Annotated in this window: 57 protein-coding genes (2 of these 57 running past the window's edge); 24 read left to right on the forward strand and 33 right to left on the reverse strand. The window is 73.8% G+C overall.

The window, feature by feature from the left end:
• A protein-coding gene (locus tag O2W53_RS12095; RefSeq protein ID WP_269163285.1) for a DivIVA domain-containing protein crosses the window boundary here: on the forward strand, window positions 1–634 show its 3' portion. 155 nt of this gene lie to the left of the window's left edge; the window shows 634 of its 789 coding nt (coding positions 156–789); the start codon falls outside the window, past its left edge; the stop codon is at window positions 632–634.
• A 60-nt stretch (window positions 635–694) separates the two neighbouring features.
• Here the strand turns inward: O2W53_RS12095 and gdhA are convergent, their stop codons facing one another.
• Both gdhA and O2W53_RS12105 read right to left on the reverse strand, forming a co-directional pair.
• Window positions 695–2,044, reverse strand: a complete 1,350-nt coding sequence (gene gdhA / locus O2W53_RS12100; RefSeq protein WP_269163286.1) for an NADP-specific glutamate dehydrogenase — start codon at window positions 2,042–2,044, stop codon at window positions 695–697.
• A gap of 101 nt (window positions 2,045–2,145) precedes the next feature.
• Window positions 2,146–2,877 (reverse strand): HpcH/HpaI aldolase family protein, encoded by a 732-nt coding sequence (locus O2W53_RS12105; protein ID WP_331253799.1) that lies wholly within the window; start codon window positions 2,875–2,877, stop codon window positions 2,146–2,148.
• 196 nt (window positions 2,878–3,073) lie between these two features.
• Here O2W53_RS12105 and O2W53_RS12110 point away from each other — a divergent pair, with 196 nt between their 5' ends.
• Entirely contained in the window at window positions 3,074–4,477 is a 1,404-nt protein-coding gene (locus O2W53_RS12110; protein ID WP_269163287.1) for a short-chain fatty acid transporter, read from the forward strand.
• Between the two features lie 24 nt (window positions 4,478–4,501).
• Here O2W53_RS12110 and O2W53_RS12115 read toward each other — a convergent pair whose 3' ends face one another.
• Window positions 4,502–4,726, reverse strand: coding sequence for a hypothetical protein (locus O2W53_RS12115; RefSeq protein WP_269163288.1), 225 nt, complete (start codon window positions 4,724–4,726; stop codon window positions 4,502–4,504).
• Between the two features lie 121 nt (window positions 4,727–4,847).
• Window positions 4,848–5,303 carry an Lrp/AsnC family transcriptional regulator gene (locus O2W53_RS12120; protein WP_269163289.1) on the reverse strand — a complete coding sequence of 152 codons (456 nt, stop codon included), beginning with the start codon at window positions 5,301–5,303 and terminating at the stop codon, window positions 4,848–4,850.
• A 131-nt stretch (window positions 5,304–5,434) separates the two neighbouring features.
• Between O2W53_RS12120 and pdhA the strand changes: the two genes are divergently transcribed.
• The 4 genes from pdhA (at window position 5,435) to O2W53_RS12140 (ending at window position 9,471) form a co-directional block, all read left to right on the forward strand.
• Window positions 5,435–6,526 (forward strand): pyruvate dehydrogenase (acetyl-transferring) E1 component subunit alpha, encoded by a 1,092-nt coding sequence (pdhA, locus tag O2W53_RS12125; protein ID WP_269163290.1) that lies wholly within the window; start codon window positions 5,435–5,437, stop codon window positions 6,524–6,526.
• Window positions 6,526–7,539, forward strand: a complete 1,014-nt coding sequence (locus tag O2W53_RS12130) for an alpha-ketoacid dehydrogenase subunit beta (RefSeq protein WP_052090947.1) — start codon at window positions 6,526–6,528, stop codon at window positions 7,537–7,539. The genes pdhA and O2W53_RS12130 overlap by 1 nt, the downstream gene beginning before the upstream one ends.
• Entirely contained in the window at window positions 7,536–8,954 is a 1,419-nt protein-coding gene (locus O2W53_RS12135) for a dihydrolipoamide acetyltransferase family protein (protein ID WP_269163291.1), read from the forward strand. Before O2W53_RS12130 ends, O2W53_RS12135 begins: the two co-directional genes overlap by 4 nt.
• Window positions 8,955–9,027: 73 nt before the next feature.
• Entirely contained in the window at window positions 9,028–9,471 is a 444-nt protein-coding gene (locus O2W53_RS12140; protein WP_269163292.1) for a thioesterase family protein, read from the forward strand.
• A 19-nt stretch (window positions 9,472–9,490) separates the two neighbouring features.
• Here O2W53_RS12140 and O2W53_RS12145 read toward each other — a convergent pair whose 3' ends face one another.
• The 5 genes from O2W53_RS12145 to O2W53_RS12165 all read right to left on the reverse strand — a co-directional run bounded on the left by O2W53_RS12145 (window position 9,491) and on the right by O2W53_RS12165 (window position 15,635).
• The gene (locus tag O2W53_RS12145) at window positions 9,491–10,690 is read right to left on the reverse strand and encodes an alpha-hydroxy acid oxidase (RefSeq protein ID WP_269163293.1); all 1,200 of its coding nucleotides are present in this window, start codon (window positions 10,688–10,690) and stop codon (window positions 9,491–9,493) included.
• The gene (locus O2W53_RS12150; RefSeq protein ID WP_269163294.1) at window positions 10,687–11,511 is read right to left on the reverse strand and encodes an ABC transporter ATP-binding protein; all 825 of its coding nucleotides are present in this window, start codon (window positions 11,509–11,511) and stop codon (window positions 10,687–10,689) included. The genes O2W53_RS12145 and O2W53_RS12150 overlap by 4 nt, the downstream gene beginning before the upstream one ends.
• Window positions 11,512–11,563: 52 nt before the next feature.
• Complete coding sequence (locus O2W53_RS12155) at window positions 11,564–13,474, reverse strand: branched-chain amino acid ABC transporter ATP-binding protein/permease (protein WP_269163295.1); 1,911 nt, start codon at window positions 13,472–13,474, stop codon at window positions 11,564–11,566.
• A gap of 3 nt (window positions 13,475–13,477) precedes the next feature.
• The gene (locus O2W53_RS12160; protein ID WP_269163296.1) at window positions 13,478–14,347 is read right to left on the reverse strand and encodes a branched-chain amino acid ABC transporter permease; all 870 of its coding nucleotides are present in this window, start codon (window positions 14,345–14,347) and stop codon (window positions 13,478–13,480) included.
• Window positions 14,348–14,429: 82 nt separating this feature from the next.
• Window positions 14,430–15,635: an ABC transporter substrate-binding protein gene (locus tag O2W53_RS12165; protein ID WP_269163297.1), complete on the reverse strand. Its 1,206-nt coding sequence runs from the start codon at window positions 15,633–15,635 to the stop codon at window positions 14,430–14,432.
• Window positions 15,636–15,911: 276 nt separating this feature from the next.
• On the opposite strand from O2W53_RS12165, the gene O2W53_RS12170 reads away from it, so the two are divergent.
• Together O2W53_RS12170 and O2W53_RS12175 are read left to right on the forward strand one after the other, a co-directional pair.
• A complete protein-coding gene (locus tag O2W53_RS12170; protein WP_269163298.1) occupies window positions 15,912–16,385 on the forward strand; it encodes a pyridoxamine 5'-phosphate oxidase family protein in 474 nt (157 codons plus the stop codon).
• 5 nt (window positions 16,386–16,390) lie between these two features.
• On the forward strand, window positions 16,391–18,139 hold the full coding sequence (locus O2W53_RS12175) for a sensor histidine kinase (protein WP_269163299.1): 1,749 nt from the start codon (window positions 16,391–16,393) through the stop codon (window positions 18,137–18,139).
• Window positions 18,140–18,151: 12 nt separating this feature from the next.
• Here the strand turns inward: O2W53_RS12175 and O2W53_RS12180 are convergent, their stop codons facing one another.
• Window positions 18,152–18,829, reverse strand: a complete 678-nt coding sequence (locus O2W53_RS12180) for a response regulator (RefSeq protein WP_269163300.1) — start codon at window positions 18,827–18,829, stop codon at window positions 18,152–18,154.
• A gap of 199 nt (window positions 18,830–19,028) precedes the next feature.
• On the opposite strand from O2W53_RS12180, the gene O2W53_RS12185 reads away from it, so the two are divergent.
• On the forward strand, window positions 19,029–19,436 hold the full coding sequence (locus O2W53_RS12185) for a four-helix bundle copper-binding protein (RefSeq protein WP_269163301.1): 408 nt from the start codon (window positions 19,029–19,031) through the stop codon (window positions 19,434–19,436).
• A 30-nt stretch (window positions 19,437–19,466) separates the two neighbouring features.
• Here O2W53_RS12185 and O2W53_RS12190 read toward each other — a convergent pair whose 3' ends face one another.
• The 3 genes from O2W53_RS12190 to O2W53_RS12200 all read right to left on the reverse strand — a co-directional run bounded on the left by O2W53_RS12190 (window position 19,467) and on the right by O2W53_RS12200 (window position 20,644).
• Window positions 19,467–19,679: a hypothetical protein gene (locus tag O2W53_RS12190; RefSeq protein WP_269163302.1), complete on the reverse strand. Its 213-nt coding sequence runs from the start codon at window positions 19,677–19,679 to the stop codon at window positions 19,467–19,469.
• Window positions 19,680–19,686: 7 nt separating this feature from the next.
• Entirely contained in the window at window positions 19,687–19,980 is a 294-nt protein-coding gene (locus O2W53_RS12195) for a hypothetical protein (RefSeq protein WP_269163303.1), read from the reverse strand.
• A 124-nt stretch (window positions 19,981–20,104) separates the two neighbouring features.
• The gene (locus O2W53_RS12200) at window positions 20,105–20,644 is read right to left on the reverse strand and encodes a DUF421 domain-containing protein (RefSeq protein WP_269163304.1); all 540 of its coding nucleotides are present in this window, start codon (window positions 20,642–20,644) and stop codon (window positions 20,105–20,107) included.
• A 339-nt stretch (window positions 20,645–20,983) separates the two neighbouring features.
• On the opposite strand from O2W53_RS12200, the gene O2W53_RS12205 reads away from it, so the two are divergent.
• Window positions 20,984–21,283, forward strand: coding sequence for an STAS domain-containing protein (locus O2W53_RS12205; RefSeq protein WP_269163306.1), 300 nt, complete (start codon window positions 20,984–20,986; stop codon window positions 21,281–21,283).
• A gap of 12 nt (window positions 21,284–21,295) precedes the next feature.
• Here the strand turns inward: O2W53_RS12205 and O2W53_RS12210 are convergent, their stop codons facing one another.
• Complete coding sequence (locus O2W53_RS12210) at window positions 21,296–22,654, reverse strand: DUF2254 domain-containing protein (RefSeq protein ID WP_269163307.1); 1,359 nt, start codon at window positions 22,652–22,654, stop codon at window positions 21,296–21,298.
• Window positions 22,655–22,703: 49 nt separating this feature from the next.
• On the reverse strand, window positions 22,704–23,072 hold the full coding sequence (locus O2W53_RS12215) for an STAS domain-containing protein (protein ID WP_269163308.1): 369 nt from the start codon (window positions 23,070–23,072) through the stop codon (window positions 22,704–22,706).
• Between the two features lie 142 nt (window positions 23,073–23,214).
• Here O2W53_RS12215 and O2W53_RS12220 point away from each other — a divergent pair, with 142 nt between their 5' ends.
• Genes O2W53_RS12220 through O2W53_RS12230 form a run of 3 tightly spaced genes read left to right on the forward strand, consistent with a single transcriptional unit; the run spans window position 23,215 to window position 25,930 of the window.
• Window positions 23,215–23,931, forward strand: coding sequence for a response regulator transcription factor (locus O2W53_RS12220; RefSeq protein ID WP_269163309.1), 717 nt, complete (start codon window positions 23,215–23,217; stop codon window positions 23,929–23,931).
• Complete coding sequence (locus tag O2W53_RS12225; protein WP_269163310.1) at window positions 23,928–25,301, forward strand: sensor histidine kinase; 1,374 nt, start codon at window positions 23,928–23,930, stop codon at window positions 25,299–25,301. The genes O2W53_RS12220 and O2W53_RS12225 overlap by 4 nt, the downstream gene beginning before the upstream one ends.
• Window positions 25,298–25,930 carry a GerMN domain-containing protein gene (locus O2W53_RS12230; protein WP_269163311.1) on the forward strand — a complete coding sequence of 211 codons (633 nt, stop codon included), beginning with the start codon at window positions 25,298–25,300 and terminating at the stop codon, window positions 25,928–25,930. Before O2W53_RS12225 ends, O2W53_RS12230 begins: the two co-directional genes overlap by 4 nt.
• A gap of 14 nt (window positions 25,931–25,944) precedes the next feature.
• Here O2W53_RS12230 and O2W53_RS12235 read toward each other — a convergent pair whose 3' ends face one another.
• The 3 genes from O2W53_RS12235 to O2W53_RS12245 are packed head-to-tail and all read right to left on the reverse strand — an operon-like array spanning window position 25,945 to window position 29,554.
• The gene (locus O2W53_RS12235; protein ID WP_269163312.1) at window positions 25,945–26,613 is read right to left on the reverse strand and encodes a GPR1/FUN34/YaaH family transporter; all 669 of its coding nucleotides are present in this window, start codon (window positions 26,611–26,613) and stop codon (window positions 25,945–25,947) included.
• A complete protein-coding gene (locus O2W53_RS12240; RefSeq protein WP_269163313.1) occupies window positions 26,613–27,095 on the reverse strand; it encodes a hypothetical protein in 483 nt (160 codons plus the stop codon). The genes O2W53_RS12235 and O2W53_RS12240 overlap by 1 nt, the downstream gene beginning before the upstream one ends.
• The gene (locus tag O2W53_RS12245) at window positions 27,092–29,554 is read right to left on the reverse strand and encodes a molybdopterin oxidoreductase family protein (RefSeq protein WP_269163314.1); all 2,463 of its coding nucleotides are present in this window, start codon (window positions 29,552–29,554) and stop codon (window positions 27,092–27,094) included. The genes O2W53_RS12240 and O2W53_RS12245 overlap by 4 nt, the downstream gene beginning before the upstream one ends.
• A 322-nt stretch (window positions 29,555–29,876) precedes the next feature.
• On the opposite strand from O2W53_RS12245, the gene O2W53_RS12250 reads away from it, so the two are divergent.
• Window positions 29,877–31,217, forward strand: coding sequence for a DUF2254 domain-containing protein (locus O2W53_RS12250; RefSeq protein WP_269163315.1), 1,341 nt, complete (start codon window positions 29,877–29,879; stop codon window positions 31,215–31,217).
• A 52-nt stretch (window positions 31,218–31,269) separates the two neighbouring features.
• On the opposite strand, the gene O2W53_RS12255 is transcribed toward O2W53_RS12250, so the two are convergent.
• Window positions 31,270–31,851, reverse strand: a complete 582-nt coding sequence (locus tag O2W53_RS12255) for a hypothetical protein (protein WP_269163316.1) — start codon at window positions 31,849–31,851, stop codon at window positions 31,270–31,272.
• Between the two features lie 13 nt (window positions 31,852–31,864).
• A complete protein-coding gene (locus tag O2W53_RS12260; protein ID WP_269163317.1) occupies window positions 31,865–33,004 on the reverse strand; it encodes a zinc-dependent alcohol dehydrogenase in 1,140 nt (379 codons plus the stop codon).
• Between the two features lie 93 nt (window positions 33,005–33,097).
• On the opposite strand from O2W53_RS12260, the gene O2W53_RS12265 reads away from it, so the two are divergent.
• Window positions 33,098–33,367: a YciI-like protein gene (locus O2W53_RS12265; protein WP_269163318.1), complete on the forward strand. Its 270-nt coding sequence runs from the start codon at window positions 33,098–33,100 to the stop codon at window positions 33,365–33,367.
• Here the strand turns inward: O2W53_RS12265 and O2W53_RS12270 are convergent.
• The 10 genes from O2W53_RS12270 to O2W53_RS12315 all read right to left on the reverse strand — a co-directional run bounded on the left by O2W53_RS12270 (window position 33,357) and on the right by O2W53_RS12315 (window position 44,840).
• Window positions 33,357–33,977 (reverse strand): hypothetical protein, encoded by a 621-nt coding sequence (locus O2W53_RS12270; RefSeq protein ID WP_269163319.1) that lies wholly within the window; start codon window positions 33,975–33,977, stop codon window positions 33,357–33,359. The two genes, O2W53_RS12265 and O2W53_RS12270, sit on opposite strands and share 11 nt — an antisense overlap.
• Window positions 33,978–34,006: 29 nt before the next feature.
• Window positions 34,007–35,440 (reverse strand): FAD-binding oxidoreductase, encoded by a 1,434-nt coding sequence (locus O2W53_RS12275; RefSeq protein ID WP_269163320.1) that lies wholly within the window; start codon window positions 35,438–35,440, stop codon window positions 34,007–34,009.
• Window positions 35,437–36,942: a malate dehydrogenase (quinone) gene (gene mqo / locus O2W53_RS12280; RefSeq protein WP_269163321.1), complete on the reverse strand. Its 1,506-nt coding sequence runs from the start codon at window positions 36,940–36,942 to the stop codon at window positions 35,437–35,439. Before mqo ends, O2W53_RS12275 begins: the two co-directional genes overlap by 4 nt.
• Before the next feature lie 11 nt (window positions 36,943–36,953).
• A complete protein-coding gene (locus tag O2W53_RS12285; RefSeq protein WP_269163322.1) occupies window positions 36,954–37,883 on the reverse strand; it encodes an AEC family transporter in 930 nt (309 codons plus the stop codon).
• 25 nt (window positions 37,884–37,908) lie between these two features.
• On the reverse strand, window positions 37,909–38,772 hold the full coding sequence (locus tag O2W53_RS12290) for an ATP-grasp domain-containing protein (RefSeq protein WP_269163323.1): 864 nt from the start codon (window positions 38,770–38,772) through the stop codon (window positions 37,909–37,911).
• Complete coding sequence (locus tag O2W53_RS12295) at window positions 38,769–40,283, reverse strand: aldehyde dehydrogenase (NADP(+)) (protein ID WP_269163324.1); 1,515 nt, start codon at window positions 40,281–40,283, stop codon at window positions 38,769–38,771. The genes O2W53_RS12290 and O2W53_RS12295 overlap by 4 nt, the downstream gene beginning before the upstream one ends.
• 41 nt (window positions 40,284–40,324) lie before the next feature.
• Window positions 40,325–41,497 carry an L-talarate/galactarate dehydratase gene (locus O2W53_RS12300; protein ID WP_269163325.1) on the reverse strand — a complete coding sequence of 391 codons (1,173 nt, stop codon included), beginning with the start codon at window positions 41,495–41,497 and terminating at the stop codon, window positions 40,325–40,327.
• 20 nt (window positions 41,498–41,517) lie between these two features.
• Window positions 41,518–42,849: an enolase C-terminal domain-like protein gene (locus tag O2W53_RS12305; RefSeq protein ID WP_269163326.1), complete on the reverse strand. Its 1,332-nt coding sequence runs from the start codon at window positions 42,847–42,849 to the stop codon at window positions 41,518–41,520.
• 48 nt (window positions 42,850–42,897) lie between these two features.
• A complete protein-coding gene (gene kdgD, locus O2W53_RS12310; protein ID WP_269163327.1) occupies window positions 42,898–43,812 on the reverse strand; it encodes a 5-dehydro-4-deoxyglucarate dehydratase in 915 nt (304 codons plus the stop codon).
• 134 nt (window positions 43,813–43,946) lie between these two features.
• A complete protein-coding gene (locus O2W53_RS12315) occupies window positions 43,947–44,840 on the reverse strand; it encodes a LysR substrate-binding domain-containing protein (RefSeq protein WP_269163328.1) in 894 nt (297 codons plus the stop codon).
• A gap of 142 nt (window positions 44,841–44,982) precedes the next feature.
• Between O2W53_RS12315 and O2W53_RS12320 the strand changes: the two genes are divergently transcribed.
• From O2W53_RS12320 to O2W53_RS12335, 4 genes are all read left to right on the forward strand, one after another.
• Window positions 44,983–45,993, forward strand: coding sequence for a Bug family tripartite tricarboxylate transporter substrate binding protein (locus tag O2W53_RS12320; RefSeq protein WP_164700616.1), 1,011 nt, complete (start codon window positions 44,983–44,985; stop codon window positions 45,991–45,993).
• Window positions 45,994–46,063: 70 nt separating this feature from the next.
• Window positions 46,064–46,696: a tripartite tricarboxylate transporter TctB family protein gene (locus tag O2W53_RS12325; protein ID WP_269163329.1), complete on the forward strand. Its 633-nt coding sequence runs from the start codon at window positions 46,064–46,066 to the stop codon at window positions 46,694–46,696.
• 10 nt (window positions 46,697–46,706) lie between these two features.
• Complete coding sequence (locus O2W53_RS12330; RefSeq protein ID WP_269163330.1) at window positions 46,707–48,236, forward strand: tripartite tricarboxylate transporter permease; 1,530 nt, start codon at window positions 46,707–46,709, stop codon at window positions 48,234–48,236.
• The gene (locus tag O2W53_RS12335) at window positions 48,233–48,637 is read left to right on the forward strand and encodes a universal stress protein (protein WP_269163331.1); all 405 of its coding nucleotides are present in this window, start codon (window positions 48,233–48,235) and stop codon (window positions 48,635–48,637) included. The genes O2W53_RS12330 and O2W53_RS12335 overlap by 4 nt, the downstream gene beginning before the upstream one ends.
• 70 nt (window positions 48,638–48,707) lie before the next feature.
• Here the strand turns inward: O2W53_RS12335 and O2W53_RS12340 are convergent, their stop codons facing one another.
• Window positions 48,708–49,901 (reverse strand): fatty acid desaturase family protein, encoded by a 1,194-nt coding sequence (locus tag O2W53_RS12340; RefSeq protein ID WP_269163332.1) that lies wholly within the window; start codon window positions 49,899–49,901, stop codon window positions 48,708–48,710.
• A gap of 36 nt (window positions 49,902–49,937) precedes the next feature.
• Window positions 49,938–51,044 (reverse strand): ferredoxin reductase, encoded by a 1,107-nt coding sequence (locus O2W53_RS12345; protein ID WP_269163333.1) that lies wholly within the window; start codon window positions 51,042–51,044, stop codon window positions 49,938–49,940.
• Window positions 51,045–51,133: 89 nt separating this feature from the next.
• Between O2W53_RS12345 and O2W53_RS12350 the strand changes: the two genes are divergently transcribed.
• Both O2W53_RS12350 and O2W53_RS12355 read left to right on the forward strand, forming a co-directional pair.
• The gene (locus tag O2W53_RS12350) at window positions 51,134–52,333 is read left to right on the forward strand and encodes a PucR family transcriptional regulator (protein ID WP_269163334.1); all 1,200 of its coding nucleotides are present in this window, start codon (window positions 51,134–51,136) and stop codon (window positions 52,331–52,333) included.
• 27 nt (window positions 52,334–52,360) lie between these two features.
• Window positions 52,361–53,110 carry an SDR family oxidoreductase gene (locus O2W53_RS12355; RefSeq protein ID WP_269163335.1) on the forward strand — a complete coding sequence of 250 codons (750 nt, stop codon included), beginning with the start codon at window positions 52,361–52,363 and terminating at the stop codon, window positions 53,108–53,110.
• A gap of 7 nt (window positions 53,111–53,117) precedes the next feature.
• Here O2W53_RS12355 and O2W53_RS12360 read toward each other — a convergent pair whose 3' ends face one another.
• Complete coding sequence (locus O2W53_RS12360; RefSeq protein WP_269163336.1) at window positions 53,118–53,435, reverse strand: ArsR/SmtB family transcription factor; 318 nt, start codon at window positions 53,433–53,435, stop codon at window positions 53,118–53,120.
• Window positions 53,436–53,580: 145 nt separating this feature from the next.
• Between O2W53_RS12360 and O2W53_RS12365 the strand changes: the two genes are divergently transcribed.
• The 3 genes in view from O2W53_RS12365 to O2W53_RS12375 are tightly spaced (each overlapping or abutting the next) and all read left to right on the forward strand, a layout consistent with a single transcriptional unit that may run on beyond the window.
• Window positions 53,581–53,931 carry an NADH-quinone oxidoreductase subunit A gene (locus tag O2W53_RS12365; RefSeq protein WP_269163337.1) on the forward strand — a complete coding sequence of 117 codons (351 nt, stop codon included), beginning with the start codon at window positions 53,581–53,583 and terminating at the stop codon, window positions 53,929–53,931.
• Entirely contained in the window at window positions 53,922–54,995 is a 1,074-nt protein-coding gene (locus O2W53_RS12370) for a hypothetical protein (protein ID WP_269163338.1), read from the forward strand. Before O2W53_RS12365 ends, O2W53_RS12370 begins: the two co-directional genes overlap by 10 nt.
• Window positions 54,992–55,186 carry the 5' end (the start) of a complex I subunit 1 family protein gene (locus tag O2W53_RS12375; protein WP_269163339.1) on the forward strand. Its footprint extends 723 nt past the window's final position, so only the first 195 of its 918 coding nucleotides appear in the window; it begins with the start codon at window positions 54,992–54,994; its stop codon lies off the right edge, out of view. The genes O2W53_RS12370 and O2W53_RS12375 overlap by 4 nt, the downstream gene beginning before the upstream one ends.

Here is a 55,186-nt window from a genome sequence, read left to right on the forward strand (position 1 = left end):
CCAGCTCACCGACGAGAACGGCCGGCTCGCGCGGGAGAACGTCCAGCTCGCCGAGGAGAACGCCCAGCTGCGCGCGCACCTGCAGTCGCTGCAGGAGCAGGTGGACGCCGCGGCGTCCCGGCCCTCCCCCAGCGACCAGGCCGTCGGCATCCTGGCCACCGCGCAGCTGACCGCCGACGACTACGTGGCCGAGGCGGAGGACTTCAGCCGGCAGATGACCAGCGAGGCGCGCGCCCAGTACGAGGAGCAGCTCACCGCGGCGCGGGAGAAGGCCGGCGCGATCATCGAGGCAGCGCAGGAGGCCGCTGCGGCGATGCGCGGCAACGGCGTCCCGATGGGTGGCGCGCGCCAGCCGGAGTCCGAGGAGCTGCAGGAGCAGGTCGCCTACCTCAAGGCCTTCAGCCAGGCCTGCCGGGTGCAGCTGCGCTCCTACCTGGAGGCGCTGCTCAGCGACGTGGAGACGGAGTGGGGACGGGCGCACCCGGGCGCGCTGCCCACGCCGCCGCGCGGGACCCGGCCCCAGCAGCTCGAGCGCGGCCGGCCGGACGTGGCCTTCGCCGCCAACGCGACCGGCGAACCCGGCGACACCCCCGAACCCGCCGGGGCCGTCCCGGCGTCCCGCTCCTCCGCCTGAGCCGAGCGGCGCCCCGCGGCCTGGCTCGGCCGCGGGGCGCCGATCACGCCAGAGCTCCGGTCAGACGAGGCCGTGCGCGTGGACGGCCCCGGCGACCTGCAGGAAGCCGGCCACGTTCGCGCCGAGCACCAGGTCGCCGGGGGCGCCGTACTCCTCGGACGTCTCATGGCAGCGGGCGTGGATGGCCCGCATGATCTCCTCCAGCCGCTGCTCGCTGTGCTCGAAGGTCCAGCGGTCCCGGGAGGCGTTCTGCTGCATCTCCAGCGCCGAGGTGGCCACCCCGCCGGCGTTGGCCGCCTTCCCCGGGGCGAACGCCACCTCGCCGCCGCGGAGCTCTCGCACGGCGTCCGGCGTGGTCGGCATGTTGGCGCCCTCGACCACGTAGCGGCACCCGTTGCCGATCAGCGCGCGGGCTGCGTCGGCGTCCAGCTCGTTCTGCGTGGCGCTGGGGATGGCGACATCGCACGGGACGTCCCAGATGCTGCCGCCCTCGACGAAGCGGGCTGAGGCCACCCGGTCGGCGTAGCCGCTGATCCGGGCCCGCTCGACCTCCTTGACCTGCTTGAGCACCTCGAGGTCGATGCCCTTCTCGTCGACCACGTAGCCGGCCGAGTCCGAGCAGGCCACCACCGTGCCGCCGAGCTGGTGCACCTTCTCGATCGCGTAGACCGCCACGTTGCCCGAGCCGGAGACGGTCACCCGCTTGCCGTCGAAGGAGTCACCGCGCACCTCCATCATCGCCGCGGCGAAGAAGGCCGCGCCGTAGCCGGTCGCCTCGGTGCGCACCTGCGCGCCGCCCCAGCCCAGCCCCTTGCCGGTGAGCACGCCGGACTCGTACCGGTTGGTGATCCGCTTGTACTGGCCGAACAGGAAGCCGATCTCCCGCCCGCCGACCCCGATGTCCCCGGCCGGGACGTCGGTGTACTCGCCCAGGTGCCGGTAGAGCTCGGTCATGAACGACTGGCAGAACCGCATCACCTCGGCGTCCGACCGGCCCTTGGGGTCGAAGTCCGAGCCGCCCTTGCCGCCGCCGATCGGCATGCCGGTGAGCGCGTTCTTGAAGATCTGCTCGAAGCCCAGGAACTTCACGATGCCCAGGTTCACCGACGGGTGGAACCGCAACCCGCCCTTGTAGGGCCCCAGCGCCGAGTTGAACTCCACCCGGAAGCCACGGTTGATCCACACCTCGCCCCGGTCGTCCTGCCACGGCACCCGGAAGATGACCTGCCGCTCCGGCTCGCAGATCCGCTCGATCGTCTTCATCTCGGCGTACTCGCGGTGCCGGGCCAGGACGGGGACCAGCGAGTCCAGCACCTCCCGGACCGCCTGGTGGAACTCGGTCTCCCCGGGGTTCCGCTGCAGGACGTCCTGGTAGATCTGCTCGACGACCGCCGACACGTCGGTGTCCATGACCTGCTCCTGTCCTCGATGTGGCGTGCACCACACCACTGCCCCAGGTCTGCCCGCTCAACCCGCGCCCTCCGGCAGCGGGCGGGGACACGCCCGCTCCGTCAGGCCCCGCGGGCCAGCCGCAGCTGCTCGGCCAGGGCGGAGGCGAGCGCGGTGGTGTCCATGGCCGCGGTGACGATCGTGGCCCCCTGCGCCGCGTGGGACGCCGCCCCGGCCCCGTCGAAGGCGTGCACGCCGACGGGCACGCCCGCGGCCCGGGCCCGCGTGATGACCGAGGAGAGGACCTCCTGCAGCTGCGCCGGGTCGCCGGCCAGCCCGAGGGACGAGGCCAGGTCGACCGGGCCGACGTAGACCCCGTCGAGGCCGTCGACGGCCAGCACTGCGTCGAGCTCGGCCAGCGCCTGCGCGGTCTCCAGCACGACCAGCACCAGCGGTTCGTCCACCCCGCCGGACAGCCGCCCGGCGGACCGGTTGCCCCGCGGCGCGTAGCAGCAGGCGGCGACGACCTCCCGCACGTGGTCGGCACCGAGCACGTTCGGGACCAGGACGCCGTGGGCACCGAGGTCCAGCGGCCGGCCGACGTCGGCGAACTGCGCGCTCCGGGTGCGGACCAGCGGCACCGAGCCGGCCGCCGTCACCGCCGCGGTCACCCCCGGCAGCTCCGCCTCGGCGAGCGCGCCGTGCTGCAGGTCCAGCACGACGAAGTCGGCGCCGGCGCGGGCCAGCAGCTCCGCGGTCATCGCGCCAGGCAGCTGGCTCCAGAGCCCGTGGCAGGCCTCCCCCGCCGCCCATCGCTCGCGGAGGGTGCGGCCTCCGCCCGGCTCCACGTTCACGCGTCCCGCCCCGTGTCCCGCTCCTCGACCAGCACGCCCCCAGTGTGCCGCCCGACCTGTTGCGCGCGGCGGCGGTGCGGGTGCCAAGATCCCTGGATCGCGGCTGCCGTCGTCGGGACTCCCCGCCGTGCGGCCGGCGCCCGGACAGCCTTCCCGGCGTGGCCCCGGCCACCCGGCCTCCCGAGAGCGAGCAGTGATGACCAGGACCCCACGCACCGGGACCGATGCCGACTCCAGCTCACCGGGTCGGTCGAGCGGCCTGTCCTCGCTGATGCGGCCGGTCAACGCCGTCGTCGAGCGGTACATCCCCAGCGCGCTCGTGTTCGCCGTGGTGCTGACGTTCGTCGTGGCCGCACTCGCGCTGCTGCTCACCGACGCCGGCCCCATCGACGTCCTGGACGGCTGGGGCGACGGGTTGTCGGGGCTGCTGGCCTTCATGACCCAGATGGCCCTGATCCTGCTGCTCGGGCACACCCTGGCCAACACCGCGCCGGTGCGGCGGCTGCTCACCCGGCTGGCCGCCGTGCCCAGGACGGCGCTGCAGGCCTACCTCTACGTCTTCGTGATCGCGGCGCTGGCCTCGCTGATCACCTGGGGCCTGGGCCTGGTCGTCGGCGCGCTGCTGGCCCGGGAACTGGCCGTCCAGGGGCGGGAGCGCGGCCAGCGCCTGCACTTCCCGCTGCTGGTGGCCGCCGGGTACTCCGGCTACGTCATCTGGCACATGGGCTACTCCGGCTCGGGCCCGCTCACCGCCGCGACCGAGGACTCCTTCCTCGCCGAGACCCTCGGCGGCACCATCCCGATCAGCGAGACCATCTTCACCTGGTGGAACATCACCGCGGCCGTGGTCACGATCCTGGTCGTCGGCCTCGCGCTGGCCGCGGTCGCACCCCGTGGTGGTGACCGGGTGATCGAGCTGCCGGCCGACGTGCGCGACACCGAGGGGGTGGCGCTGGACGACGAGGTGGTCACCCCGGCCGACCGGGTCGACGGCAGCCGGCTGGTCACCACCCTGGTCGGCCTGGCGCTGGTCGCCTACCTGGTGCACCACTACGTCGACGGCGGCACCGCCACCCTGGACATCGTCAACTGGACGTTCCTGGCGCTGATCTTCCTGCTCGTCCGCAACCCGTTCGAGCTGATCGCGCTGGTGAAGAACGCGGCCGCCAACGTCGGGGAGATCCTGCTCCAGTTCCCGCTGTACGCCGGGATCATGGGGATCATGTCGACGACCGGCCTGATCGCCGTGTTCTCCGACGCCGTCGTCGACATCGCCTCCCCGGCGACGTTCGGCCTGCTCGCCTTCCTGTCCGCCGGCGTCGTCAACTTCTTCGTCCCCTCCGGCGGCGGTCAGTTCGCCGTCCAGGGGCCGGTCATGATCGACGCCGCGCAGAGCCTGGGTGTCGACCCGGCTGTCGCGATCATGGCGATCGCCTACGGCGACCAGTGGACGAACATGATCCAGCCGTTCTGGGCGCTCCCGGTGCTGGCCATCGCCGGGCTCAAGATGCGCGACATCCTCGGGTACACGACGGTCACGCTGATCGCCTCGGGCCTGGTGTTCGGCACGGTGACGCTGCTGCTCGGGGTGCTGGCCTAGGGCACGCCGGCGACGGCCGGCCGGTCAGCTCCAGGGCGACCGGCCGCGCCGTTCCCGGTTGGCGGCGTCCAGCCGGGTGAGGGTCCGCACCCCGCGGACGACGTCGCCGGCCAGCTGCACCACGGCGTCGACCACCCCGTCGAGCCAGGTGTCGGTGCGCGGCCGGGCCGGCGGGGACTCCGGCCGGGAGCTCCGCCCCAGGGCTCGGAACAACAGCACGCAGAGGGCCAGGAACAGGAACAGCTCCACCGGGCTCCCCCGTCCAGCAGGTCGGCGCCCCGGGTGGGGTGCCGTGCCTCCACGATGACCCCGCCGGTGCCGGGGTGCCAGCGGCAGGAACGCCACCGACCGCAGGAGGGCTGCCAGTCCGTCAGGCCCGGGCGCAGGCCAGCGGCGGCGGCTCCTCGAACACCAGCAGCGTGCGCGAGCTCAGCACGCCGGGCATGCCCTGGATCTCGTCGAGCACCAGCCGCCGCAGGTCGGCGTTGTCCCGGGCGCGGACGAGCAGGATGACGTCGAACTCGCCACCGACCAGGCCGATGTGCGCGATCCCCGGCAGAGCGCGCAGCCGCTCCCGGACGTGCCGCCAGTCGGCCTGGCGGGTGTTGAGCGTGACGTATGCCGAGGTGCCCAGCCCGGCCGCGACCGGGTCGATGTCGACGCAGAACCCCCGGATCACCCCGGAGGCCCGCAGCCGCTCGACGCGGGCGTAGGCGTTGGCCCGGGAGATGTGCAGCTTCTCGGCCAGGGCCCGCATGGGCATCCGGCCGTCGGCGGTCAGCTCGTCCAGGATGCGGCGGTCGATGTCGTCCAGGGCACTGGCCACGTGTCTTCTCCTCCGGGTGTTTCGCGGTCGGGCGCTGGACATCTGGCTCGATCCGGGGCGGTTCGACGCGACGTCCTCTCGCATCTGGCCAGCCCCTGGCGCGCAGATGACGCCTCATCCACGATCCCACCATGACACGTGACCTGGATCTCCTCCTGCCGTCACCTCACCCGGTCGAGCTGATCGACCCCACCGGCCAGACCGTGGCCGAGGCCGCGCACGAGCTGCCGGACGACGCCACCCTGCTGCGCGCCTTCGCCGGGTTGACCACCGCCCGTCGGATCAACGACCAGGCCGGCGCGCTCGCCCGCCAGGGCCGGCTCGCCGTCTACCCCTCCTCGCACGGGCAGGAGGCGTGCCAGGTGGCCGCCGCCCAGGTCCTCACCGACGACGACTGGCTCTTCCCCACCTACCGGGACACCGCCGCCGTGGTGATCCGGGGCGTCGACGTGGCCGAGGCGTTCCTGCCGCTGCAGGGTGCCTGGCACTCCGGCTACGACCCCCACCGGTACAAGGTCGCGCCCCAGGCGACCCCGCTGGCCACCCAGCTGCTGCACGCGGTCGGCGTCGCGCACGCCGCCCGGCTGCGCGGCGAGCCGACCGTCGCGCTCGCGCTGTGCGGTGACGGCGCGACCAGCGAGGGCGACTTCCACGAGGCGCTGAACTTCGCCGCCGTCTTCCGGGCGCCGGTGGTGTTCCTGGTGCAGAACAACCAGTACGCGATCTCGGTGCCGCTGGCCCGCCAGTCGGTCGCCCCCTCACTGGCGCACAAGGGCATCGGCTACGGGGTGCCCGGCGAGCGGGTGGACGGCAACGACGTCGCGGCCCTGCTCACCGTGCTCGGCACCGCCATGGCGCGGGCCCGGGCCGGGGAGGGCCCGCAGCTCGTCGAGGCGCACACCTACCGGATGCAGCCGCACACCAACGCCGACGACTCCCGGCGCTACCGGCAGGACGACGAGGTGGCCGGCTGGGTGCAGCGCGACCCGGTGGCCCGGCTGGAGACCTGGCTGCGCCAGCACGACCTGCTCGACGACGCCCAGCTGGCCGCCGTCACCGCCGACGCCGACCAGCTCGCCGCCCGGATGCGCACGGAGCTGGCCCAGGACTCGACGCCCGAGCCGGCCGAGCTGTTCGCGCACGTCTACGCCACCCCGACACCGCAGCTGGTCGAGCAGGCCGCCGTCGTGGCCGACGAGCTGAGCCGAGAGGACGAGCACTGATGACCAGCACTGCGACGACGGGGACCGTCGGGCACGAGAAGCTCACCATGGCGCAGGCGCTGAACCGCGCCCTGCGGGAGTCGATGGCCGAGGACGACTCGGTGGTCGTCTTCGGCGAGGACGTCGGCGCCCTGGGCGGGGTCTTCCGGATCACCGACGGGCTCACCGCCGAGTTCGGCGACACCCGCTGCTTCGACACGCCGCTGGCCGAGTCCGGCATCGTCGGCATGGCCGTCGGGATGGCGATGAACGGCATGCGGCCGGTGGTGGAGATGCAGTTCGACGCCTTCGCCTATCCGGCGTTCGAGCAGATCACCAGCCACGTGGCCAAGATGCGCAACCGCACCCGCAGCAAGGTCTCGCTGCCGATGGTCATCCGCATCCCCTACGCCGGCGGGATCGGCGGGGTCGAGCACCACTGCGACTCCTCCGAGGCCTACTACGCGCACACCCCCGGCCTGCACGTCGTCACCCCGGCCAACGCCGCGGACGCCCACCGGCTGCTCCGCGCGGCCATCGCCTCGCCGGACCCGGTGGTGTTCATGGAGCCCAAGAAGCTCTACTGGACCAAGGAGGAGGTCGACCTCGGCGCCGAGCTGCCCGGCATCGGGCGGGCGATGGTCCGCCGCGAGGGCACCGACGCCACGCTGATCGCCTACGGCCCCTCCGTCCCGGTCGCCCTGGAGGCCGCGGAGGTCGCCGCGCAGGAGGGACGCAGCCTGCAGGTCGTCGACCTCCGCTCGATCGTGCCGTTCGACGACGAGACGGTCTGCGCCGCGGTCCGCTCCACCGGGCGCGCCGTGGTGGTCGCCGAGGCCCCCGGCTTCGCCAGCGTCGCCTCCGAGATCGTCGCGCGGGTCACCGAGCGCTGCTTCCACTCCCTGGCTGCACCGGTCCGCCGGGCCGTCGGCTTCGACATCCCCTTCCCCTCGCCCAAGCTCGAACACGTCCAGCTGCCCGGGGTCGACCGGGTGCTCGACGCCGTCGACGACCTGCAGTGGGACCTGTCGTGAGCGCGGAGACCTTCCTGCTGCCCGACCTGGGCGAGGGCCTCACCGACGTCGAGGTGGTCCGCTGGCTGGTGGCCGAGGGCGACGTCGTGGCCGTCGACCAGATCGTGGTGGAGGTCGAGACGGCGAAGTCGGTCGTCGACGTCCCCACCCCGTTCGCCGGGCGGGTGGCCACGCTGCACGCCGCCGAGGGCGAGACCGTGCTGACCGGCAAACCGCTGATCACGGTGACCGCCGCGGAGTCGGCGCCCGAGCCGGCCGCCGCGCCGGTCCAGCCCGACGCCGCCGACTCCCCCGAGGCGGAGGCCTACCGGGAGGAGGAGCAGGCCGGCTCCGGCAACGTGCTGATCGGCTACGGCACGCAGGCCAGCACCGGCTCGGGACGGCGGCGCCGTCCCCGTCCCTCCGGGCAGCCGGACCCCGCACCGGCCACCGCCGCTCCCGAGCCGGCTCCCGATCCGGCGCCGGCTCCCGATCCCTCACCGGCTCCGGCCGGCGCTGCCGACGAGGAGCCCGGTGCCCCTCGCGGGGTGCCGAAGGTCGTCTCCCCGCTGGTCCGCCGGCTGGCGCGGGAGAAGGGCGTGGACCTGCACGGGCTGGCCGCGGCGAACGGCGGTGGGGTGATCACCCGGGCCCACGTGGAGCTGGCCTCCACCGCACCGGCCGCCGACACCGCACCGGCCGCCGCCGAGGCCGCGCCCCCGGCGCCGTCCGCCACCCCGGTGGACGGCGAGCGCCGGATCCCGCTGAACGGGTTCCGCCGGGCGGTGTCGGCCGCGCTGTCCCGCAGCCGGGCGGAGATCCCCGAGGCGACCGTCTGGGTCGACGTGGACGCCACGCCGCTGGTGGAGCTGCGGGAGAGCGCGCGCACCGTGAGCGACCCCGGGCCAGGGCTGCTGGCCTACCTGGCCCGCTTCGTCGTCGCCGGCCTGCGCCAGTACCCGGTGCTCAACTCCCGGCTGGACACCGAGCGCCAGGAGATCGTCGAGCACGACCGGGTCAACCTGGGGCTGGCGGTGCAGAGCGACCGCGGGCTCGTCGTCCCGGCGGTGCTGGGCGCGGAGACGATGACCACCGAGCAGCTCGACCGGGAGATCCGGGCGCTCACCGCCCGGGCGCGCGAGGGCCGCGCCAGCGCCGAGGAGCTCAGCGCCGGCACCTTCACGCTGAACAACTACGGCGGGTTCCGGGTCGACGGCAGCGCGGCGATCATCAACCACCCGCAGGTGGCGATCCTCGGCTTCGGCCGCATCCTCGACCGGCCGTGGGTGGTGGACGGCGAGATCGTGGTCCGGAAGATCACCCAGATGTCGTTCGTCTTCGACCACCGGGTGTGCGACGGCGGGACGGCGTCGGGGTTCATCCGGGCGGTGGCCGACGCGATCGAGGACCCGGCGTCGGCCATCCCCCGGCTGTGACCGGCCGGCCGCTGCCCGCCCGCCCGGCGGGGACCCCCGTGGTCCCCGCCGGCCCCGCTGCCTGAGGAGACCCATGCCCGACGTACCTGCGCTCGACATCCCCGTGGGGGCGACCGCGACGCTGGAGCTCGTCGTCACCCCCGAGCTCACCGTGCACTTCGACGAACTGGGCCCGGTGCACCCGGTCTACGCGACGTACAGCATGGCCAAGCACTTCGAGGAGGCCGGCCGCAAGCTGCTGCTGCAGTACCTCGCGCCGGGCTCGGCGGGGATCGGCCGGTCGGTGGCGGTCGAGCACCTGGGGCCCAGCTGGGTCGGGGACACCGTCACGGTGGTGGCCCGCTGCACGGAGGTCTCGGGCAACCGGCTGACCTGCGCGTGCACGGCCACCGACGCCGAGGGCCGGGAGCTCGGCCGCGGGACGACGGTGCAGGTGGTCCTTCCCGAGGAGCTGCTGGAGGCACGGATCGGCCCGGCCGCGCGGGCACGACGGGACGGAGCGGCCCAGCCCCGCTGAGCTGCCCCCGGGCGCGGGCTCAGCGGCGGCGCAACACCGAGCGGTCGAGCTGCGCCACGTCGGTGACCCCGAGCAGCTGCAGCGCCCGGCGCAGCTCGGCGGCGAACAGGTCGACCGCCCGCTCGACCCCGGCCTGACCACCGACGGCCAGCCCGTACAGCTGCGGCCGGCCCAGCAGCACCGCACGGGCGCCCAGGGCGAGGGCCTTGGCGACGTCGGTGCCCCGCCGGAAACCGGAGTCGACCAGCACCTCGAGCTCGTCGCCGACGGCGTCCACGACCTCCGTCAGCGCGGTCACCGTCGCCCCGACGTGGTCCAGCTGGCGGCCGCCGTGGTTGGAGACCACGACGGCGTCCACCCCGGCCGCCGCTGCCCGCCGGGCGTCGGCCGCGGTCAGCACGCCCTTCACCACGAACGGCCCGCCCCACGCCTCGACCATCCACGCGATGTCGTCCCAGGTGACGGTCGGGTCGAACTGCCGGCCCACGAACTCCATCACCGCCTGCGGCCCACCGGCCACGTGCCGCACGTTGGCGAAGGTGACCGCCTCGGAGCGGAGCAGGCCCCACCACCAGTGCGGCCGCCGGGCGCCGTCGGCCAGCGTGCGCAGCCCGAGCTCCGGCGGGATGGTCAGGCCGTTGCGCAGGTCCCGCTCCCGGGCCCCGGGCACCGGGGTGTCCACGGTCAGCACCAGGGCCCGGTAGCCGGCCTCCCGGGCCCGGTTGATCAGCTCCTTGCACAACCCCCGGTCGCGCCAGACGTAGAGCTGGAACCACTGCGGCGGGCTGCCCGCGGCGGCGATGTCCTCCAGCGACGTCGTGCCCAGGGTGGCCGCGGTGTACGGGATGCCGCAGGCCGCAGCCGCCCGGGCCACGGCCAGCTCGCCGTCCGGGTGGACCATCCGGGTGAACCCGGTGGGCCCCAGCACCAGCGGCAGCGCCGTGCGGGCACCGAGCACCTCGGTGCCGAGCTCGACCTCCCCGACGTCGCAGAGCACCGAAGGCACCAGCTCCAGCTCGTCGAAGGCGCTGCGGTTGCGGCGCATCGAGACCTCGTCCTCGGCGGCGCCGTCGACGTAGTCGAAGACCGCGCGCGGCAGCCGCCGGCGGGCCGTGGCCCGCAGGTCCGCGACCGTGTGGCAGCGGGCCAGCCGGCGCCGGTCGCCGTCCAGCTCCGGCCGCTGCACCCGCAGCAGCGCGACCATCTCCGCCGGCGTCACGTCCGCTCGGTGGCCCGGGTCGCACCGCTTCCCGACCCGGGGACCACCGGGGTCCCACCGGGAGCCTCGGCAGCAGGGGCGACATCGGCGTCGGCGTCGGCCGCGAAGCCACCGCCGAGGAAGCCGCCGGAGACCCGCGGGTCGGTCGACAGCGCCGCGGGGTCGCCCTCGAGCACCACCCGCCCGCGGTCCATCACCGAGACCCGGTCGGCGACGGCGAAGGCGGCCCGGGCGTTCTGCTCCACGACGACCAGGGTCAGCCCGTCGTCGCGGAGCTGGCCGAGGGCGGAGAAGATCTCCCCCACCAGCCGCGGCGCCAGCCCGACGCTGGGCTCGTCCAGCACCAGGACCCGGGGCTGGGCCATCAGCCCCCGGGCGATCGCCAGCATCTGCTGCTCACCGCCGGACAGCGTCCCGGCCGCCTGCTCCAGCCGCGGCTCCAGCCGCGGGAACAGCGCCATCGCCCGGTCGCGGGCCTCCGTCCGGGCCGACGCCGGCCCCCGCCGCCGGGTGTAGCCACCCAGCACCAGGTTGTCGGCCACGCTCAGCGACGGGAACACCAGCCGGTTCTCCGGCACGTGCGCCAGCCCGGTGCGGGCCAGCTTCTCCGGCCCGTACCCGGTGACGTCGGTGCCGGTCACGTGCACCGTGCCGGCGGTGACCGGCAGCAGCCCGGACAGCGCCCGCAGCAGGGTCGTCTTGCCCGCACCGTTCGCGCCGATGACGGCGACCAGCTCGCCGTCCCCCGCGCTCAGGTCGATGCCGTGCAGCACCGCCAGCCGGCCGTAGCCGGCGTGCAGTCCACGGACCTCCAGGCTCATGGCCGTCCCTCCCCGGACCCGGCACGCACCGGTCTGCCCACGCTCGACCGGCTCACGGTGCGCCCGCCTCGGCGACCGCGGCCGCGGCACCGTCCTCCGGCTCGACGCCCAGGTAGGCCGCGATCACCGCCGGGTCGTGCCGCACCTCGTCGGGCGTGCCCAGCGCGATGCGGACGCCGTCCTCCAGCACGGCGACCCGGTCGGCGAGGGCGAGCACCGCCTCGACGTCGTGCTCGACCAGCACGATCGCCATGCCGCCGGCGCGGAGCCGACGCAGCAACCGGGCCAGCTCGCGCCGCTCCGTGCCGGACAGGCCGGCCATCGGCTCGTCGAGCAGCAGCAGGTCGGGGTCCAGGGCCAGTGCCCGGGCGATCTCGACCAGCCGCTGCCGGCCGAAGGGCAGGTCGGCGGCGAGCCGGTCGGCGTCCTCCCCCAGGCCGAGCAGCTCCAGCAGCTCGCGCGCCGACTCCTCGACGGCGCGCTCCTCCCGCCGGGCCGGCAGCACCAGCGCGGCCCCGAGCATCCCGGAACGGCTGCGCAGGTGGCGGCCGACCATCACGTTCCCCAGCACGGTGGCCGAGGTGAAGATCTGCAGGTTCTGGAACGTGCGGGTCGCCCCGGCCCGGGCGAACACGTGCGGCTTGCGCCCCTCGACCCGGGTGCCGGCCATGGTGACCTCGCCAGCGGTCGGGGTGACCGCACCGCTGATCATGTTGAACGCGGTGGTCTTGCCGGCACCGTTGGGCCCGATCAGCGCCACGATCTCCCCCGCCGAGACGGTGAGGTCGAAGTCGTCGACGGCGGTGACGCCACCGAAGCGCTTGGTCAGCCCGCGCACCTCCAGCAGCGGCGTGCCCGGGGCCGGCCGGCCCTCGCGCGCGAGCAGCGGCACGTCGTCGGCCACCTGCTCCAGGTGGATCTCCTCCTCGTCGCCGCCGGGCTCGGGCTCGCTGCCGGCCATCCGTCGGCGCGCCCCGGTCCACAGCTGGTGCAGACCACCGGGCAGGAAGATCATGATCGTGGTGAGCAGGATGCCGAACCCGATCAGCTGCACCTCGCCGACCGCGCCGGGCAGCAGCTCCGGGATCAGCCGGCGCAGCCCGTCGTCCAGCCCCTCCACGGCGAAGGCCCCGACGACCGCGCCGTAGACGCTGCCCACGCCGCCGAGCACCGCCATCAGCAGGAACTTCACCGACAGCGGGAAGTTGGCCGCGTTCGGGTTGATCACCCCGAGCCAGTGGGCGAACGCCGTCCCGGCGACGCTGGCGTAGGCGGCGGAGAGCACGAAGACCTGCACCCGCAGCCGGAAGGTGTCCACGCCGAGGGACTCCGCGGCCACCTCCGAGTCGTTGACCGCGCCCAGCGCGCGCCCGATGCGGCTCTCCACGATGTTGCGGGCCAGCCACAGGCCCAGCAGCACGACCGGGACCAGCAGCAGGTAGTACTCGGTCGGCGAGTTGTAGGTGCGGCCGTTCATCTCCGGCTTGGTGATGCCGTAGATGCCCGACGTGGCGCCCAGGAAGTCGGACTCGGTGGCCAGCACGGTGACGATGACGCCGAAACCGAGGGTGGCCAGGGCGAGGTAGTGGCCGCGCAGCCGCAGCAGCGGGAGCCCGACCAGCAGCGCCGCCAGCATCGTCACCCCGACCGCGAGGACCGACGCCGGCAGCCCGCTCCACTCGTACCGGGTGACCAGCACCGCCTGGGTGTAGGCCCCGATCGCGAAGAAGCCGGCCTGCCCCAGGCTGACCTGGCCGGCCAGGCCCATCAGCAGCGACAGCCCGAGCGCGGCGAGGGCGTAGATGAGCGCGTACACCCCGACGTTGATGACGCTGGAGGAGGCGACCAGGGGCAGCGCCAGCATCAGCAGCGCCACGACGGCGATGCCGATGACGTCGCCGCGGCGGCTGCGGCGGCTGCGGGCCCCGATCCGGGGCAGTCGACGGACCGGTCGACCGACCATGGGTCAGACCCTCGCTTCCGCAGAACGCCCGAAGATCCCGGCGGGCCGGGCGACGAGCACGATGATCAGGAGCAGGAACGCCACCGCGTCCCGCAGGCCGGTGCTGATGTAACCGGCGGTGAGCGTCTCCAGCACGCCCAGCAGGAGCCCGCCGAGCACGGCACCGCGCACCGAGATCAGCCCGCCCAGGGTGGCCGCGACGAAGCCCTTGAGCCCGAGCGTGAGCCCGGACTCCCAGGAGGTGAAGAAGATCGGGCTGGCGAGCACCCCGGCGATCGCGCCCACGGTCCCGGCGATCAGGAAGCTGATCAGCGAGGCCTTGGTCAGCGAGATGCCGACCAGCCGGGCGGCCACCGGCTGCTCCGCGCAGGCGCGCAGCGACTTGCCGGCCAGGGTGCGCTCGTAGAACCAGTAGACGGCCAGCGAGACGATCCCGGCGATCAGCAGGATCCACAGCTCCTGGTACCGGATGCTCACGCCGGCGACGGAGAAGCCGCCCGGGGTCAGCGGGGTCAGCCCCTCCGCGTTCGGGCCGTAGACCAGCAGCATCAGGGCCTTGAGCCCGGTCGAGACGCCCAGCGTGAGGATCAACGACACCAGGGTCGTCATCCGCTTGACCGGGAAGATGACCAGCCGCTCCATGATCACGGCCACCAGGGCGACCGACAGCACGGCGAGCACCACCGCGGCGAGCAGCGGGAGCCCGCTGCTCACCGCGGAGATGGCCACCAACCCGGCCAGGGCGGCGAACTCGCCCTGGGCCAGGTTGATGACCCCGCTGACGGTGAAGATCGCCACGAAGCCGATGGCGACGAGTGCGTAGACCGCACCCTGGCTGAGCCCGGCGAACAACAGCTGCAGCAGGTCGGTCACCGACCCACCTCGCACCCGTCCGCCGGCGGGACCGGGGGCACGGACCCCCTGCAGGACCTGGCGACGACGCTCACGGCGGGCGTCAGTCGCCCTGGTCCGGGACCAGCTGCCACTGACCGTTCTCCACGGTGACCAGCGCGAGGGCCTCCTTCGACAACCCCGCGTGGTCCTCCGGGGTCATCGTGAAGACCCCGCTGATGCCGGTGAAGTCGGTGACGCTCTCCAGGTGGTCCCGGATCGCCTGGGGGTCGGTGCCCTCCTCGCTCAGGGCGTCGACGGCCAGCTGCCAGGCGTCGTAGGCGTGCCCGGAAAACGTGGACGGACCGGCCCCGAACTCAGCGGTGTAGTCGTCGATGAAGGTGGTGATGATCTCCTTCTGCGGGTCGTCGTCGGGCAGCTGCTCGGCCACGACGAGCCGGCCCAGCGGCGCGACCATGCCCTCGGCGGCGTCCCCGGCGGTGTCCAGGAAGACCTGGTTGCCGATGCCGTGGCTCTGCATCACCGGCGTCTCGATGCCCAGCTGGTCGTAGGCCCGCTGCGCCAGACCGGCGGCCGGGGGGATCCCCCAGATCACGTTGACGTCGGCACCGGCGTTGCGCAGGTTCACCATCTGCGCGGTGAAGTCGGTGGCGTCCGGGGCGAACTTCTCCGTCGCGACGACCGAGATGCCCTGTTCCGCGCCGATCTCGTCGAACATCTCGGCGACGCCCTCACCGAAGCCCGAGGCGTCGCGGGCCAGGCCGATGGTGCTCCAGCCCTGCTCGGCCATGTAGTCGATCATGCGCTCGATCACGACCCGGTCGTTCTGGGCGGTCTTGAAGACCCACTCCGAGCCCTCGACGATCGCCTGGTTCGCGGCCAGCGAGATCATCGGCGTCTCGGTGGACTCCGCGATCGGCCGCATCGCCAGGCTCGGACCGGTGCGGCTGGCGCCCAGGACGATGTCGACCTCGTCCTCGTTCACCAGCTTGTTCATCGCCTTGGCGGCGCCGTCCTCGGTCGACTGGTTGTCCTCGATGATCAGCTCGACCTCGCGGCCGTCGATGCCGCCCTCCTCCTCCAACTGCCCGGCGAGCAGCTCGAGGGCCTGGCGCTCGGGCACCCCGAGGGACGCCCCGGCGCCGGTGATGTCGAGGACCGCACCGATCTTGATCGGGCCCGTCTCGTCGGCGCTGCCCCCGCCGCCGCCGCCCCCACCGCCGTCGTCGGACTCGGCGCAGGCCGCCAGGCTGAGGGTCATCGCCGCCAGCAGTGCGGCGGTGCGCGTCGTCGCGGTCCTTCGTCCCATGAGGTCTCCTTTGACCGCAGCTCGATGATCGAGCGCTTCGTTCGAAGTCCGCCACAGGCTAGCCACCATGTGGTCCCGATCACAAGGACCGTGGCGCCGGCACCCGCGCCCCCAGACGAGGACCGCGGACCCCGGGAGAGGACCAAGGACACCAGGAGAGGACCAAGGACACCAGGAGAGGACCAAGGACACCGGCACCGATCGACCCGGCTCTGGACGATGGGCGGGACGGCCGCCCCGCGGGCCCGTCTCAGCACAGACCCCGAGGAGGCCCCGGTGGACACCCTGGACGACGAACGCGACGCACTGGCACTGGACGAGGCCGAGTGCCTGCGCCTGCTGGACACCGCCGCCATCGGCAGGATCGCCTTCACCGAGGGTGCGCTGCCCGCCGTCCAGCCGGTCACCTTCGTCCGGGACGGCCGGGAGATCTACGTCCCCACCCACCGGGGCAGCGCGGTCGCCGCGGCCAGCCGGGGCGCCGTGGTCGCCTTCGAGGTCGACCAGGTCGACGTCGACACCCGCACCGGGTGGAACGTCACCGTCGTCGGCCCGTCCCGGCTGATCACCGACCCGGCCGAGGTCTGCCGTCTCGACGGCCTCGGGATCGGCCCGTGGGTCCCCTCGGGTGCGCACTGCTACGTCGGGGTGCAGGTCCGGCTGGTGCGCGGCCGGCGGATCGGACCCCGCCCGGCGACGACGGCGGGCGCACCGGGCCTGTCCTCGGCCGGGGCAGGGCTGCCAAGCTGAGTGCGATGAGCCAGGACGGAACGACACCGCGGTCCCCGGACGCACCGCACGGCACCGACGACACCTCCCCGCTGGCGGCGATGCGGCTGACCGAGCTGCTCGAGGAGGTGCAGGACCGGCTCTCCACGGTGGCCCGCACCCAGGCCCGGGTGCAGGACCTCCTGGACGCCTTTCTCAGCGTCTCCGCCGGCCTGGACCTGGACACCACCCTCCGCCAGATCGTCGAGGCCGCGGCCCGGCTGGTCGACGCCGAGTACGGCGCGCTCGGCGTGCTGCGCCCGGAGGGCGGCCTGGGCCAGTTCATCACCGTCGGCATCGACGAGGAGACGCGCGCCCGGATGGGCCACCTGCCCGAGGGGAAGGGCGTGCTGGGCCAGCTGATCACCGACCCGCACCCGCTGCGCATCGCCGACCTCGGCGACCACCCGTCCTCGGTCGGCCTCCCACCCGGGCACCCCCCGATGCGCACCTTCCTCGGCGTGCCCGTGCTGGTCCGCGGCACGGTGTTCGGCAACCTCTACATGACCGAGAAACACGGCGGCGGCCACTTCACCCACGAGGACCAGGCGGTGCTGGTGGCCCTGGCGGGAGCCGCCGGCATCGCGGTCGACAACGCCCGGCTCTACGCGGAGGGTGAGGTCCGCCGGCGCTGGCTGACCGCGGTCGCCGACATCCGCTCCACGCTGCTGAGCGGGCTGCCGCCGGAGCAGGCGCTGCAGCTGGTCGTCGACCGGGTCGCCGACCTGACCGCAGCCGACGGCGCCTGGCTGGTGTCCGGCCCCGACCCGGTGAGCGGCAGCTACGAGGTGCAGGCGCAGTCCGGCGCGGAGCTCCCCGACGTCATCGGCCACCGCCTGCTCCTCGCGGAGGCGCCCACCCGCCAGCCGGCCGCCGGCCCACGCGCCCTCACCCCCGTGGACCTGTCCGGCTTCCCGCTCGGTGGTCCCGATGCTGCCCCCTGGGGCCCCGGGATCGGCGTGCCGTTGCCGAGCACGGACGCCCAGGCCGCGGTGGTGATCGCCGCCCGCCGCGGCGGCCGCCCCGGCTTCGACCCCACCATCGGGCCGTTGATCGGCGAGTTCGCCGACCAGGTGGCGCTCGCGCTCGACATGGCGGCCCGTCAGCAGGTCGCCCGGCGGCTGGACGTGTACGAGGACCGGGACCGGATCGCCCGCGACCTGCACGACCACGTCATCCAGCGGCTGTTCGCCGCCGGCCTCAGCCTGCAGGCCGCGGCCACCCGGGTCTCCGACGACGTCGTCGGGCAGCGGCTGCACCAGGTGGTCGACCAGCTCGACGAGACCGTCCGCGACATCCGCACCACGATCTTCGACCTGCACACGACCGATGGCACCGAGCACGCCGAGAGCCTGCGCCGGCAGGTCCTCGACATCGTGACCGAGACCGCCGGCGACCACCTGCAGTCGACCGTGCGGATGTCCGGGGCGGTCGACAGCCTGGTGACCGGCGACCTGGCCGTCGACGTGGTCGCGGTGGTCCGCGAGGGGGTCAGCAACGCCGCCCGGCACGCCGGCGCCCGGCACGTGACGGTCACCCTGGACGTCGCCGACGCCGTCGTCGTCGAGGTCCGGGACGACGGCCGCGGCATCGACCCGACCGTGGCCTGCAGCGGTCTGCGCAACCTCGCCGAGCGGGCGCGGCGGCGGGGCGGGGAGTCCGTCGTCCAGCCGCTGCCCGAGGGCGGCACGCTGGTGCGCTGGCACGCCCCGCTGCCGGTGCGCGGCTCCGGCTGACGGCGGCCGGGGTCAGCCCCGGGACGAGGCGGGGCCCGAGCCCCGGAGCTCGGTCGCCAGGATCGCGGCCTGGGTCCGCCGCTCCAGCCCCAGCTTGGCGAGCAGGTGCGAGACGTAGTTCTTCACCGTCTTCTCGGCCAGGAACATCCGCTCCCCGATCTGCCGGTTGGTCAGCCCCTCCCCGATCAGCTCGAGCACCGTCCGCTCCTGGTCGCTGAGCTTGGCCAGCGGGCCGCTGGGCTCGGCCGCCCGGCGCATCCGCTGCATGACCGCGGCCGCCGCGGCCGGGTCCAGCAGCGACCCGCCACCGGCCACCGTGCGCACCGCGCTCACCAGGTCCTGCCCCAGGATCTGCTTGAGCAGGTAGCCCGAGGCCCCGGCCATGATCGCCTCGAACAGCGCCTCGTCGTCGCTGTAGCTGGTGAGCATCACCGCCTTGAGGTCGGGCATCCGGGACCGCAGCTCCCGGCAGACCGAGACGCCGTCACCGTCGGGCAGCCGCACGTCCAGGACGGCGACGTCCGGACGCAGCGCCGGCACCCGGGCCAGCGCCTCCGCGGCGTTCTTCGCCTCGCCCACCACGGTGATGCCCGGGTCGGTCTCCAGCACGTCGGCGACACCGCGCCGGACGATCTCGTGGTCGTCGAGCAGGAACACCCGGATGGGGCCGGACGCAGCGTCCGTGGTCACGCGGTACCTCGTGCTCTCCGCCGGGCCGTGGCGACGCGGCTGGGTCGTCGTTGCCGGCGCGCTCGACGCACGCCTCCGGCAGCGAATCTAGGCGGTGCCGGATGACGACTCCATGACGCACGTGACCACGTCGTCCGCGGTGGGTAGGCGGCGGACGCGTGGCGGCAACCGGCCGCCCGGACGACCGGGAGGACTCGACATGACCGCAGCAGCACAGATGCTGGAGACGTACCCGCAGGACCTCGGGGGCATCGACCGGGAGAAGCTCATCGCCTGCATCGAGGCGTGCCTGGAGTGTGCGCAGGCGTGCACCGCGTGCGCGGACGCCTGCCTGGCCGAGGACATGGTGGCCGACCTGCGGACGTGCATCCGGACCAACCTGGACTGCGCCGACGTCTGCGAGGCCACCGGGCGGGTGCTGTCCCGGCACACCGGGTACGACGCCAACCTCACCCGGGCCGTCCTGGAGGCCTGCGCGGCCGCCTGCAAGGCGTGCGGGGACGAGTGCGGCGGCCACGCCGAGATGCACGAGCACTGCCGGGTCTGCGCCGAGTCCTGCCGCCGCTGCGAGCAGGCCTGCCGCGACCTGATCAGCTCGCTGGGCTGACCGGCCGGGCACGCGGCCGGCCGGGGACGGTCAGGAGCGGGCGATCCACTCGTGCCCGCAGGCGCGACACAGCATGGTCGCCCACCAACTGTGGTCCTCGGTCGGCTGCGTGGCGTCCACCAGGTCGCGGGAGGTGCAGCCGGGACACCGCAGCAGGGCGGCGAGCGCGCCGCCCAGCCGTCCCCCGCTCCGCCGCCCACCGTCGGTGGTGGTCGTGTCCGCCGGTGCGATCGAGAGGGTCATCGCCGGCTCACGCGTCGGCCAGCGGCGCGCCCGCCGCGACCAGCTGGACGTCGGTGGAGGTCGGGGGCGCGACCTCCCGGACGGTCGCCGTCCGGGCGTGGCCACGCTGTTCCCGGTGCGCGTACAGCTCGTGCCGGCTGGGCAGCGGGTGGCCACCCCGGCAGCACAACGTGCCGACCTCCCCCACCAGGACCGGGCGCGGGCGGCCGGGCACCTCGAACCGGCCGGCGCGCTCGATGAGCCGGGTGTCGCACTCCGGGCAGTGGAGGTTGTGCAGGGAGAGGATCCAGACGGAGACCATGCGCACACCCTGAGTGACTGGTTGCACCCGCGGTAGGTCGGCGCCAGCGTGTCCGGGGAACCGTCACAGGATCGCAAACCGGCCCGGCCGGACCCCGGCGGTCGAGCCGCCCGGACCGCGGCGGTCAGGCCGCCTGGTCTCCGGTCGCGCCGACCTCGGCGCCGGCGACCCCCTCGAAGGCCGACCAGTTCCCGATCTTGCTGCGCGGGACGACGCTGAAGGAGCCGTCGGTCTCCAGCACCACGGCGGCGACGTCGGACAGGTCGCCGGAGCCGGTGGCCCGGACGGCCTGCCGGATCTCGTCGAGCGTCACCCGCTGCTCCTGCATGGGCCCCGGCAGCGGCCGGCCCTCGCGGAACAGCAGCGTCGGTCGCGCCGTCAGGACGTTGCGCACCCCGCCCCAACGGGCCGAGGCCCAGGCGACCAGCCACTGCAGCGCGGCCAGCAGGGCCAGTGCGGTGAGGCCCTCGGTCCAGGAGACGTCGGAGCTCAGCAGGATCGTGGCCAGGACCGAGCCGAGCGCGACGGTGACGACCAGGTCGTAGGCGTTCAGCTTCGCCAGCGTCCGCTTGCCGGAGAAGCGCAGCACCACGACCAGGGTGACGTAGGCCGCCGCCCCCACCGCCAGGATCCGGCCCAGATCCGCCCACGAGTCCCACCACATGCCGCTCTCCCCGTCCTGTTCGCCCGCCCGGCCCGCTCCCCTCCTGCCATGGGGTTCGCAGGGACGCAGCAGTTGCGCCCGGCTGATCCCGCCCCCCGTAGCCAGCCCGCCCCGGCCGGAAACACACCGGCCGGTGCCGGTCGGCGGCGGCGCTGGGGTCGACGGCGGCGATGTGACAGGTACGTGACGGTCCGCCCGCAGACCTGTCGGCCGCGCCGGTCGGGTGCCAGTCTCAGGTCCCGGCGAACCGGGTCCGGAGCAACCGCCACCCGTGTCGCCGGCCATCCGCCCCAGCGACCCGTCACAGACCAGCCCGATGCCGACACCCCGGAGGACGACGTGACCGCTCAGCGCTCACCGCACCCGCTCCCCGGCCCCTCGCTCACCGAGGTGGTCGACGGCCACACCGGCCGGGTCCGGGTCAGCGGGCACCTCACCCCCCAGGGCGCCGACCTGCTCCGGGGCACCGTCGAGGGGCTCCGCCGGCTCGGGCACTCGACCGTGGTCCTGGACCTGGCCGACGTGCAGGCCGCCGACGCCGTCGGTCTGCACGTCCTCTCCGACCTGCGCACCACGATGCGGGCCTCCGGTGACGAGCTGCTCCTCCGGAACGCACCGCGCGAGACCGCCGTCGGCTGACGCCCGGGACGGTCAGCCGACGTCCGCCGGCCAGCTCCCGGCCAGCGCCTGCCGGACCTTCTGCCGCCACGCCCGGGTCTCGGCCTCGGTGACCTCGGTGGAGGTCAGCGCCCGTTCGGCGACCGAGTCGACGTACCCGCACACCAGGTCGTCGACGCCGCGGCCCTGGGCCCGCCAGGCGAACTCCCGCAGCAGCCCGGCCAGCCGGCGGAGCACCGTGGGCTGCCCCTCGGCGAACTGCAGCGGCTCCTCGATCGCCAGCTGCAGGAGCTCCGGCAGCTCCCACGGCGGCACGACCAGCCGCACCCGCTGCTCCTCGTCCCGGCAGGTGCGAGGCTCCACGGGACACTCCGCGAAGCGCCCGAGCAGCGCCGAGGCATGCGAGAGGGCGTGCACCGCGGTCGTCGGGTCGTTGGTGCCCGGGGAGAGCGCCCGGACGCAGATGTCGACGACCTTGCGCAGGCCGTAGGACAGGTCCCGGTCGGGCGTGCGCTCGTAGTGCAGCTGGAAACTGCGGTCCAGCGCCTTCTCCAGCGTCTCGGTGTCCGGCTCGCCGCCCGGCGACAGCGACCGGGCGTGGGCCACCGGCGTCCCCTCGACGACGGAGTCACCGATCCGGACGGCCAGTTCGACGACCACGCCGGCCTCGCGGGCAGCGCGGACCGCCGCTCCCTCGTCGACGCCGACGAGGAACCCGCTGGACCGCGCCACCAGCGGGACCGGCGGACCGCCACCGCGGTGCCCTCCCGTGTCGCGGGCAGCACCGCCCGGCTCGTCGAGCTCCCGCGCGACGGTCTGGGTGGCCTCGTCGTGCACGTCGCGCAACATCGTCTCGACCCGCAGCAGCCGGGACAGGTGTCCCAGGAAGAGGACGAGCCCCAGCACGCTGCCCAGCGTCAGCAGGTAGCCCACCGTGATCGACAGCCGCGGTACGAAGGCACTGTCGTCCTCGGTGGCGCTCTCGGCCCGCACGGTCCGCAGCACGGTGAGGGCGTAGACGAAGGTCAGCACCAACTGGGCCAGGGTCAGCTGCACCACCCGGTCGGTGACGAAGGTCTGCAGCAGCCGCGGCGTGTACTGGCTGCTGCTCAGCTGCAGTGCGACGACGGTGAGCGAGAAGGTCACGCCGGTCACCGAGATCAGCGAGCCGGCGATCGCGGCCAGCAGGTCCCGCGCGGCCGAGGCACCGCCGCCGAAGGCGAAGGTCAGTGGGTGCTCCCGGGTCGCCCAGTGCTGGTCGAGCTCCGGGAGCGTGGTCCCCAGGACGATGGCCAGCAGGACGCCCAGTGCCGGGATCGGCCACAGCGCGCCCCGCAGCTTGCCGACCAGCCGGCTCAGCAGCCCACCCCGGTGTGTTCGTGAACTGCTCATGTCCGGAGTCTCGCCCACGCCCCGGTCCGGCAGGGGCACGGCGGGCGGGTCAGCCCTCGGGCGTGTGAGCCGCGTCCTCCAGCTGCATGACCCGCCACAGCCCGGTGCGGTGCAGCAGGTCCTCGGTGCGCCGGTTCACCCCGCGCAGGACGACGGCGCCGCCGCGGGCCCGGCAGGTCCGGTGCGCCCACAGGAAGCTGGCCACCGCGGTGCTGGACAGCTGCCGGACGTCGGTGAGGTCCACGACCAGCCGGCGCGCTCCGGACAGCAGCGCGTCGTGCAGCAGCCACCGCAGGTCCGCGAGACCGTCGGCCAACAGGTCGTCGGACAGCCGCACGACCACCTGCCCGTCCCGGCCGGGACGCGCGGGTGCGGCGTCCGTGCCCGTCGGTGGACGGTGGACGGCGGTGGCGGTCATCGGCAGTGCTCCCCGCGGCTCTGCGTGGTCGGGTGGACCCCTCCGAGGATGGGTGCCGCACCTTGCGATCCCCCGCTCGTTGGTTTGCGATCGTGTGACGGCTCCCCGACCGGCTCGGGGCGCGCACCGCGGCGATGGCAGCATGGGCCGCGTGTCGCCGCGTCTGCTGCTGGTCGAGGACGACGACCACATCCGCATGCCCCTGCGCTGGGCCCTCGAGGACGAGGGCTACGAGGTGGCCGAGGCGGCCAGCGGGGAGGACGCCTGCCGGCAGGTGGCGATCGCCGCGCCCGACCTGATGATCGTGGACCTGATGCTCGGCGCCATGGACGGCTACGCCGTCATCCGCGAGGTCCGCCGCGCCAACGACCTGCCGATCGTGGTGGTCAGCGCCCGGGCCGACACGCACGACATCGTGGCCGCACTCGAGGCCGGCGCCGACGACTACGTGACCAAGCCGTTCCAGGTCAAGGAGATCACCGCCCGGCTGCGCGCCCTGCGTCGCCGGATCGGCGCGAGCTCGGGTGCCGACGAGCGCCCGCAGGAACTGGTCCTCGACAACGACCCGGCGGCACCGCTGGTGCTCCGGCCGGACCGGGGCACGGTGCACCGCGGCACCGAGCAGCTGCACCTCACGCTGACCGAGTTCCGGCTGCTGTGCGAGCTGGCCGCCTCCCCCGGGCGGGTGCTCAGCCGGCAGGCGCTGCTGGAGCGGGTGTGGGAGCACGGGTTCTTCGGCGACGAGCGCCTGGTGGACGTGCACGTGCGCCGGCTGCGGACCAAGGTGGAGCGGGACCCGGGCGCCCCGACGCTCGTGGTGACCGTGCGGGGCCTGGGCTACCGGCTGGACCCGCAGTGAGGCTGGCGCTCGCGCCGAGACGGCTGCGGGCGCGGATCGTGCTCGCCTTCGCCGTCGGCGCGCTGCTGGTCTCCGCCGTCCTGGTGACCACCACCTTCGCGCTCGCCCGCAGCTACCTGCTGGACCAGCGGGAGACCGCCGCCACCCGGCAGGCGTTCACCGACGCCAACGTGCTGGCCAGCCGCCTGTCCACGGCGGGCAGCGAGGTCGGGGACGAGCTCGACGACCTCGTCCCCTCCGGTGGCGCTGACGTCGTGGTGCGCAGCGGCGGCGCCTGGTACTCCTCGCGGCTGGACGTCGGCGCCCGCGACGTCCCGGGCGCCTTGCAGGAGCTGGTGGCCTCGGGGACGGCCAGCACCACCCGGGTCAACAGCCCGACCGGCCCGCAGCTGGTGATCGGCATCCCGATCGCCGCGGCGGGTGTCGAGTTCTACGAGGTCGCTCCGCTGGTCGAGTTGCAGACCGCGCTGCGCACGCTGGCCGCGGTGCTGGGCGCCGGCGCGGCGACCGCCACCCTGGCCGGGGCGCTGTTCGGGGCCTGGGCCAGTCGGCGCGTCGTCCAGCCACTGGAGCAGGTGGCCGGGGCGGCGACGCGGATCGCCGGGGGTGAGCTGGACATCCGGTTGCCGCCCACGGAGGACCCCGACCTGCTGGCCATCGTCGCCAGCTTCAACAGCATGGTCGATGCGCTGGCCTCCCGGATCGACCGGGACACCCGGTTCGTCGGCGACGTCAGCCACGAGCTGCGCAGCCCGCTGACCAGCCTGGTCACCAGCGTCGAGGTGCTGGGCGCCCGCCGTGAGGAGCTCTCCCCACGCGGACAGCAGGCGCTGACCCTCATCCAGGGGGAGCTCGGCCGGTTCCGCCGGATGCTGGACGACCTGCTGGAGCTGGCCCGGGTGGACGGGGACCCCGTGACGGCGTCGGACGAGCCGGTCTCGCTGGCCGCCCTCGTCCGCGAGGTCCTGGCGCACCGCGGCGGGCCGGAGGTCGTGCTGTCCGCGGACCCGGACGAGGAGACGGTCGTGCAGGGTGACAAGAACCGGCTGGAGCGGGCGGTGACCAACCTGCTGGACAACGCCGACCGGCACGCCGGCGGGGCAGCGGCCGTGCTGGTGGAACGCCGGGAGGGCTCGGTGGTCGTGATGGTCGACGACGCCGGCCCCGGCGTGCCCCTCGTCGAGCGGGAGCGGGTGTTCGAGCGATTCGCCCGGGGCCCGCGGGCGGCCCGCGGGTCGCTCCCCGGCGCCGGTCTGGGGCTGGCGATCGTGGAGGAGACCGCGACCGGTCACGGCGGCGGCGCCTGGTGCTCCGAGAGCCCGTTCGGCGGCGCGCGCTTCACCCTCTCCCTCCCCGGCGCACCGCAGTGAGCCGCCTCCGCACGACGCGCGGATCCGAGAGGCGCTGGTCCGGCGCGCTGCTGCTGGCCGGCGCGCTGGCCGGCTGCGGCGTCCCGACCGGCGGCGCGCCCGAACCGATCCCCACTTCGCAGGTGCCCTACGACCTCGCGTCCCCCAGCCCGACCGCCACCGGCGCCCCCTCCGCCGACGCGCGGATCGACGAGCCGCGCGTCTACCTGGTGGCCGAGGACGGCGTCCTCGTCGCCCGGGGCCGGTCGCTCGACTCCGGACCGCTGGAGGACCGGCTCGACCAGCTGCTCGACGACCTGGCGACCGGGCCGTCGGCCAGCGAGCTGACCGACCGGCTGTCCACCGCGCTGCGGCCGGAGACGTCGCTGACGGTCGAGGAGCTGTCCGACGGGACCGTGACGATCGAGCTGGGCGGGGACGCCCAGGCGCCGGCAGGGCAGGAGAGCCGCCGGGCGGTGGCCCAGATCGTCCTGACCGCCACCAGCCTGCCGGAGGTCGAGGCAGTGTTGCTGACCCAGGCCGGGGAGCCGGTCGAGGCGCCCCTGCCCTCGGGCGAGCTGACCTCCCGCCCCCTCTCCGCCACCGACTACGAGCCGCTGCTCACCCCGACGGCCTCACCGACGTCCTGACGGCCGTGCCGGCGTCACAGCTGTGGCCGGACACCGGCCTCCTCGGCCAGGGACGCCGGCTCCAGTGGTCCGTCGCCGTCCATCGCGGCCCGACCGGGACCCCGCCGCCCGACCGGGAGCACCGTGCTCTCCTGCGCCCCCTCCAGCTCGAGGGCCAGCGCGGTGTAGAACGCCACCGCGGCCAGCAGGATGCCGACCCAACCGGCCACGGCCTCCCAGTCGGCAGAGCCGGTCATCTCGTAGACCCCCGTGGTGGCGAACCGGGTCGCGGCGACGGTCATCACCAGGGCCGGCATAACCTTGCTGCCGACCGCCGCTGCCGCCGGCACCAGCATCGAGATCCCGGCGACCACCAGCAGCACACCGAGCCCGGAGCTGGTGGTGCCCGGCGCGAGGGTGTACGTGGCGAACCCGGCCACCGCCCAGGTGCCGCTGAGCACGCCCATGCCGGTGGCGGCCACCGGGTCACGGGTGAGGAAGCCCATGACCGAGGCGAGCAGTTGCAGCGGGACGGTGGCCGCCAGGGCGGTGATCGCCGCGATCCGCCCCTGGTCCGGCTCCACCCAGCCCAGCTGCACGGCACTGAAGACCGTCGTGGCCAACGCCAGTGCGAGGAAGCCCAGCGGCAGGGGCGTTGCCAGGGGACGGAGCACGACCCGAGCCGCCGGTGCCTCCTGCGCCATCAGCTGACCAGCACCTGGGTCGCCTGCACCTTGAGCATGGCGTTGGCCCACCGCACCTGGCGCAGCGTCTCGGGATGACAGCGCTGGGCGAGCGCCAGGAGCTCCTTCTTCCTGGCTCCCTGGGCGGCCTGGGCCAGCAGCTCCCAGTCCAGCGACACCCCGGATGCCTCCCGATAGACGTGCCGGAGGTCGGCCAGCAACAGCAGACCCGGCTCGGGCCGGCGGCCCACGGCGTCCGACGCCTTCTGCCGCAGGCTGGCCAGCAGGCTCGGGTCGCCCTCCGGCTCCCCGTCCAGCTCGATGTCGTGGTCCCGACCGATCTCGGCCAGCGCCCGCACGTGGTCCTGCGACCAGCGGGCGATGTCGCGCGCCACGTAGAAGACCTCGTGGTCGGCCTTGTGCCGGTCCGACATCGCCAGCAGCGCGCCGGCGAGGTGGTTCTCCGAACGGTGCAGCTCCTCGATCGCGAGTCCCAGCTTCACAGCGCACCTCCGGTCGTGGCCATCCGCTCGGTGACGGCGGCGGCGGGCCCGCCGGTGGTGGGCGGCACGTCGGCCGTCACCGGCCGCGATCCCGTGGTCGTGGGTGCCGAGGACGGCGTCCCCTTGCCCTTCGACAACCGGCGGACCGACGCCGCAGCGGTCTTGAAGATCGGCTGCTTGGACACGGGATCCCAGTCGGTGAGGGTCAGCTCGTTGGCCGCCCGACCCCGCTTGCCGCCCGGCTCGTGGCCCGACGGTGAGTCCCAGTAGCCGTAGTGGAACGGCAGGAAGGCCACCCCGGGCCGGATGCCGCTGATCCGCAGCCGGGCGTCGACCCGGCCCCGAGGGGTGCTGATCTCCAGCAGGTCGCCCTCGGCGAAGCCGCGGTCGGCGGCGTCACTGGCCGACAGCTCGACCCACACCTCCGGTGCCGCCTTCTGCAGCTGCGGTGCCCGGGCGGTCTTCGTCCGGGTGTGGAAGTGGTACAGCGTGCGACCGGTGATCAGCTGGAAGGGGAAGTCCTGGCTCACGATCTCGTGCGGCGGCAGGTACTCGACCGCCTTCAGGACCGCCTTGCCGGTGGGGTTCAGCGCCTTGTACTCGACCGGTGACAGCGGCGCGCCGGTGACCAGGTCCCGGCCGTAGCTCTCGCAGTAGTCGGGTGCTGCCCAGAACTGGCCGTCGACGTAGATGCGTTCGGTGCCGTCGGGGTTCTCCTCGTTGCACGGCCACTGGATGCCGCTGCCGCCGCGGAGCTTCTCGTAGCTCAGGCCGGTGTAGTCGCACGGCCGCCCGCGGGTGCAGTCCTTCCAGCCCTCGAACGCCCCCTCCGGGTCGTCCCACTTCACCAGCGGCTGGCCGTCCTTGTCCTGCAGGTCCATCCGCCGGGAGAAGTCGATGAAGATGTCCAGGTCGGGCCGCGCATCGCCGGGCGGCTCGACCGCCTTGTCCGACAGGTGCACCGTGCGGTCGACGTTGGTGAAGGTGCCGGTCTTCTCCCCCCAGGTGGCCGCCGGCAGCACCACGTCGGCGAGCTGCGCCGTCTCGGACAGGAAGATGTCCTGCACGACCAGGAAGAGCCGTTCCTGGGCGAGGACCTCCCGGATCCGGCCGAGCTCCGGCAGGGAGACCGCCGGGTTCGTGGCCTGCACCCACATGAACCGGATGGAGCCCTCCTCCGCGTACCGGAACATCTGCATGGCGTGGGTGGGCGGCGAGTAGTGCGGGATCTGCATCGGGTCGAGGTTCCAGACCTTCGCGAGGTCCTTCACGTGCTCCTCGTTCGACCAGTTGCGGAAGGCCGGCAGGTCGCCGTCGGCTCCGCACTCCCGGGTGTTCTGCGCGGTGGGCTGGCCGTTCATCTGCAGCAGACCCGAGCCCGGCTTGCCGAGCATGCCCCGGATGATGTGCAGGTTGTTGACCTGCGTGGCCGCCGCGGACGCCTGGTGGGACTGGTAGAAGCCCTGCAGGACGCTGGACATCAGCCGTTCGGCGGTGCCGAGGACGCGGGCCGCCTCCCGGATCTGCTCGACGGGCACGTCGCAGATCTCGGCGGCGAGCTCCGGCGGGTAGTCCGCGACGCGCTTCTCCAGCTCGGCGAACCCGACGGCGTGGGCCTGCACGTACTCCTCGTCGACCCACCCGTTGGCGATCACCTCGTGCAGCAGCGCGTTCATCAGCATCACGTTGGTGCCCGGGCGCGGCGCCAGGTGCACCGTCGCCGCCCGGGCGACCGGGGTCTCCCGCGGGTCGACGCAGATCACCTGCGGCGGGTTCGGGCCGGCCAGCCGGTCGAGGACCCGGGTCCAGAGCACGGTCTGGGTCTCGGCCATGTTGTGCCCGAAGAGCGCGATGACGTCGGCGTGGTCGATGTCGGTGTAGGAGCCGGGCTGCCCGTCGCAGCCGAAGGACTCCTTGAGCGCGGCGGCCGCGGTCGCGGTGCAGAGCCGGGTGTTGCCGTCGACGTGGTTGGTGCCGATACCGCCGTGCGCGATGAGGCCGAGCGTGTAGTACTCCTCCAGGAACAGCTGCCCGGTGGTGTAGAAGCTGATCGCGCTGGGGCCCTGCTCGTCCAGCAGCTCCTTCGCCCGGTTGACCACCGCGTCCATCGCGGTGTCCCAGTCGGTCTCCACCAGCTTCCCGTTGCGCCGGATCAGCGGCGTGGTCAGCCGGTCCGGTGACTTGTTGGCCTGCCAGCCGAAGAGGTCCTTGGGCCCGAGCCGGCCGTGGTTGACCCGGTCGACCTCCCGACCACGGACCCCGACGATCTCGCCGTCCTTGACCGCGATGTCCAGGCCGTCTCCGTTGGAGTGCAGGATCGTCGCCGACTGGACCCAGCGGTCCACGTCGTCGGGGGCGACCCCGTCGGCCAGGTGGGTGTCGACCCGGGTGGGCCACTCCTCCCCCGGTCCGTAGGGCGTCCGGGTGCCCCACGGTTCTGCGATGCGGTCGATCTGCATGCCATGCCTCCTGAGAGAAGTCCGGCTGTCTGCGGTGCTCGTCCCCCGGCCGCAACGGCCCACCGGGCCGTGCCCGGCCCCTGGTACCGCCTCGGCGTCGAGATCCAACCGGGCCGACGTCCCGCGCGCGCCGCTGCTCAGCGCGTCCTGCCCACCGCGGCGCCATTGGCGGCCAGGCAACTCCGCCCACCCTCACAGGGTGGTTGCACACCTGCAACCGTTGGGGCGCCCGGGGCCCCTGGCCCGGCACGGTGGACGCGCTGACATGCTCCGGGCAGACGTCGAGGCAGCGGCGGATGCGCGTCAACACGACGGAGCGGCCATGAGAGCGGTCCGGACTCCCACCGGTCAGCAGGTCCGAGCGTCGCTCTGGTTCTGGCCCACGGTCGCGGCCATCGGGTCGCTCGTGGTCGCCTTCGGCCTGCTGTTCATCCGGCCGGCCACCGCGAGCACCTTCGCCGAGCGGGCCTGGCCCGGCGATGCGTCCAGCGCCGCCTCGCTGCTGCAGACGGTCGCCACCGCCTCGATCACCGCGTTGACGCTGACCCTGTCGCTCACCGTGGTGGCCCTCCAGCTGGCGTCCCAGCAGTTCTCCCCCAGGCTGCTGCGCTCGTTCGCCCGCGACGGCGTCGTCCAGGCCACCGTAGGGGTGCTCATCTCGGCGTTCTTCGTCTCCCTGGTGACGCTGCGCGGCATCGACCCCGAGCGACCACTGCCGGTGCTGGCCCTGCTGCTCAGCTTCGCCCTGGGGCTGGTGTCGGGCGGCATGCTGATCGGCTTCATCGCCCACATGGTCGCCCGGCTGCGGGTCGACAACATGATGGCCGCGGTGCACCAGGACTCGGTCGCCAGCATGGAGGAGGCCTACGCCCCCTACGACCAGGGGCCCGAGTGGCCCGGGCCCGGCCTACCGGGGCCGGGCGGCGGCGTGCTGATCCCGGCCTGGCGCAGCGGGTTCGTCCGGACGGTGGCTCCCGGGCCGCTCGTCGAGGCCGCACGGGAGCACGGTGTGCTGCTGCGGCTGGGCATCCGACCAGGTGACTCGGTGGTGCTGGGGTCGCCGATCGCCACCGCCTTCGCCGACGAGGACGACGAGGTCCCGGTCGACGCGCTCGTGGCTGCCCTGCGCGAGGCGGTGAACCTGGGCTTCGAGCGGACCGAGGAGCAGGACGTCGCCTTCGGGCTGCGGCAGCTGGTCGACATCGCCCTCAGGGCGATCTCGCCCGGGGTGAACGACCCGACGACCGCGGCCGAGGCGCTGGGCTACTGCGCTGACCTGCTGGTCCGGCTGACCGGCCGGCGGCTGGGCCCGCAGGTGCAGCGCGACCAGGACGGCGTCGTGCGCGCCGTGCTCCCCGACCGCGACCTGCACTACTACCTGGACCTGTCCTGTGCGCAGGTCCGCCGGTTCGGCCGGGACGAGCCCACCGTGCTCACCGCGGTCCTCCGCCTGCTGCGAGACGTCGCCGTCCAGGTCCGGGACGACGACCAGCGTCGGGCCGTCGCCGACCAGGTCGACCTCGTCGTGGCGGAGACGTCCGACCGGCTGCTGGACGCCGACCAGGAGGCGGTCCGGGACATGGCCCGACGGGTGTCGCTGGCCCTGGCCGGGCAGGTCGACGACGCCTATCGCGACCGCGCCGGGACCACCCGCTCGATCTGACTCGTCGACCACCCGGCCCGCGCGACCTCCCTGGCCGCGCCCGTCGCGCGGGTCAGCCGCGCAGCGACCGGGCCAGCCGCCGGACGGCCACTGCGCCGAGCCCGGCGCCGGCCACCCACGGGCCGGCGACCACCAGCGGGTCCAGCACGTGGTGGCGGGCGTCGGACCGGCCCCTCCGGGAGCCGACGCCGCCGTGGGTGACCTCGGTGCGCACCCCGGTCGCCGGCACGTCGGGCCGGGTGGAGCCGAAGGACTGCAGGTGGCTGCCCCAGGCGTCGACCCGGTCACCGGCGACGAGCAGCAGCCAGTGCGCCAGCCGCGCCTCGCTGAACCGCTCGTAGGCCAGCCGCCGGATCGCCCCGGACGGGCCGTGCAGCGGTTGTGCGGTACCGAACACCGGGGTCACGAAGGCGTGCTCGATGGAACGCTCCCGGCCCGCCGACCCCGGCTGCCGGTCCGGGAAGTCCCAGTGGGCGCCGGTCTCGGCGGGGTACTGCAGCTTCGGGGACGACGGCCGGTCGGCGGGGTCGAGGTCGACGCCCCAGCCGGGGATGCGGGCCCGCAGCTCCTCCCGGCTGGGGGGCGCGGTGCGCTTGTCGCGGACGTAGGCGCTGGGGATGTCGGGCTCGGTCATCGTGGTCGCTCCCTCAGGTCGCGTTCGGCACGACGAGCGGCTTGATGCAGCCGTCGAGCTTGGCGGAGAAGACGTGGTAGGCCTCGGCGATGTCCTCCAGCGGGAACCGGTGGGTGACCATCTGCCGCGGGGTCAGGTGTCCGTTGCGCACGTGCTCGAACATCCGGGGCCACTGCCGCTTCACCGGGGTCTGGTTCATCCGCAGCGTGAGGCCCTTGTTCATCGCGTCGCCGAACTTGACCGCGTTCGGGATCGGGCCGTAGGCGCCCACCACCGCGATGGTGCCGCCCTTGCGTGCGGCATCGATCGCCCAGTTCAGCGCGGTGGCCGACCCGCCCTGCATCTTGAACTTCGGTCCGGTGAACTGCTGGAGGGCGTTGCCGTCGGCCTCCGCCCCCACCGCGTCGATGACGACGTCGGCGCCGAGGAAGTCGGTCTGCTGCTTCAGCTCGACCACGACGTCGTCCAGCTCGTCGTAGTCCAGCGTCTCGGCGTGGGCCATCTCCCGGGCCTTCGCCAGCCGCTCGGTGAGGTGGTCGACGACGATGACCCGGCCGGCGCCCATCAGCCACGAGGACTGGGCGGCGATCAGGCCCACCGGCCCGGCGCCCAGGACCACCACGGTGTCGCCCTCGACGATCTCGCCCAGCTGCGCCCCGAAGTACCCGGTGGCGGCGGCGTCGGTGAGCAGGACCGCGTCCTCGTCGTGCATCCAGTCCGGGATCAGGACCGGCCCGACGTCGGCGAAGGGCACCCGCACGTACTCCGCCTGGCCGCCGTCGTAGCCGCCGGTGGTGTGCGAGTAGCCGTAGATGCCCCCGACCGCGGTCGCGTTCGGGTTCACGTTGTGGCAGTTGGAGTAGAGGCCGCGGGCGCAGAACCAGCACGAGCCGCAGAAGACGTTGAACGGCACCATCACCCGGTCGCCGACCTGCAGGTGCTGCACCGACGGGCCCACCTCGTCGACGATGCCGATGAACTCGTGGCCGAAGGTGTGGCCGACCCGGGTGTCCGGCATCAACCCGTGGTAGAGGTGCAGGTCGGAACCGCAGATCGCGGCCAGTGTCACCCGGACGATCGCGTCGTTCGGGTGCTCGATCCGGGGCCGGTCCTTCTCCTCGACCCGCAGTTTGTAGGGGCCTCGGTAGGTCATCGCGCGCATGGTGCCTCCAGGTACGGCTCGTCCGCCCGGGGTGCCCCGTGCGCGGCTCCGGCAACCGCCACCGGGTGTGTGAGGGTGGCGGGCATGCACCTGCTGCTGGAGTACACGCTGGCCGAGGACTACCTGGAGCGCCGGGCGGCCCTGCGGGACGACCACCTGGGCCTGGCCCGGGCTGCCCACGAGCGGGGTGAGCTGCTGCTGGGCGGCGCGCTGCCGGACCCCTTCGACCGGGCGCTGCTGGTGTGGACCGCGTCCCGCGAGGTCGTCGAGCGGTTCGTCGAGGCCGACCCCTACGTCGTGCACGGGCTGGTGACCGGGTGGACCATCAGGCCCTGGAACGTGGTCATCGGCTGACCTGCGGTCCGGGCAGTTCCACCGTCGTCGTCACCCGCACCACCGAGGGACGGGGCGGCACCGAGCCGAACCCGAAGGTGACCGGTGGCCGCACCGGCGACACCGCGCCCAGCGGCTCGCCGTCCCACGTCGCGTCCACCGAGGCCAGGGTGTGCAGGTCCTGCACGCCGTACCACTCGGTGCGCCCGTTGCCGGCCGAGCCGGTGGTGCGCAGCCCGGTCAGCAGCCGGGCCGGCCGGTCGAGCAGCGCGACCCAGCCGGGTCGCCGGGCCAGCGGCGCGGGCACCGCACGCAGCAACCGGCCCAGCCCGGGACGGCGGCCGACCCGGACCGACATCGCCAGCGGGCCGGCGCGCACCGTCCAGGTCGCGCCGTGCCGGGTCACCGCCACGTCCACCAGCCGGACCTCGTCGAAGACGTACGTCGAACCGACGAACTCGGCGACCTCCGAACCAGGCGCGAGCAACACCCGGTGCCCGTCCGGCCGCTGCACCATGGCGTCGGAGAACGCCCCCAGCGGCGAGGACGGCCAGTGCCCGAGCACGATCCGGGTGCCCGACGTGGTGCCGGTCCCGAGGATCCAGCCGTCGAACCGCAGTCGCGTCGTCACCGGTGGTCCCTGTCCACGACCGCGTCCGCTCAACCCGCCGGCAGCACCTTCCCCGGGTTCATCAGCCCCACCGGGTCGAGCAGCGCCTTGACCCCGCGCATCAACTCCAGTTCCAGCGGGTCCTCGTAGTCGGTGAGCAGGTCCCGCTTGGCCACCCCGACGCCGTGCTCGGCGCTGATGCTGCCGGCGAAGGAGGCGGTCGAGTCGTAGACGACCCGGGCCAGCTCGTCGGCCCGGGCGCGGAACGCCGCGTCGTCGCTGCCCTCCGGCTTGCTCAGGTTGTAGTGCAGGTTGCCGTCGCCCACGTGCCCGTAGGCGACCACCCGGATGCCGGGGACGGCGGCGGCCAGCGCGCGGTCGGTCTGCTCGACGAACGCCGGGATGCGGCTGACCGGCACGGTGACGTCGTGCTTGAGGCTGGGGCCCTCCCGGTTCTGCGCCTCGGAGATCCCCTCGCGCAGCGCCCACAGCGCGGCCACCTGCGCCGATCCCGAGGCGATGACGGCGTCCAGCGCGAGGTCCCGCTCGAACGCCTCGCCCAGCGCGGTCTCCACCACCGCGCCCAGCCCGGCGTCGGGCAGGGTGTCGCTGAGCTCGACCAGCGCGTACCAGGGGTGCACCTCGGCGAACGGGTCGCGGGCACCGGCCGCGTGCGCGAGCACGAACTCCACGCTCTGCCGGCTCATCACCTCGAAGCCGGTCAGCCGGTCGCCGGCCAACGCGCGCACCACCTCGATCAGCTCGACCGCCGCCGCCGGCCCGGGCAGCGCCACCCAGGCGGTGGCCCGGCTGCGGACGGCGGGGAACAGCTTGAGCACCGCGGCGGTGATGATGCCGAGCGTGCCCTCGGCTCCGACGAACAGGTGCTTGAGGTCGTAGCCGGTGTTGTCCTTGCGCAGGCCTCGGAGCCCGTGCCAGATCCGCCCGTCGGGGAGGACCACCTCCAGACCCAGCACCAGGTCGCGCATGGTGCCGTAGCGGAGCACCGCCGTGCCGCCGGCGTTGGTGGCCAGGTTGCCGCCGATCGTGCAGCTGCCCTCCGCGCCCAGCGACAGCGGGAACAGCCGGTCGGCGGCCGCAGCGGCCTCCTGCACCGACTGCAGCACCACGCCGGCCTCCACGGTGATCGTCTGGTTGGCCGGGTCGAGCTCCCGGATCCGGCGCATCCGGGTCAGCGACAGCACCACCTGCCGACCCGAGGAGTCCGGCACGGCGCCCCCGCACAGGCCGGTGTTGCCGCCCTGCGGGACCACGCCGACCCCGGCGTCCCGGCACAGCAGGACCACCGCGGCGACCTCGTCGGTGCTGGCCGGTCGGACCACCGCTGCGGCCTCACCGGAGTACGCGCCGCGCCAGTCGGTCAGGTGGCTGCGCACCTGGTCGGGGTCGGTGACCAGCCCGGCCGGGCCGACGGCGTCGAGCAGCGCCGCGAGCAGGGCCGGGAGGGCATCGGGGGTGGTCATGCGGTGTCCCCTCCGGACCGGACCGGGGTCAGCTGCAGGACGGCGCGGGCGTGGTCCACGTTCGCCGCGAGCTGGGCGGCGTCCCAGCCGTGCACGGTGTCCGCCGACGGGGCCAGCTCGCTGAGCCGGGGCCCCCACGCCGCCGTCCGCCCCGGGAAGCTCGCCGCCAGCACGTCCACCATGGTCGCCGCGGCGGTCGAGGCCCCGGGCGAGGCGCCGAGCAGCGCCGCCAGGGAGCCGCCGGCCGAGGTCACCAGCTCGGTCCCGAAGCCGACCATGCTGCCGCGACCCTCCGTGGTCTTGAGCACCTGCACCCGCTGCCCGGCGGTGATCAGCTCCCAGTCCTCGGCACGGACCGACGGGACGAACTCCGCGAGCGCCGCGATCCTGTCCTGCGGGGTCTGGCGCAGCTGTCGCACCAGGTAGGCCATCAGGCTGCGGTTGTCCCGGGCGGCGGCCAGCAGGGTCGGCAGGTTGCCCCGCCGCACGGAGCGCACCAGGTCGGTGAGCCGACCCTGGGTGAGGAACCGCGGGGAGAAGGCGGCGAACGGCCCGAAGAGCAGGTGGTCGCGCCCCTCCACGACCCGCCGGTCCAGGTGGGGCACCGAGATCGGCGGCGCACCCGGCGCCGCGTGGCCGTACAGCTTGGCCCGGTGGGCGGCGACCAGCTCGGGCCGGTCGGTGCGCAGGAACTGGCCGCTGATCGGGAAGACGCCGTACCGGCGCACCTCGGGCACCCGAGCCGCCTGCAGCAGCGGGAGGGTCCCGCCGCCGGCACCCACGAAGACGTACGGGGCGCGCAGCTGCCGCCGTGCTCCGGTGCGCCGGTCGCGCACGTCCAGGTGCCACCGGTCCCCGCTCCGCCGCAGCCCCTGCGTCTGCTGGCCGAACCGGACGTCCGCGCCCCGTGCGGCCAGCGCGGACAGCAGCCGGCGGGTGAGCACGCCGAAGTCGACGTCGGTGCCCTGGACCGAGCGGGTCGCCGCGATCGGCTGACCCGGGGGCCGCTGGTCGAACACCAGCGGCAGCCACCCGGCGAGCACCGCCGGGTCGTCGGAGAACTCCTGGCCGGCGAACAGCGGGTGGTCGCGCAGGGCCTCCCAGCGGGCCCGCAGGTACGCCACCCCCTCGTCGCCCCGCCCCAGCCCCAGGTGCGGCACCGAGCGGATGAAGTCCTCCGGTGCGCCGAGGAGCCCGCGCTCGACCAGGTGGGCCCACAGGGTCAGCGAGGTGAGGAACTGTGCGCCGATCTGCACCGCGGCCGACACGTCGACGGTCCCGTCGGGACGACGGGGCGTGTAGTTGAACTCGCAGAGCCCGGCGTGCCCCGTGCCGGCGTTGTTCCAGGCGCTCGAGCTCTCCAGCCCCGCGGCGTCCAGCCGCTCGACCACGGTGATCGTCCAGTCCGGCTCCAGCTCGCTGAGCAGCACGCCCAGCGTCGCGCTCATCACCCCGCCACCAACCAGGACGACGTCCCGGTCCTCTGGTCCAGCGTCGGTCATCGCTCTCCCTCTCATCTCAGCAACACCGCCACACCGAGCAGCACCGGCACCGACAGCACGGTGGTCAGCAGCACGACGTCGCGAGCCACCGCACTGCCCCGGTCGTAGGTCGTGGCGTAGACGAACACGTTCTGCGCGGTGGGCAGGGCGGAGGTGAGCGTGACCGCCAGCAACGGCACCCCCGCCAGCCCGACCCCCCAGCGGCCCAGCGCGTAGGCCAGCGCCGGTTGCACCGCCGTCTTGAGCGTGACGGCCAGCCAGACCTGGCCTCCGCCGTCCCCGGACGCCGGCCGCGGCGCCCCGTGCAGACTCGACCCGAAGGCGAGCAGCGCCGCGGGGACGGCGAGGGCGGCGAGCAGCTCGACCGGCTGGAGCACGACCGCGGGCAGCCGCCACCCGGTCTCGGCCAGCAGCAGGCCGACCAGGCAGCCGAGCACCACCGGCGTGCGCACCGGCTGGGTGAGCACCTGCCAGCGGGACGGCGCGCCCTCTTCCGGCCCGCGCGAGCCGGCCAGCACCGCGAGCCCCACCGGGGCCATGACCAGCACCTGGAAGAGCAGCACCGGTGCCACGTAGGTGGCGTCGCCGAGCACGTAGACGGCGATCGGGAGGCCGAGGTTCCCGGCGTTGACGTAGGAGGACGCGAGCGCGCCGGTGGTCAGCGAGGCCGGGCGCAGCCGCCACCACCAGCGGGCGAGCCCGGTGTACAGCGCGGCAGCGATCAGCGCACTGCCGCCGGTGGCCACCAGAGCGGCGGTGAACAGCCCGGCCGGGTCGGCCTCGGCCAACGTCAGCAGCAGCAACGCCGGCGTCGCGACGAAGTAGGACAGCCGGGACAGCACCCCGGCGGCGTCGGGGCCCAGTGCCCCGGTGCGGCCGGTGAGCCAGCCGACGGCGATGACCGCGGCCAGGGCGGCGAACCCGCTCAGGACCGCGGTCACGTGGCCGCAGGCCGCACCGTGGCGGTCACCGGATCGCGTCCTCCACCGCGGACACCAGCTGGGCCAGGGCGCCGTCCGGGGCCTGCGGGAGGAAGAGGCTCGGCTCGGCCAGCTCCAGCTCGAGCACCACCGGGGAGCCGCCCACATCGGCGACCAGGTCGATCCGGGCGTACAGCACCGGGGCGGCACCGGGCACGAGCGACGGCACCGCGTCGAACACCGCCTGGGCGACCGCCCGCTGCTCCGGGGTCGGCTCGACCGCGCGCAGGTCGCCGCGGCTGTCGCGGTCCTGGCGCACCCCTTCGCCGCGCTGCAGCAGCGCGCCCTTGCGCACCGCGTGGGAGAAGCGGCCGCCGAGGAAGAGCATCGCGGTCTCCCCGGCGTCGTCCACGCTGGCCAGGTAGGGCTGGACCATCGCCGTCCGGCCGGCCGCGGTCAGCTCGGCGACGTGCCCGAGCACCGCCGCCGGCTCGGTCCACCGGGCGGTGTCCCGGGAGCCGGCCGAGATCGACGGCTTGACCACCCACTCCCCCGCCTCCGGCAGCGCGGCGACGTCGGTGGGGTCCCAGACGGTCGGGACGACGGGCAGCCCGGCGGCGACGAGGTCCCGCAGGTGGGCCTTGTCGGTGTTCCAGGCCAGCACCTCGACCGGGTTGCGCAGCCGCGGGACGGCGGCGGCCCAGGCCAGGAACTCCGCCCGCCGCCAGGCGTAGTCCCAGCACGAGCGGACGACGGCCAGGTCGTAGCCCGCCCAGTCGACCTCCGGGTCGTCCCAGCGCACCAGGTCGACGGCCAGCCCCGCCGACCGCAGCGCAGGCGCCGCGATCGGCAGGTCGGGGTCGACCCGCAGCCCCCGCTCGCTGCTGACCAGCGCGACCCGCGCGCTCACGCCGGCAGCTGGAGGACGCCGTCGATCCGCCGCGGGATGCTCGTGTGGTCGTCGGTGAGCTCGGCCGGGAGCACGTCGGCCGGGGCGCCCTGCCAGGTGACCGGGCGGAGGAACCGGCGGATCGCCGAGGTGCCGACCGAGGTGTGCTGGGAGTTCGTCGACGGCCACGGCCCGCCGTGGTGCTGCGCCCAGGACACCGCGACACCGGTCGGGTAGGCGTCGTAGACGATGCGGCCGGCCCGGGTGCGGAGCTCCTGGGAGACCGCCAGCGGCAGCTGGGTCTCCCCTGCGCCCCGCAGCACCGTGGCGGTGAGTGAGGAGGGCATCTTCGCCAGCGCGGCGAAGAGGTCCGGCTCGCCGTCGTACCGGGCCACGACCGCGACCGGGCCGAAGACCTCCTCGGTGACCTGCTCGGGCAGCCCGGCGGCCGAGGTGCTCAGCAGCAGCGGCGTCGCGGCGAAACCGGTGCCGTCGCCCTCGGTGCCGCGGGCGACAGCGGTGACCCCCGGCGCCTCGGCGATGGCGGCGGACAGCTTCCCGAACGACGCCGCGATGCCCTCGTTGAGCAGCACCTGCGGGCTGCTGCCGCGCACCGCCTCGGCCATCGCGTCGACGACCTGGTCCCCCTCCGGACCGGTGGGCACGAGCACCAGGCCGGGCTTGGTGCAGAACTGACCGGCGCCGAGGGTGAAGGACCCGACGAGCTCCTGCCCGAGCTGGCTGCCGCGCTCGGCGGCGGCCTGCGTGGTGACCACCACCGGGTTCAGGCTGCTCAGCTCACCGAAGAACGGGATCGGGTCCGGGCGCTGCTCGATGATCTGCAGCAGCGCCCGGCCGCCGTTCACCGAGCCGGTGAAGCCGACCGCGCGGATGGCCGGGTGGGCGACCAGGGTCGCGCCGGCCTGCAGGCCGTGCACCAGGCCGAGCGTCCCCTCGGGGGCGCCGGCCTCGCGGGCCGCGGCCACGAACACCTCGAAGACCAGCTGGGAGGTGGCCGGGTGCGAGCCGTGCGCCTTCACCACCACCGGGCAGCCGGCCGCCAGGGCCGAGGCGGTGTCGCCGCCGGGCACGGAGAAGGCGAGCGGGAAGTTGCTGGCGCCGAAGACGGCGACCGGGCCGATCGGGAGCAGCATCCGGCGCAGGTCCGGGCGCGGGCCCATGGGGGTGTCACCGGCGTGGTCGATGGTGGCCTCGAGGTAACTGCCCTCTCCGAGCACCTCGGCGAAGAGCCGCAGCTGGTAGGCGGTACGGGTCAGCTCGCCGTTCAGCCGGCCGGTGCCCAGGGCGGTCTCCCGGTCGGCGACGGCGACGACGTCCTCCCGCCGGGCCTCCAGCGCGTCCGCGAGGGCCCGCAGCAGGCCGGCCCGACCCGCCCGTCCCATCTCCTCCAGAGCCGGGGCAGCGGCCAGGGCCGCCTCGCACAGCCGGGCCACCTCCTCGGGGGTGGTCTCCTGCGCGACCACCTCGGCCGCCTGTCCGTTGCGCGGGTCGATGCTCACGACGTCGGTCATGGGTGCTCCTGTCGGTTCTGGGGGCGGGTCAGTGGGGCAGGTCAGTGGGGCGCGTCGACGTGGACGCGGTCCACGGTCCAGGCGCGCGCCTGCTCGGTCAGGGTGACACCGAGACCGGGGCGGTCGGACAGGTGCATCCGGCCGTCGCGGGTCTCCAGCCGCTCGTTGAACAGCGGGTGCAGCCAGTCGAAGTGCTCGACCCACGGCTCGTGCGGGTAGGCCGCGGCCAGGTGCACGTGGATCTCCATCGCGAAGTGCGGCGCGATCTGCAGGTTCGCGTCGTCGGCGAGCGCGGCCAGCTTCAGGAACTGCGTGATGCCGCCGATCCGGGGGGCGTCGGGCTGCAGGATGTCGACCGAGCCGGCCCGGATGAGCTCGCGGTGCTCGGCGACGCTGGTGAGCATCTCCCCGGTGGCGATCGCGGTGTCCAGCGAGCGGGCGAGCTGGGCGTGCCCCTCGGCGTCGTAGGCGTCCAGCGGCTCCTCGATCCACACCAGGTCGAACTCCTCCAGCCGGCGGCTGACCCGCATGGCCGTGGGCCGGTCCCACTGCTGGTTGGCGTCGACCATGAACGGCACGCCGTCACCCAGGTGCTCGCGGACGGCGCGCACCCGGCGCAGGTCCTCCGCCGAGTCCGGCAGCCCGACCTTGATCTTGATGCCGCCGACGCCGCTCTCCAGCGTCCGCGTGGCGTTGTCCTTGACCTGCTCGACCGTCTCGTGCAGGAAGCCGCCGGAGGTGTTGTAGCAACGCACCGAGTCGCGGTGCGCACCCAGCAGCTTGGCCAACGGCAGCCCGGCGCGCTTGGCCTTGAGGTCCCACAGCGCCACGTCGATCGCGGCGATCGCCTGCGTCGAGGCCCCGCTGCGGCCGACCGACGCCCCCGCCCAGACCAGCTTGGTCCACAGCCGGGCGATGTCGTTGGGGTCCTCGCCGATCAGGCCGGGGGCGACCTCCCGGGCGTGGGCGAACTGCGCGGGCCCACCGGCCCGCTTGGAGTAGCTGAACCCCACGCCCTCGTGGCCGGCCTCGGTCCGGATCTCGGCGAACAGGAACGCGACCTCGGTCATCGGCCGCTGCCGGCCGGTGAACACCTTCGCGTCGCTGATCGGGTTGGGCAGCGGCAGCGTGACCGAGGAGAGGGAGATCGACTCGATCCGGTCCAGGACGGCCGGGGCGGAGGTGGTCGGGGTCGGGGCGGACGTCGTCGTCATGGCAGCTCCAGGCATCAGGGTCAGCGCACCAGGCAGGGACGCTTGGGGTCGAAGCCCCAGTCGGGCACGAGGTACTGCATGGCGACCGCGTCGTCCCGGGCGCCGAGTCCGTGCTCGCGGTAGAGCGCGTGGGCCGCGGCCAGGGCGTCCCGGTCCAGCTCGACGCCGAGCCCCGGCGCGGTGGGGACGGCGATCGCCCCGTCCCGGATCTGCAACGGCGACCGGGTGAGCGCCTGGCCGTCCTGCCAGATCCAGTGGGTGTCCAGCGCGGTGATCTCCCCCGGCGCGGCGGCCCCGACCTGGGTGAACATCGCCAGCGAGATGTCGAAGTGGTTGTTGGAGTGCGATCCCCAGGTCAGGCCGAAGTCGGCGCACAGCTGGGCCACCCGCACCGAACCGCGCATGGTCCAGAAGTGCGGGTCGGCCAGCGGGATGTCCACGGCGTGCGACCGGACGGCGTGTGCCATCTGCCGCCAGTCGGTGGCGATCATGTTGGTGGCCGTCGGCAACCCGGTGACCTGCCGGAACTCCGCCATGACCTCCCGCCCGGAGAAGCCGCCCTCGGCCCCGACCGGGTCCTCGGCGTAGGCGAGCACCCCGTGCAGGTCGCCGAGCAGCCGGACGGCGTCGGCGAGCAGCCAGCCCCCGTTGGGGTCCAGCGTGATCCGGGCGTCGGGGAACCGCTGCGCCAGTGCGCGGACGGCGGCGACCTCCTGCTCGCCGGCGAGCACGCCGCCCTTGAGCTTGAAGTCGGTGAAGCCGTAGCGGGCCTGGGCCGCCTCGGCCAGGGCGACGACTGCCTCGGGGGTGAGTGCGGGCTCCCGACGGAGCCGCTCCCAGTCGTCGGCCGGGATCGGCTCGGCGACGTAGGGCAGGTCGGTCGCCGTCCGGTCCCCGATGTAGAAGAGGTAGCCCAGCATCGGCACCGCGTCGCGCTGCTGCCCGTCGCCCAGCAGCTCGGCGACCGGGACCCCCAGGTGCTGCCCGAGCAGGTCCAGCAGCGCGGACTCCAGCCCGGTCACCGCGTGGACGGTCGTCCGGAGGTCGAAGGTCTGCAGACCGCGGCCGCCGGCGTCCCGGTCGGCGAAGGTGTCCGCGACCGCGCGCAGCAGCCGGCCGAAGGCGGCCACCGGCTGCCCGACGAGCAGCGGGCCGGCGTCGGCCACCGTCCGCCGGATGTCCTCGCCGCCGGGCACCTCCCCCACGCCCTCGCGGCCCTCGCTGTCGGTGACGATCACGATGTTGCGGGTGAAGAAGGGGCCGTGCGCGCCGCTGAGGTTGAGCAGCATGCTGTCGTGCCCGGCGACGGGCACCACCTCGACGCGGGCGACGGTCGGCGTGGTGCCGGTCATTGGGTTCCTCTCAGCAGACGGCGGGCAGCGGGTCCGGGGACCCGGGGTTCAGGAGAGCTTGGAGACCAGCGTGGTCAGCTCGCCGAGCTCGGCCTCGGTCAGGTCGGTGAGCGGCGGGCGCACCCGGCCACCGTCCCGGCCCACCGCGGTGAGACCGGCCTTCACGATCGAGACCGCGTAGCCGCGGGCCCGGTCGCGGATGTCGAGGTACGGGAGGACGAAGTCGTTGAGCATCCCGTACACCGCCACGCGGTCCTGGGCGCGGACGGCGGCGTAGAACCGGAGCGCGAACTCGGGGACGAAGTTGTACAGCGCCGAGGAGTACGTGCTCACCCCCAGCTGGAGCAGCGGGAGGGCGAACGTCTCGGCGGTGGGCAGGCCGCCGACGTAGATGAGCCGGTCGCCGACCTTGGCGTAGGTGCGGGTCATCTGCTCGATGTCGCCGACGCCGTCCTTGAGCCCGATGAGGTTGGGGTTCCGGTCGGCGAGCTCGGCGACGGCGCCGTCGCCGAGCACGGCGTTGGCCCGGCTGTAGACGACCACGCCGAGGTCGGTGGCCCGGCAGACGGCGCTGACGTGCTCGACCAGACCGGCCTGGCTGGCCTCGGTGAGGTAGGGCGGGAAGAGCAGCAGGCCATCGGCACCGGCGGCCTGGGCGGCCTGGGCCTGGGCGACCGAGACGGCGGTGCCGCCGGTGGCCGGGGCGATGACGGGCACCCGGCCGGCCACCTCGTCGACGGCCACCCGGACCACCCGGTCGATCTCGGCGGGGGTGAGCGAGAAGCCCTCCCCCGTGCCGCCCGCGGCGAACAGGCCGGCCACGTCGAAGCTCGACTGCCAGGCCAGGTGCTCGCGGTAGCGGGGTTCGTCGAACTGCAGCTCGGCGTCAAAGTGGGTGACCGGGAACGACAGCAGACCGGACTTCAGCCGGTCAGCGAGAGCATCCGGGGGCAGCAACGTCACGGGTCGTGTCCTTGGGTTCGACGGGTCCGCGCACTGGTCGACCGGAGGTCGCGGGCGGTGGTCGACGTCACCCTAAGAACGGCCTGCGATGCCTGTCCAAGAGCAGTTCCGCATCGTTCGATGCGCACAGGGCATCATGAAAGCGCTTGCCCGTCCGCCAGGACGTCCAGCGCACGCCACAGCGCCGGGTTCTTCGACTCCCGGGCCCAGAGCAGGTGCAGCTCGACCGGCTCGGGCACCGGGGTCTCCAGGCGCACCAGCCCGACCCCCGCGATGGTGAGCCCGGCTGCCGACTCCGGGACGAACGCGACCCCCCGGCCGGCGGCGACGAGCCAGAGCATGGTGAGCACCTGACTGACGGTGTGCACCGCGTTCTCCGAGGTCGCCGGCACGAACCCGACCACCAGGTCGTAGAAGTACCGCGCCTGGGTCGGCGAGTGCATCACCACCGGCTCACCGGCCAGGTCGGCCGCGGTGACCGGCCGGTCCAGTGCGAGCAGTCGGTGCCCCAGCGGGGCGGCGACCAGCAGGGACTCGCGGTGCAGCAGCCGGGAGCCGAACCGCTCGGCGTCGAACGGCGGCCGGGCCAGCCCGAGGTCGATCTCCTCGGCCAGCAGGCCGGCCACCTGCTCCCTGGTCACCATCTCGGCGAGGTCGACGTCCACGTCGGGCAGGGCGGCACCCAGGTCGTCGAGCAGCCGGCCGAGCACGCCGTAGGCGGACGCCGCGGTGAAGCCGATCCGCAGCACACCACTGGACCCGGAGGAGACCCGGCGCGCCAGCTCTGGTGCGCCGTCGGCCAGGGTGAGCAGCCGGCGGGCCTCGACCAGGAAGACCTCACCGGCGGCGGTGAGGTCCACCCGCCGGTTGTCCCGCTCGAGCAGCTGGGCGCCGACCACCCGCTCCAGCTTCTGGATCTGCCGACTGAGCGGTGGCTGGGTCATCTGGAGCCGCTCCGCCGCGCGGCCGAAGTGCAGCTCCTCGGCGACGGCGACGAAACCGCGGAGCTGCTCCAAGGTGAACGCCATGCACCCAAGGTATCAATCAATGCTCCAATGGATTTGGACAGGCATGAGCGGCCGTTCCTACTCTTCGGTCGTCCCCGCGTTCGTGACGGCACTCACAGCATCCCCAGGCCGGACCGACGGCTTCTCGAAGAGGAGAACCACCATGACCACGAACCACCGCGCCCGTCGCTGGGCACTGTCCGGCGCCGGACTCACCCTGGCCCTCTCCCTCACCGCCTGCGGGGGGAACGTCGGCGGCGGGTCGGACTCCGAGGAGGAGTTCCCGGGCGGCGACCCGATCACGATGCTGGTCGGGCAGGACCCCGGCGGCAGCACCGACCTGATCGCCCGCGCGGCGGCCGACGGCCTCTCCGACGAGCTCGGCGTCCCGGTGACCGTGGAGAACCGGCCCGGCGCCAACGGTGCACTGGCCGCCCAGCAGCTGGCCGGCGAGGACCCGGACGGCCACACCCTCATGGTCTACAACGGCAGCCTGGCCTACATCACCCCGCTTGCGGTGGGCGAGGGCGAGGCCCCCGACATCGCCGACTTCGACATCGTCACGGGCCTCTCCCTGGACGACTACGTCCTGGTGACCGCGCCGGGCTCCGGCTTCAGCACGGTCGAGGACCTGGCCGCGGCCGGTCGCCCGATCACCTTCGGCACCACCGGGGTGGGCACCGGCAGCCAGCTGTCCCAGGAGCTGCTGTTCGCGCAGGCCGACATCGACGCCACCGCCGTCCCGTTCGACGGCGGTTCGCCCACGCTGACCGCCGTGCTCGGCGGGCAGGTGGACGTCGGCTCCGTCCAGCTCGGTGAGGCCATCGAGCAGATCGAATCCGGCGGCCTCACCCCGATCGTGACCTTCGCCGAGGAGCGTCCGAGCTACCTGCCCGACACCCCGACCGCGGTCGAGGCCGGCTACGACGTGCCGGTGCAGCAGTCGCGCGCCGTCTTCGCCCCCCAGGGTGTGCCGGACGACGTCATGCAGACGCTGCGCGACGGTTTCGAGGCCGCGTTCGAGACGGAGGCCTACCAGCAGCTCAACGAGGACAACCTGCTCACCCCCCTCGAGGTCGACGGTGAGGAGATCCGGGAGCGGTGGACCGAGAACCTGGACAACTACCGTGCCGTGGTCGAGGAGTACGGCATCGACCTCGGTGGAGATGCGTGACCCTCGGGTCCCCGATGGTCCGGGACGCGACCTGCGTCCCGATGACCCCGAGCAGGAGCGAGGAGAACTCGTGAGCTCTGCGCACGACGGGGCGCACACCCCGGGGAGCCCCGGCGGCCGCACGGCCGCCGGGGCCACCCCCCAGGGGAACGTGCCCCCCCACCCGACCGACACCGCCCCGGCGACCACCGACACCCCCTCGACGCTGCACGACCTCGAGGACCTCGCGCAGGAGGTCGAGGAGGAGGCCGAGCACCGCCCGCCACCGGCCGGCCCGGCCACGAACCTGGTGATCGCGGCACTCGTGGTCGCACTGGGGGCGGCCGCCACCGTCGGCGCCCTGGCGCTCGGCGCCGGCACCGCACGCACGCCGGGACCGGGCATCTGGCCCTTGATCCTCGGCGTGCTGCTGGTCGTACTGGGCGTGGGCCTGGCGGCCACCGCCCGCCGGACCACCGACACCGAGCAGTTCTCCAGGTCGTCCTGGCTGGTCCTCGCCGGGCTGGCCACGATGCTCGTCTTCGTCGCTGCCATCGGCACCATCGGCTTCGAGATCCCTGCCGTGCTGCTGGCCTTCGTCTGGCTCCGCTTCCTGGGCGGCGAGAGCTGGCGGACGTCCGCGATCGTCAGCATCGGCGTGGTGGTCGCCTTCTACCTCGTCTTCGTCGCGGCCCTCTCGGTCCCCATCCCGCACCTCTTCTGAGGAGAGTCCGTTGGACCTCGCCCCGGTGCTCGACGGCTTCGCCGTCGTCCTGGAACCGACCAATCTGCTCTACTGCCTGATCGGCGTCGTCGTCGGCATGCTGGTCGGCGTGCTGCCGGGCCTCGGCCCCGCCGCCACCATCGCGATCCTGCTGCCGATCACCATCGGCATCGAGCCGGTGACCGCGATCATCATGCTGGCCGGCATCTTCTACGGCGCCCAGTACGGCGGCACGATCACCTCCGTCCTGCTCAAGCTGCCCGGCGAGGCGTCGTCGGTGGTCACCGTCTTCGACGGCTACGCCATGGCCCGCCAGGGCAAGGCGGGGACCGCGCTCGGGATCGCGGCGATCGGCTCGTTCGCCGGCGGCACGATCTCGATCGTCGCCCTGTCCTTCCTCGCCCCCCTCGTGGCCAGCTTCGCGCTGGACTTCGGGCCGCCGGAGTACACCGCCCTGGCGCTGCTCGGCATCCTGCTGGTCGCCACCGTCAGCAGTGGCAGCCGGCTCAAGGCGGTCGTCGCGGCCTGCGTCGGCCTGCTGCTCGCCACGGTCGGCCGCGACGGCTTCACCGCCACCGAGCGGTTCACCTTCGGCAACCTGAACCTGGCCGACGGCCTGGACTTCGTGCCGATCGCGATGGGCCTCTTCGGTCTCGGCGAGATCCTCTACAACCTGGAGCAGCGGCACAACGCCACCCAGGCGCCGACCAAGGTCGCCAACGTCTGGCCCTCCCGCCAGGACCTGCGCCAGTCCTCGGGCGCGATCGGCCGCGGGTCGGTGATCGGCTTCTTCCTCGGCATCCTCCCCGGGGGTGGTGCGACCCTCTCCTCGCTCGCCGCCTACGCGGTGGAGAAGCGGCGCTCCAAGACGCCGGAACGCTTCGGCAAGGGGGCGGTCGAGGGCGTGGCCGGGCCCGAGACGGCGAACAACGCCGCCGCGACGTCGTCCTTCATCCCGCTGCTCACGCTGGGCATCCCCGCCAACGCGACCATGGCGGTGATCTTCGGCGCCCTGCTCGTGGTGGGGGTCACCCCCGGCCCGCAGCTGGTCACCGAGGAGCCGGAGCTGTTCTGGGGCGTCGTCAACTCGATGTACATCGGCAACATCCTGTTGCTGATCATGAGCATCCCGCTGGTCGGGCTGTTCGTGAAGATCCTCCGGGTGCGGCCGGCCATCCTGGCGCCGATCACCGTGCTCATCACGTTGATCGGCGTCTACACGGTCAACAACAGCGTCTTCGACATCGTGCTGGTCATCGTCTTCGGCGTGCTCGGCTACCTGATGAAGAAGGCCGGCTTCGACCCCGGCCCGCTGTTGCTGGCCTTCGTGCTGGGTGCTCTGCTGGAGGACGGCTTGCGTCGTTCGCTGCTGATCTTCGACGGCGACGCGACCGGCTTCTTCACCCGTCCCATCTCCGGCACCCTGCTCGTCGTGTTCCTGATCGTGGCGGTGTACCCCTTCGTGGCGAGCCTGCGGAGCCGCCGGCGGCAGGAGCCGGCCCAGGACACCTCCGACCCGAACACCAAGGAGCTCGTGTGACCGTCCTCGTCGGTTTCGTCCCCACGCCCGAGGGCGAGGCGGCCTTCACGGCCGGTCTCGCCGAGGCTCGCCGCCGGCAGGAGGGGCTGCTGGTGCTCAACACCCCGCGGGGTGGAGCACCGGTCAGCGCCGACGTCGCACCACCGGAGCTGGTCCGGTCGCTGACCTCCCGCGCCGAGGCCGACGGCGTCGCCCTGGAGCTGCGGCAGACCCCGCACACCGGCGACCTGGCCGACGAGCTGCTCCGGGTGGCCGAGTCCGTGGACGCCTCGGTGATCGTGATCGGCCTCCGCCGCCGCTCCCCCGTCGGCAAGTTGCTGATGGGCAGCAGCGCCCAGCGGATCCTGCTGGACGCCGACCGGCCGGTCCTCGCGGTCAAGCCGCACCCCACCGCCGGCTGACCCACCCGGGACAGCACGAGGCCCGCCAGGAGATCTCCTGGCGGGCCTCGTGCTGTGTGGGGCCGGTCTGTCAGGCGGCGGCCTGGAGCGCGCGCCGCACCTTCGGGCCACCGGTGGTCATCTTGTAGAGCTTGACGACCTGGGCCGGGGCGTTGGCCGGGGTGGTCTGGGCCAGCCAGCCGTTGGGCAGCGAGAGCCGGATGACCTTGTGCCAGGCCGACCCGACCTGCCGCGGCAGCGAGGCGGAGTGGTAGCGCAGCCCGTAGCGGGCGAAGAGGTCGCGGATCTGCGGGGCGATCTCGGCGTACCGGTTGCTCGGCAGGTCCGGGAACAGGTGGTGCTCGACCTGGTGGGACAGGTTCCCGGTCATGATGTGCATGGCCTTGCTGCCGGAGATGTTGGCCGAGCCGAGCATCTGCCGCAGGTACCACTCACCGCGGGTCTCCCCGTCGATCGACTTCTTCTCGAAGGTCTCCACGCCCTCCGGGAAGTGCCCGCACATGATCACCGAGTGCGACCACACGTTGCGCACCACGTTGGCGGTGAAGTTGGCCGCCAGGGTGGGCAGGAACGACGGACCCGACAGCGCCGGGTGGACGACGTAGTCCTTGGTCATCTGCTTGCCGATCTTCTTCAGCACCTGCTTGCCGCGGGCCCGGAAGCCCGGGTCGGCACGCCGCTCCTTGGTGGCCAGGTTCTTGCCCAGCTCCAGGTCGTAGGCGGCGATCCCGTACTCGAAGAAGCAGGCGTTGACGAAGTTCCACACCGGCTGGAGCAGGTACAGCGGCACCCACTTCTGGTCCTCGTCGACGCGCATGATGCCGTAGCCGAGGTCGTTGTCCTTGCCGATCACGTTCGTGTAGGTGTGGTGCAGCACGTTGTGCGAGTGCTTCCACTGCTCCGACGGACTGGCCATGTCCCACTCCCACGTCGTGGAGTGGATCTTCGGGTCACGCATCCAGTCCCACTGCCCGTGCAGGATGTTGTGCCCGATCTCCATGTTCTCCAGGATCTTGGCGACCGAGAGCCCGGCGGTGCCGAGGACCCAGGCCGGCGGGAACCTGGAGAACAGCAGCACGGCCCGGCTGGCCAGCTCCATCTTGCGCTGCACGTCGATGACCCGGCGGATGTAGGCCGCGTCGTCCTCGCCACGGCTGTCCACGACGGTCTTTCGGATGGCGTCGAGCTCGCGGCCGATGGCCTCGATGTCGGCCTCGGAGAGGTGGGCGATCGGGTTGTCGGACTTCTTCTGCAGGACGGTCATGTGCAGCTCCTCAGCTGGTGGGACAGCAGTTCTGGATCAGTGGTCGATGTCGCAGGCGTCAACGGCGGCGCTGACGCAGGTCTGGATCAGGACGCCGTCACCGGGGGCGGCGGTGGTCAGCTCCCCGTTGCGCAGGTCACGGACGGCGCCCTCGCGCAGCGGCAGCACGCAGCCGTAGCAGATGCCCATCCGGCAGCCGCTGGGCATGAGCAGCCCGGCCTCCTCGGCGGCGTCCAGGATCGGGGTCGCGCCGTCGACCTCGAGCGTGCGCTCGGACTTGGCGAAGGTGACGGTGCCGCCCTCGCCGGTGACCAGCACCCGGGGGCGGAAGCGCTCGGTGTACAGCCGGTCGGCGATGCCCTGGTCGGCCCAGTGCGCCTCCAGCGCCTCGAGCAGGCCGACCGGACCGCAGGCCCAGGTGGCCCGCTCGGCCAGGTCGGGCACCAGGTCGGCGATCGCCGGGGCGTCCAGGAAGCCGGCGTCCTGGGTGTGGTGCTCGACCAACCGGATCCGGCCGGCCCCCGCCAGCTCGCGCAGCTCGGCACCGAAGATGACGTCCTCGACGGTGGGCGCGGAGTGCACCAGGACGACGTCGCACCCGGCGTCCTCGCCCAGGTTCCGCAGGATGCCCATGACCGGAGTGATGCCGGAGCCCGCCGTCACGAACAGCGCCTTCGCCGGCCGCGCCTCGGGGAGGACGAACTCACCGGTCGCCTGGTCCAGCTGCACGATGGTGCCCGGCTGGGCGCGGTGCACCAGGTGGTTGCTGACCTTGCCGTCGGGGATGGCCTTCACGGTGATGGAGAAGCAGCCGTCGGCGCGGCCGAGCACCGAGGTGATCGAGTACGCGCGCCACAGCCGCACGCCGTCGATGTCGATGCCGATCCGGACGTACTGGCCGGGGGTGTGCGGGAGCCAGTCACGGCCCGGCCGGATCACGATGCTGGCGGCGTCCCGGGTCTCGTGGTGCACCGCCTCGATCCGGCCGCGCAGCGCGGCGCCGGAGCGCAGCGGGTCGACCAGGTCCAAGTAGTCGGCGGGCAGCAGCGGCGTGGTGACCAGCTCGGCCACCTTGAGCACCCGGTCACGCAGCGTGGTCAGCACAGGACGGGCCGGCGACGGACGCGGGACGGTGGCGGTCATGTACTGATCCTTACCCGCTCCGAGGGCGAACAACTGTGCCTCGGACGTGAATCGGGCGGTATCTTCTGTTCCCTGCGAACAACGAGAGGGTGAACACCACGAGCGACCAGGTCACGTTCCCGCCGCCGGTCGTCGCCGCGATGCAGGCCCAGCTCCCCGCCGTGGCCCAGCAGACGGTGGCCAGCATCGTCGTCGAGGTGCCCAGCTACGCCGACGCCTTCTCCGGGGAGATGGGCCGGGCGATCTCCAACGCCGTCCAGCTCGCCCTGGGCGGCTTCCTGGAGCTGGCCACCACCGCTGGGGGCGTCGACGCCAGCCGGCCGATCGGCCCGGCGCTGGAGGGCGCCTACTCCCTCGGCCGGGGCGAGGCGCGCAGCGGACGGTCGATGGACGCCCTGCTGGCCGCCTACCGGGTCGGCGCCCGGGTGTCCTGGCGGCACATGAGCGACACCGCGGTCGACGCCGGCCTCTCGGTGGGGTCGCTGGCCCGCTTCGCCGAGCTGGTGTTCGCCTACATCGACCAGCTGTCGGCCGCCAGCGTGGCCGGGCACACCGACGAGCTGGAGACCACCGGCCGGGTGCGCCGGCACCACCGCGAACGACTGGGCGCGCTGCTGCTGGCCGGGCGGCCGCTGCACGACCTCACCCCCGCGGCCGAGCGGGCCGGCTGGCTCCCGCCCCGGACGCTGACCGCCGTGCTGCTCCCCGAGGTGCGGGCCCGCGGCGCCGTCGCGCTGCTCGGCCAGCGCACGCTCCAGCTGGACGACGACATCCCGGGGCTGGACCCGGCCCTGGAGCTCAGCGTGCTCCTGGTGCCGGACGCCGGGGAGGGCGCCCGGGCCGCCCTGCTGCGCGCCCTCGATGGGCGGACGGCGGTGGTCGGCCCGGCCCGGCCGTGGTCCGCGGTCGCCGGCTCCTACGCCCGCGCGCTGCGCGCCCTGCGGCTCGGGCTGCACTCCACCGGCGCGGCGCCGCTGGACACCGAGCAGCGACTGCCGGAGCTGGTGCTGCGGGCCGACGAGGACGCCCTGGCCGACCTGCGGGCCGCGGCGCTCGCCCCGCTGGACGGGCTGACCCCGGCCACCCGGGAGAAGCTGGCCGCGACCCTCCGCTCCTGGCTGCTGCACCACGGCCGGCGCGACCAGGTCGCCGCCGAGCTGTTCGTGCACCCGCAGACCGTGCGGTACCGGATGGGGCAGCTGCGCGACCTGTACGGCGACCGCCTCGAGGACCCGCAGACGGTGCTCCAACTGACCATCGCGCTCGGCCCGCAGCCCCCCGCGTCCTGATCCTCCGCCGTCCCCGAGGATGGGGGCATGCGGATCGCGGTGGCCGGTGGCACCGGCCTGCTGGGTGCACTGGTGGTCGCGGAGCTGACGCGGCACGGCGACGACCCGGTCGTGCTCGCCCGCTCGCACGGGGTGGACCTGACCGACGGCACCGGCCTGGACAGCGCCCTGGACGGCGTCGAGGCGGTGGTCGACGTCGCGAACGTGACCACGACCAGCCGGCGCCGATCGGTGGCCTTCTTCACCGCGGCCACCACCCAGCTGCTCGCCGCGGCCGCCCGGGCCGGTGCCGGGCACGTGGTCACCGCGTCGATCGTCGGCGCCGACACCGTCGACTTCGGCTACTACCTGGGCAAGCGGCGGCAGGAGGAGCTGCTGGCCGCCGGTCCGGTGTCCTGGACGCTGCTGCGCGCCACCCAGTTCCACGAGTTCGCCGGCCAGCTGGTCGAGCGCTCCCCCCGCCCGTTCGTCGTCGTCCCCCGGATGGCCACCCGGCCGGTCGCCGCCGCCGAGGTCGCCGCCCACCTCGTGCGGCTCGCGCACGACGCCCCGCAGGGGGTCGCCCAGCCGATCGCCGGGCCGGAGGACCACGACATGGGCGACCTGGTCCGGCGGCTGCTGCGCGCCACCGGGCAGCGCCGGGTCGTCGTCCCGGTGCGGCTGCCCGGCCGGGCGGGCGCGGCGATGGCCGGTGGTGCGCTCGTCCCGGCCGAGCCGTACGTCCACGGCAGGCAGACGTACGCCGAGCACCTGGAGACGCTCGCGCACCGGAGCTGAGCCGGGGTCAGTCCTCCCCGTCGGCCACCTGGCGGGAGAGCTCGACGAGCTGCCGCAGGCAGTGCTCCCGCAGCGGCCCCGGGAAGCCGTCGGCCAGGCGGTAGAACACGACCCGCCCGTCCTTGCGGCTGGTGACGAAGCCGGCGGTGCGCAGCAGCCGCAGCGCGTAGCCGACCGCGTCCTCCGTCGCCTCCAGCGCCATCGCCAGGTCGCCCACGCACAGCTCCTCGACCACGTCGAGGGCGTAGAGCACCCGGGACCGGGTGGGGTCGGCCAGCAGGCTCAGCATCGCCGACAGGCTCGCGGCGTCCTCGCGGCTGGGCACCCGCGCCCTCGCCGCAGCCACACGCACGGGGTCGACCGGATGGGGATGGTCCGTCACGATCGGTGCGGTTACCCGCATGGGCGCACGGGTATGCGCGCCGTCGGTCAGCCACGGCCCGAGGACGACGCGGACGGAGGACGAACTGGTGTCGGCCTACCTGAGCCTCGCCGCGATGCTGGGCCTCGCCGTCGGCGGTGTGCTGCTGGCGTACCTGCTGCACCGGCGGACCGCGGTGGCGCCGGGCGCGGTCGCGAGCCTGCCGTTCCTCTCCGGCTGGCGGCCCGCCGAGCACGCACTGTCCCGGTTCGAGGCGCGGTACTACCCGATGACCCTGCTGTTCCTCGCCTTCGACGTGGAGATGCTCTACATGTACCCGTGGGCGACCGTGGTCGCCTCGATCGGGACCTCGGCGATCATCGAGATGTTCGTGCTCCTCGGGGTGCTGATGACCGGCGTGCTCTGGGCCTGGCGCGAGGGTGCGCTGCGGTGGACCTGAGCCGGCTGGCCGCCCGCCGCACCGCGGTGCTCGCCGTCGAGGTGCCCGGCTGGAGCCGCACCCGCTGCGCGCTCGAGGAGCACGTCCGGGACCGGGGCTGGCGGCTGGCCGGCTCCCCCGCCGACGCGGACCTGCTGGTCGTGTGCGGGCGCCCCGGGGCCCGGCTGACCGCCGCGGTCGACCACGTCTGGAGCCAGCTGCCCGGCCCCCGCGCCCGGACGGAGGTGACGACCGCCGCCGACGTCCCGGCCGTCCTGGACCGTGCCGCGGCCGAGCTCGCCGACGGCGCAGCCCAGCGCCGCGACGCCGCCGCCCGACCGGCCGACCCCGAACCCGGCACCACCGCCACGGGCGACGACGACATGGGCGACGACGACATGGGCGACATGGACATGGACGACGACGACATGGGCGACCACGACATGGGCGGCATGGACCACGGCGACATGGACATGCCGATGCCCGCCGGGATCGGCCTGGCCGGCGGCGGGGACGACGACCAGCTGACCGACCCCGACGCCCTCGACCTCGACGTGCTGCACGTGCCCCTCGGACCGGTGCTGCCGCACTGGCCGGCCGGCCTGCTGCTGCACACCACGCTGCAGGGCGAGCTGGTGGTCTCCGCCCGCGCGGAGGTCCTGCTGCCGGCGGAGGAGGCACCCACCGACGCGCCGGTGCACGGCACCCCGGCCGGCCGGTGGGACGCGGTGGCCACCCTGCTGGGCCTGGCCGGCTGGGACGACGCCGCCACCCGGGCCGCGCGGGTCCGCGACGCCCTGCTCGCCGGTGGGCAGCCACCCGAGGCCGAGCGGCTGGCCCACCGGATCATCCGGTCGCGGCTGCTCCGCTGGTCGCTGCGCGGTCTGGGCCGGCTCCCCGAGGGCGACGCGCACGACCGGCTGCGGCACTGGCTGGCGGGCACCGAGCAGCGCCGGTCCACCGAGCTGACCGCGGTGGCCGAGCTGGTCACCGGGCTGGACCTGGCCACCGCCCGCCTGGTGGTCGCCTCGCTCGACCTGGACACCGCCGACCGGGTGACCGTGCCGGCGGAGGCGGGCTCGTGACCGTCACCGAGGTCTCGGCCGGCTGGGTGCCGGTGGCGGCCGCGCTGCTGCTCGTCGTCGCGGCCGCCGCGGCGAGCCTGGACGGTGCGCTGGCCGCGCGGTCCGCCGGGCAGCCGCTGGGTGGGGGCCTGCTCACCCCGGTCGCGGAGACGGCGCGACTGTTCGGCCAGCGCCGCCGGACCACCGTGGCC

It is taken from the genome of Modestobacter sp. VKM Ac-2978, from assembly GCF_026968025.1.
Classification (GTDB): Bacteria; Actinomycetota; Actinomycetes; order Mycobacteriales; family Geodermatophilaceae; genus Modestobacter.

Excerpts from the sequence above, each read along its gene's own strand:
- gdhA (WP_269163286.1), bottom strand. The coding sequence starts at position 2,044 with ATGGACACCGACGTGTCGGCGGTCGTCGAGCAGATCTACCAGGACGTC.
- O2W53_RS12110 (WP_269163287.1), top strand. The coding sequence starts at position 3,074 with ATGACCAGGACCCCACGCACCGGGACCGATGCCGACTCCAGCTCACCG.
- pdhA (WP_269163290.1), top strand. The coding sequence starts at position 5,435 with ATGACACGTGACCTGGATCTCCTCCTGCCGTCACCTCACCCGGTCGAG.
- O2W53_RS12130 (WP_052090947.1), top strand. The coding sequence starts at position 6,526 with ATGACCAGCACTGCGACGACGGGGACCGTCGGGCACGAGAAGCTCACC.
- O2W53_RS12140 (WP_269163292.1), top strand. The coding sequence starts at position 9,028 with ATGCCCGACGTACCTGCGCTCGACATCCCCGTGGGGGCGACCGCGACG.
- O2W53_RS12150 (WP_269163294.1), bottom strand. The coding sequence starts at position 11,511 with ATGAGCCTGGAGGTCCGTGGACTGCACGCCGGCTACGGCCGGCTGGCG.
- O2W53_RS12155 (WP_269163295.1), bottom strand. The coding sequence starts at position 13,474 with ATGGTCGGTCGACCGGTCCGTCGACTGCCCCGGATCGGGGCCCGCAGC.
- O2W53_RS12165 (WP_269163297.1), bottom strand. The coding sequence starts at position 15,635 with ATGGGACGAAGGACCGCGACGACGCGCACCGCCGCACTGCTGGCGGCG.
- O2W53_RS12175 (WP_269163299.1), top strand. The coding sequence starts at position 16,391 with ATGAGCCAGGACGGAACGACACCGCGGTCCCCGGACGCACCGCACGGC.
- O2W53_RS12185 (WP_269163301.1), top strand. The coding sequence starts at position 19,029 with ATGACCGCAGCAGCACAGATGCTGGAGACGTACCCGCAGGACCTCGGG.
- O2W53_RS12190 (WP_269163302.1), bottom strand. The coding sequence starts at position 19,679 with ATGACCCTCTCGATCGCACCGGCGGACACGACCACCACCGACGGTGGG.
- O2W53_RS12195 (WP_269163303.1), bottom strand. The coding sequence starts at position 19,980 with ATGGTCTCCGTCTGGATCCTCTCCCTGCACAACCTCCACTGCCCGGAG.
- O2W53_RS12200 (WP_269163304.1), bottom strand. The coding sequence starts at position 20,644 with ATGTGGTGGGACTCGTGGGCGGATCTGGGCCGGATCCTGGCGGTGGGG.
- O2W53_RS12210 (WP_269163307.1), bottom strand. The coding sequence starts at position 22,654 with ATGAGCAGTTCACGAACACACCGGGGTGGGCTGCTGAGCCGGCTGGTC.
- O2W53_RS12215 (WP_269163308.1), bottom strand. The coding sequence starts at position 23,072 with ATGACCGCCACCGCCGTCCACCGTCCACCGACGGGCACGGACGCCGCA.
- O2W53_RS12220 (WP_269163309.1), top strand. The coding sequence starts at position 23,215 with ATGGGCCGCGTGTCGCCGCGTCTGCTGCTGGTCGAGGACGACGACCAC.
- O2W53_RS12235 (WP_269163312.1), bottom strand. The coding sequence starts at position 26,613 with ATGGCGCAGGAGGCACCGGCGGCTCGGGTCGTGCTCCGTCCCCTGGCA.
- O2W53_RS12245 (WP_269163314.1), bottom strand. The coding sequence starts at position 29,554 with ATGCAGATCGACCGCATCGCAGAACCGTGGGGCACCCGGACGCCCTAC.
- O2W53_RS12250 (WP_269163315.1), top strand. The coding sequence starts at position 29,877 with ATGAGAGCGGTCCGGACTCCCACCGGTCAGCAGGTCCGAGCGTCGCTC.
- O2W53_RS12255 (WP_269163316.1), bottom strand. The coding sequence starts at position 31,851 with ATGACCGAGCCCGACATCCCCAGCGCCTACGTCCGCGACAAGCGCACC.
- O2W53_RS12260 (WP_269163317.1), bottom strand. The coding sequence starts at position 33,004 with ATGACCTACCGAGGCCCCTACAAACTGCGGGTCGAGGAGAAGGACCGG.
- O2W53_RS12265 (WP_269163318.1), top strand. The coding sequence starts at position 33,098 with ATGCACCTGCTGCTGGAGTACACGCTGGCCGAGGACTACCTGGAGCGC.
- O2W53_RS12275 (WP_269163320.1), bottom strand. The coding sequence starts at position 35,440 with ATGACCACCCCCGATGCCCTCCCGGCCCTGCTCGCGGCGCTGCTCGAC.
- mqo (WP_269163321.1), bottom strand. The coding sequence starts at position 36,942 with ATGACCGACGCTGGACCAGAGGACCGGGACGTCGTCCTGGTTGGTGGC.
- O2W53_RS12295 (WP_269163324.1), bottom strand. The coding sequence starts at position 40,283 with ATGACCGACGTCGTGAGCATCGACCCGCGCAACGGACAGGCGGCCGAG.
- O2W53_RS12300 (WP_269163325.1), bottom strand. The coding sequence starts at position 41,497 with ATGACGACGACGTCCGCCCCGACCCCGACCACCTCCGCCCCGGCCGTC.
- O2W53_RS12305 (WP_269163326.1), bottom strand. The coding sequence starts at position 42,849 with ATGACCGGCACCACGCCGACCGTCGCCCGCGTCGAGGTGGTGCCCGTC.
- O2W53_RS12315 (WP_269163328.1), bottom strand. The coding sequence starts at position 44,840 with ATGGCGTTCACCTTGGAGCAGCTCCGCGGTTTCGTCGCCGTCGCCGAG.
- O2W53_RS12320 (WP_164700616.1), top strand. The coding sequence starts at position 44,983 with ATGACCACGAACCACCGCGCCCGTCGCTGGGCACTGTCCGGCGCCGGA.
- O2W53_RS12340 (WP_269163332.1), bottom strand. The coding sequence starts at position 49,901 with ATGACCGTCCTGCAGAAGAAGTCCGACAACCCGATCGCCCACCTCTCC.
- O2W53_RS12345 (WP_269163333.1), bottom strand. The coding sequence starts at position 51,044 with ATGACCGCCACCGTCCCGCGTCCGTCGCCGGCCCGTCCTGTGCTGACC.
- O2W53_RS12355 (WP_269163335.1), top strand. The coding sequence starts at position 52,361 with ATGCGGATCGCGGTGGCCGGTGGCACCGGCCTGCTGGGTGCACTGGTG.